The sequence below is a fragment of the Levilactobacillus hammesii DSM 16381 genome (assembly GCF_001434395.1).
Taxonomy (GTDB): domain Bacteria; phylum Bacillota; class Bacilli; order Lactobacillales; family Lactobacillaceae; genus Levilactobacillus; species Levilactobacillus hammesii.
In genome coordinates this window covers 57,672-102,520 of the sequence record NZ_AZFS01000054.1, presented here as the reverse complement: position 1 = coordinate 102,520, position 44,849 = coordinate 57,672, and the positions used below count along the sequence as shown (strand labels likewise).

Annotated in this window: 41 protein-coding genes and 1 pseudogene (1 of these 42 only partly in view); 39 read left to right on the top strand and 3 right to left on the bottom strand. The window is 50.2% G+C overall.

Translation table 11 applies throughout. The features are described 5' to 3' along the window. The 5 genes and pseudogenes from FD28_RS06605 to FD28_RS06585 all read left to right on the top strand — a co-directional run. Window positions 1-2,250, top strand: a pseudogene (locus tag FD28_RS06605) (serine-rich repeat glycoprotein adhesin); the annotation flags it as partial. A 146-nt stretch (window positions 2,251-2,396) separates the two neighbouring features. Next, window positions 2,397-4,037, top strand: coding sequence for a hypothetical protein (locus FD28_RS06600; RefSeq protein WP_057733824.1), 1,641 nt, complete (start codon window positions 2,397-2,399; stop codon window positions 4,035-4,037). 13 nt (window positions 4,038-4,050) lie between these two features. Further along, a complete protein-coding gene (locus tag FD28_RS06595) occupies window positions 4,051-4,254 on the top strand; it encodes a hypothetical protein (protein ID WP_057733822.1) in 204 nt (67 codons plus the stop codon). Window positions 4,255-4,268: 14 nt separating this feature from the next. Then, window positions 4,269-5,789 (top strand): glycosyltransferase, encoded by a 1,521-nt coding sequence (locus tag FD28_RS06590; protein ID WP_057733821.1) that lies wholly within the window; start codon window positions 4,269-4,271, stop codon window positions 5,787-5,789. Window positions 5,790-5,807: 18 nt separating this feature from the next. Beyond that, window positions 5,808-6,629 carry a CatB-related O-acetyltransferase gene (locus tag FD28_RS06585; protein ID WP_202813059.1) on the top strand — a complete coding sequence of 274 codons (822 nt, stop codon included), beginning with the start codon at window positions 5,808-5,810 and terminating at the stop codon, window positions 6,627-6,629. A gap of 234 nt (window positions 6,630-6,863) precedes the next feature. Here the strand turns inward: FD28_RS06585 and FD28_RS06580 are convergent, their stop codons facing one another. Continuing rightward, window positions 6,864-7,490 (bottom strand): copper homeostasis protein CutC, encoded by a 627-nt coding sequence (locus tag FD28_RS06580; RefSeq protein WP_057733819.1) that lies wholly within the window; start codon window positions 7,488-7,490, stop codon window positions 6,864-6,866. A gap of 89 nt (window positions 7,491-7,579) precedes the next feature. On the opposite strand from FD28_RS06580, the gene FD28_RS06575 reads away from it, so the two are divergent. From FD28_RS06575 to FD28_RS06555, 5 genes are all read left to right on the top strand, one after another. Beyond that, window positions 7,580-8,770 carry an AI-2E family transporter gene (locus FD28_RS06575; RefSeq protein WP_057733817.1) on the top strand — a complete coding sequence of 397 codons (1,191 nt, stop codon included), beginning with the start codon at window positions 7,580-7,582 and terminating at the stop codon, window positions 8,768-8,770. Beyond that, the gene (locus FD28_RS06570; RefSeq protein WP_057733815.1) at window positions 8,757-9,608 is read left to right on the top strand and encodes a methyltransferase domain-containing protein; all 852 of its coding nucleotides are present in this window, start codon (window positions 8,757-8,759) and stop codon (window positions 9,606-9,608) included. Before FD28_RS06575 ends, FD28_RS06570 begins: the two co-directional genes overlap by 14 nt. 319 nt (window positions 9,609-9,927) lie before the next feature. Then, window positions 9,928-10,440, top strand: coding sequence for a tRNA (cytidine(34)-2'-O)-methyltransferase (locus FD28_RS06565; RefSeq protein WP_057733813.1), 513 nt, complete (start codon window positions 9,928-9,930; stop codon window positions 10,438-10,440). Window positions 10,441-10,467: 27 nt separating this feature from the next. Then, window positions 10,468-12,819 carry an FtsK/SpoIIIE family DNA translocase gene (locus FD28_RS06560; protein WP_083478136.1) on the top strand — a complete coding sequence of 784 codons (2,352 nt, stop codon included), beginning with the start codon at window positions 10,468-10,470 and terminating at the stop codon, window positions 12,817-12,819. Between the two features lie 137 nt (window positions 12,820-12,956). Then, window positions 12,957-13,319 (top strand): hypothetical protein, encoded by a 363-nt coding sequence (locus FD28_RS06555; protein WP_057733809.1) that lies wholly within the window; start codon window positions 12,957-12,959, stop codon window positions 13,317-13,319. Between the two features lie 233 nt (window positions 13,320-13,552). Here the strand turns inward: FD28_RS06555 and FD28_RS13065 are convergent, their stop codons facing one another. Beyond that, a complete protein-coding gene (locus FD28_RS13065) occupies window positions 13,553-13,669 on the bottom strand; it encodes a DUF4044 domain-containing protein (RefSeq protein ID WP_083478135.1) in 117 nt (38 codons plus the stop codon). A gap of 170 nt (window positions 13,670-13,839) precedes the next feature. Here FD28_RS13065 and FD28_RS06550 point away from each other — a divergent pair, with 170 nt between their 5' ends. The 28 genes from FD28_RS06550 to FD28_RS06415 all read left to right on the top strand — a co-directional run bounded on the left by FD28_RS06550 (window position 13,840) and on the right by FD28_RS06415 (window position 43,974). Further along, window positions 13,840-14,193 (top strand): DUF3397 family protein, encoded by a 354-nt coding sequence (locus FD28_RS06550; protein ID WP_057733807.1) that lies wholly within the window; start codon window positions 13,840-13,842, stop codon window positions 14,191-14,193. 201 nt (window positions 14,194-14,394) lie between these two features. Further along, window positions 14,395-14,826, top strand: coding sequence for a division/cell wall cluster transcriptional repressor MraZ (gene mraZ, locus FD28_RS06545; RefSeq protein WP_057733805.1), 432 nt, complete (start codon window positions 14,395-14,397; stop codon window positions 14,824-14,826). Between the two features lie 21 nt (window positions 14,827-14,847). Then, complete coding sequence (gene rsmH, locus FD28_RS06540; protein WP_057733803.1) at window positions 14,848-15,795, top strand: 16S rRNA (cytosine(1402)-N(4))-methyltransferase RsmH; 948 nt, start codon at window positions 14,848-14,850, stop codon at window positions 15,793-15,795. Window positions 15,796-15,834: 39 nt separating this feature from the next. Beyond that, a complete protein-coding gene (gene ftsL, locus FD28_RS06535; protein ID WP_057733801.1) occupies window positions 15,835-16,236 on the top strand; it encodes a cell division protein FtsL in 402 nt (133 codons plus the stop codon). Continuing rightward, window positions 16,236-18,395, top strand: a complete 2,160-nt coding sequence (locus tag FD28_RS06530) for a penicillin-binding transpeptidase domain-containing protein (protein WP_057733799.1) — start codon at window positions 16,236-16,238, stop codon at window positions 18,393-18,395. The genes ftsL and FD28_RS06530 overlap by 1 nt, the downstream gene beginning before the upstream one ends. Window positions 18,396-18,416: 21 nt before the next feature. Continuing rightward, the gene (gene mraY, locus FD28_RS06525; RefSeq protein WP_057733797.1) at window positions 18,417-19,388 is read left to right on the top strand and encodes a phospho-N-acetylmuramoyl-pentapeptide-transferase; all 972 of its coding nucleotides are present in this window, start codon (window positions 18,417-18,419) and stop codon (window positions 19,386-19,388) included. A 465-nt stretch (window positions 19,389-19,853) separates the two neighbouring features. After that, window positions 19,854-21,233 (top strand): UDP-N-acetylmuramoyl-L-alanine--D-glutamate ligase, encoded by a 1,380-nt coding sequence (gene murD / locus FD28_RS06520; RefSeq protein WP_057733794.1) that lies wholly within the window; start codon window positions 19,854-19,856, stop codon window positions 21,231-21,233. Beyond that, window positions 21,234-22,328, top strand: coding sequence for an undecaprenyldiphospho-muramoylpentapeptide beta-N-acetylglucosaminyltransferase (murG, locus tag FD28_RS06515; RefSeq protein ID WP_057733792.1), 1,095 nt, complete (start codon window positions 21,234-21,236; stop codon window positions 22,326-22,328). A gap of 33 nt (window positions 22,329-22,361) precedes the next feature. Next, complete coding sequence (locus FD28_RS06510) at window positions 22,362-23,219, top strand: cell division protein FtsQ/DivIB (RefSeq protein ID WP_057733790.1); 858 nt, start codon at window positions 22,362-22,364, stop codon at window positions 23,217-23,219. A 141-nt stretch (window positions 23,220-23,360) separates the two neighbouring features. Beyond that, window positions 23,361-24,692: a cell division protein FtsA gene (ftsA, locus tag FD28_RS06505; RefSeq protein ID WP_057733787.1), complete on the top strand. Its 1,332-nt coding sequence runs from the start codon at window positions 23,361-23,363 to the stop codon at window positions 24,690-24,692. Window positions 24,693-24,716: 24 nt separating this feature from the next. Continuing rightward, window positions 24,717-25,982, top strand: a complete 1,266-nt coding sequence (gene ftsZ / locus FD28_RS06500) for a cell division protein FtsZ (RefSeq protein WP_057733785.1) — start codon at window positions 24,717-24,719, stop codon at window positions 25,980-25,982. Window positions 25,983-26,023: 41 nt separating this feature from the next. Next, entirely contained in the window at window positions 26,024-26,458 is a 435-nt protein-coding gene (locus FD28_RS06495) for a cell division protein SepF (protein WP_057733783.1), read from the top strand. A gap of 24 nt (window positions 26,459-26,482) precedes the next feature. Beyond that, the gene (locus FD28_RS06490; RefSeq protein ID WP_235806860.1) at window positions 26,483-26,752 is read left to right on the top strand and encodes a YggT family protein; all 270 of its coding nucleotides are present in this window, start codon (window positions 26,483-26,485) and stop codon (window positions 26,750-26,752) included. Window positions 26,753-26,775: 23 nt separating this feature from the next. Beyond that, on the top strand, window positions 26,776-27,555 hold the full coding sequence (locus tag FD28_RS06485; RefSeq protein WP_057733778.1) for a YlmH family RNA-binding protein: 780 nt from the start codon (window positions 26,776-26,778) through the stop codon (window positions 27,553-27,555). A gap of 16 nt (window positions 27,556-27,571) precedes the next feature. Next, window positions 27,572-28,294: a DivIVA domain-containing protein gene (locus FD28_RS06480; RefSeq protein WP_057733775.1), complete on the top strand. Its 723-nt coding sequence runs from the start codon at window positions 27,572-27,574 to the stop codon at window positions 28,292-28,294. A 563-nt stretch (window positions 28,295-28,857) separates the two neighbouring features. Continuing rightward, window positions 28,858-31,671: an isoleucine--tRNA ligase gene (gene ileS, locus FD28_RS06475; protein ID WP_057733773.1), complete on the top strand. Its 2,814-nt coding sequence runs from the start codon at window positions 28,858-28,860 to the stop codon at window positions 31,669-31,671. A gap of 234 nt (window positions 31,672-31,905) precedes the next feature. After that, on the top strand, window positions 31,906-32,136 hold the full coding sequence (locus tag FD28_RS06470; protein ID WP_057733771.1) for a cold-shock protein: 231 nt from the start codon (window positions 31,906-31,908) through the stop codon (window positions 32,134-32,136). A gap of 1 nt (window position 32,137) precedes the next feature. Continuing rightward, on the top strand, window positions 32,138-32,680 hold the full coding sequence (locus FD28_RS06465) for an NUDIX hydrolase (protein ID WP_057733769.1): 543 nt from the start codon (window positions 32,138-32,140) through the stop codon (window positions 32,678-32,680). A 9-nt stretch (window positions 32,681-32,689) separates the two neighbouring features. Next, window positions 32,690-32,995 carry a hypothetical protein gene (locus tag FD28_RS06460; protein ID WP_057733767.1) on the top strand — a complete coding sequence of 102 codons (306 nt, stop codon included), beginning with the start codon at window positions 32,690-32,692 and terminating at the stop codon, window positions 32,993-32,995. Between the two features lie 95 nt (window positions 32,996-33,090). Continuing rightward, window positions 33,091-33,783: a 5'-methylthioadenosine/adenosylhomocysteine nucleosidase gene (locus FD28_RS06455; protein ID WP_057733766.1), complete on the top strand. Its 693-nt coding sequence runs from the start codon at window positions 33,091-33,093 to the stop codon at window positions 33,781-33,783. Window positions 33,784-33,880: 97 nt separating this feature from the next. Next, window positions 33,881-35,011 carry a cysteine desulfurase family protein gene (locus FD28_RS06450; protein ID WP_057733842.1) on the top strand — a complete coding sequence of 377 codons (1,131 nt, stop codon included), beginning with the start codon at window positions 33,881-33,883 and terminating at the stop codon, window positions 35,009-35,011. A gap of 1 nt (window position 35,012) precedes the next feature. Beyond that, a complete protein-coding gene (locus tag FD28_RS06445; RefSeq protein ID WP_057733764.1) occupies window positions 35,013-35,357 on the top strand; it encodes a DUF1831 domain-containing protein in 345 nt (114 codons plus the stop codon). Window positions 35,358-35,573: 216 nt separating this feature from the next. Beyond that, window positions 35,574-36,701 (top strand): tRNA 2-thiouridine(34) synthase MnmA, encoded by a 1,128-nt coding sequence (gene mnmA, locus FD28_RS06440; RefSeq protein WP_057733762.1) that lies wholly within the window; start codon window positions 35,574-35,576, stop codon window positions 36,699-36,701. Between the two features lie 297 nt (window positions 36,702-36,998). Further along, window positions 36,999-37,658, top strand: coding sequence for a histidine phosphatase family protein (locus tag FD28_RS06435; RefSeq protein ID WP_057733760.1), 660 nt, complete (start codon window positions 36,999-37,001; stop codon window positions 37,656-37,658). A gap of 20 nt (window positions 37,659-37,678) precedes the next feature. Next, a complete protein-coding gene (locus FD28_RS06430; RefSeq protein WP_057733758.1) occupies window positions 37,679-38,374 on the top strand; it encodes a tetratricopeptide repeat protein in 696 nt (231 codons plus the stop codon). An 18-nt stretch (window positions 38,375-38,392) separates the two neighbouring features. Next, a complete protein-coding gene (gene recD2 / locus FD28_RS06425) occupies window positions 38,393-40,927 on the top strand; it encodes an SF1B family DNA helicase RecD2 (protein ID WP_057733756.1) in 2,535 nt (844 codons plus the stop codon). A 226-nt stretch (window positions 40,928-41,153) separates the two neighbouring features. After that, window positions 41,154-42,140, top strand: coding sequence for a ribose-phosphate diphosphokinase (locus tag FD28_RS06420; protein WP_057733753.1), 987 nt, complete (start codon window positions 41,154-41,156; stop codon window positions 42,138-42,140). Between the two features lie 187 nt (window positions 42,141-42,327). Next, window positions 42,328-43,974, top strand: a complete 1,647-nt coding sequence (locus FD28_RS06415) for a peptide ABC transporter substrate-binding protein (RefSeq protein ID WP_057733751.1) — start codon at window positions 42,328-42,330, stop codon at window positions 43,972-43,974. 47 nt (window positions 43,975-44,021) lie between these two features. Here the strand turns inward: FD28_RS06415 and FD28_RS06410 are convergent, their stop codons facing one another. Beyond that, the gene (locus tag FD28_RS06410; protein ID WP_057733749.1) at window positions 44,022-44,612 is read right to left on the bottom strand and encodes an NAD(P)H-dependent oxidoreductase; all 591 of its coding nucleotides are present in this window, start codon (window positions 44,610-44,612) and stop codon (window positions 44,022-44,024) included. A 98-nt stretch (window positions 44,613-44,710) separates the two neighbouring features. Between FD28_RS06410 and FD28_RS06405 the strand changes: the two genes are divergently transcribed. Then, window positions 44,711-44,849, top strand: the 5' portion of a protein-coding gene (locus FD28_RS06405; RefSeq protein ID WP_057733747.1) for a Crp/Fnr family transcriptional regulator. 461 nt of this gene lie beyond the right edge of the window; only the first 139 of its 600 coding nucleotides appear in the window; its start codon is at window positions 44,711-44,713; the stop codon falls past the right edge of the window.

Below are 44,849 nucleotides of genomic sequence, written 5' to 3'. Positions count from 1 at the left end.
TCCGACAGCGACTCAGACTCTGATAGCGACTCAGACTCTGATAGCGATTCCGATTCCGATAGCGATTCTGATTCCGACAGTGACTCCGATTCCGATAGCGATTCCGATTCCGATAGTGACTCGGACTCAGATAGCGATTCCGACTCAGATAGTGACTCAGATTCCGACAGTGACTCGGACTCAGATAGCGACTCAGATTCCGATAGTGACTCTGACTCAGACAGTGACTCTGACTCAGACAGTGACTCTGACTCAGACAGTGACTCTGACTCCGACAGTGACTCTGACTCTGACAGTGACTCTGACTCTGACAGTGACTCAGATTCCGACAGTGACTCAGATTCCGACAGTGACTCGGACTCAGACAGTGATTCCGACTCCGACAGTGACTCAGACTCAGATAGTGACTCAGACTCAGATAGTGACTCTGATTCCGACAGCGATTCCGATTCCGACAGTGATTCCGACAGCGACTCAGACTCGGACAGCGATTCGGATTCTGATAGCGACTCCGATTCCGACAGTGACTCAGACTCGGATAGCGACTCAGACTCAGACAGTGACTCGGATTCCGATAGTGACTCGGATTCCGACAGTGACTCGGATTCCGACAGTGATTCCGACTCGGACAGCGATTCCGACTCAGACAGTGATTCGGATTCCGACAGTGACTCGGATTCCGACAGTGACTCAGACTCAGATAGTGACTCGGATTCCGATAGTGACTCAGACTCTGACAGTGATTCGGATTCCGACAGCGACTCGGATTCCGATAGTGACTCAGACTCCGACAGTGATTCGGATTCCGACAGCGATTCGGATTCCGACAGCGACTCAGATTCTGATAGCGACTCCGACTCGGATAGCGATTCAGATTCAGACAGCGATTCGGACTCCGACAGTGACTCCGATTCAGATAGCGATTCGGATTCCGACAGTGACTCAGACTCCGACAGCGATTCGGATTCTGATAGTGACTCAGACTCTGACAGTGATTCCGACTCCGACAGTGACTCGGACTCCGACAGTGACTCAGACTCAGATAGTGACTCTGATTCCGACAGCGATTCCGATAGTGACTCTGATTCGGATAGCGATTCGGACTCCGACAGTGACTCAGACTCAGATAGTGACTCCGATTCGGATAGCGATTCCGACTCAGATAGCGACTCCGACTCGGATAGCGATTCCGATTCAGACAGTGACTCAGACTCAGATAGTGATTCTGATTCAGACAGCGACTCCGATTCCGATAGTGACTCCGATTCGGATAGCGATTCCGACTCCGACAGTGATTCCGACTCTGACAGCGACTCTGATTCGGATAGCGACTCCGATTCCGACAGTGACTCAGACTCCGACAGTGATTCCGACTCAGACAGCGACTCTGATTCCGACAGTGATTCGGACTCAGATAGTGACTCCGATTCCGATAGCGACTCTGATTCCGACAGTGATTCCGATTCCGATAGCGATTCCGATTCCGATAGTGACTCGGACTCCGACAGTGATTCAGACTCAGATAGTGACTCTGATTCCGATTCTGACAGTGATTCCGACTCAGATAGTGACTCCGATTCCGATAGCGACTCAGACTCTGACAGTGACTCTGATTCCGACAGCGATTCGGACTCCGACAATGGTTCAGACTCTGATAGTGGCTCGGATTCCGACAACGGTTCCGACTCCGACAGTAGTTCAGGCTCAGATGGTGATACTGGTTCTGATTCGGATAGCGATTCTGATTCCGATAACGGCGGATCAACTCCAGGTGATGGTGGGTCTACGCCAGGTACCGGCGGATCAATGCCAGGAACCAGTGGCTCTACGCCAGGCACTGGCGGATCTAATCCGGGAACTGGTGGTAACACTGGTGGATCAGTCGCTGGAACTGGCACATCAGGTATTACAAGCACACCACTTGGTTATACGACAGGGTCTGCGGCAGCAACGCCTGCTGGAAGTGTGCAACAACCATCTAGTACCAATTTAGCTAGTCCAGCATCTAACGACCGTTCTGCTTCTACTGACGATAAGTCAGCGGATAAGAAAGTTGCCGACAAGTCAACAACTAGCAAGAGTGGTGCAGCAGCGGACGCGACGACAGGTGGAGATACTGCTAATCAAGATGCCCAAAATGAAGGCAACAACCTGACACTTTGGGGGTCAATCTTGGCTGCTATTGCGGCAGTAACCGGTGGCTCATGGTGGTACTTTGGTAACAAGCAACGGAAACACGATGACAATTAAGCAACAAATAAGCAAGAGTGGTAAATAGTAACAAAATGTATTAAGAGTGGGTATACTTGGTTTATACCCAGACGGGTCCTCTTCGGGTCAAACTGGGAGGACTCTTATATTAGAAAAAAAGTAAATTTGAGGGGCGGTTCTATACTATGAAGAAATCACTGATTAAGGCGTTTCGAGAAGCAGTTATGGCTCTCGGATCTGAGAAGGATTTAGCAACAGGAAGGGTGACGCTGGCATTGTCCATTTCGGATAAACGTCATCGTGCGACGACCCACTTTATCCGTGCTCGTAGTGTAGAAAGTGCCTGGACAGAAGTTACGACTCAATTGGCACCGATTCCTCAGCAGTCCTGGGTACGTATCGAGGCGGTTACGGGCGTCCAACGTCGGCCCATGGTTGACTTGCAACGGGATCTAAAAGATATGACGCGGATGAATTTCTGGCGACGTGGGATTAGTTTTGATCCGGAATTTAAGACGGCGCTCCTTGAAATGGAAATTAACGGCCATGAATTCTTTCATCCGGGGGAGCAGCATGTCGTTGGTAAAAACACTTCTGACAGCTGGATTGATTTTAAAATGATCGCAGATTACCTCACTGAGCGTGATGGGGAGGCTTGCTCCAACTTGGCCGACAGTCGTTATATCTGGAGCTTCTCGACGGCCGGAATTTTTTCAGATGGACAGCAAATCTGGCCGCTTTCTACCCGTGAAGATGGCACGACGGGTGTGCGTCAGCTTCAACAGCCCAAGAGGGAAATTGGTGATTACTTAAGGGTCGCTGAAAGCTATCTTGTGCGGCAAATTAAGGAAGATGGTAAGTTTGTTTACGGCTACTTTCCGGCTACGCAGCGGGTCTTGACGAATTACAATAGTGTCCGTCATTTCTCCTCTATTTATGCTTTGTTAGAAGCAATCGCGTATACAGGACAGGCGGACGACCTTGAGCGTGTTCGGTTAGCCTTACGGTGGGGTATCGATGAGCTCACTATTTTAAAGGGACAGGCAAGATTTGCGATTGAACGGCCAAAGAAAGGGACCCCAGAGATTAAGCTTGGCGCGCAAGCAATGCTGATCTTGGCGCTTTGTAAGTACCAAGAAGTGACGAAAGACGATCAGTTTGCAGATATTGCCTTGCAGGCGTTTCGGGGTGTCGTTGCCTTTCGCCAGCCGACCGGCAAGTTCAACCACGTGTTGAATCAAGATCTTTCGGTTAAGGATAGTTTCCGTGTTATTTATTACGAAGGGGAAATTGCTTTTGCGTTGATTCGCTTGTTTGAATTAACTAATAATGATGAAATCCATCAACAGGCACAACAGACGTTGGATTTCATGGTTCAGAATGATTTTGGTAAGTATCATGATCATTGGATTGCATACGCCGCCAATGAAGCGACACAAGTTTTCCCTGACAACCGGGACTACATGGCAATGGGGCTGCAAAATGCTTTTAGCAATTTAGCCTTCATTGAAAAGCAGGTCAGTCCCCATCCAACCCGCCTAGAATTATTGAATGCGACCGTTAGATTAATCGATACGGTTCGGCGGACGGCTAATGACGATTTGCTGGAGAAATACGATGTGCAACACTTGCGAGAAGTTTGGCAACAGCGCGCGGAGCATGAACTAGCAGTTGGGGCGTTTGAACCGGAAGTAGCGATGTTTTTCTACAGACCAGATAAATTTTATGGGGGATTCTTTACGCGGAATGATCACTTCCGCACGCGGATCGATGACTGTGAGCATTTCCTTTCTGGCCTGATTAACTATGTCAATTACCACTATTAGGAGGCGACGATGAATGGTCATTTTAGCAAGTATTTTTGCCTACAAGAAAGTCCAAATGTTTATCAGAATGTTGATTTACATTGTTCTCGGAATTGTCGTACTGGTCGTTCGTCATCGCAATAAAAAAAAGACCCGTAAGCGAATGGACGAACGGACCGAGTACATGATGAAACACACTAAAAAAGACAAGGATGGCAAGTATCCGTGGGAAGTCTAGATGGGGGAATGGGCATGAATTACTTTGTGGGCGCCTATCTCAATGCTCAGTTAACGGGTATTGAGAAGGCCCAGGTGAACCGCGTCAAGCTCTTTACAGATGCTGGTTGGCCAGCGCGGTGTTTGTATACGAAGTACAATCCCAAGATTCATGAAAACGCGACTAAATTTGGTCTGCAAGGTCGGTGTTTTACCCTCTATGATTATTTCCAAGAGGCAACGGACGACGAGGTGGTCGCCAAGGATTGGGTGGCGTACTGGCAAACGGTCTGTCAGTTTAAACTGGATTTTGTTGATATTGCGCCGGATATCCGTATCCATGACGATCAAGGCCGTTATGTGGCCTACGCACACTTTGCAACGCCGACATACGAGCAGCTGGTCTACGTGAATTATTTTGACAGTGATCACCAGAAGGTTAAGCGCGATATCTATGATTCACGCGGATTCTTGAGCCAGACTAAGTTTTTAAAGGAACATCAGCGGGTTCAGGCCGAGATCTTTTTCAATCGGCGCGGGCAGGTTAAGATTGAAAAGACCTATCAAGTGGTCAACGAACAAACAGTCTTAAAGCGCATCGTTTTAAAGGATTTTCAACAACGAGATTGGTTCTTCAATGCGGAGGAGGAATTTCAGACTTTCTTCTTCAACACGCTCTATGAAAAGGGTGACCTCTACTTTTGTGATAAAAATGGGTACATTGGTCAGGCAATGGCTAACACGGCGGACGAGGTTAAGGTGTGTGCCGTCTTTCACAGTACCCATGCGCGCCAACAGACGGATGTGCTGGGATCACCGTTAAAGAGTTCTTACCGGGTGCCCCTATCACAGCCAGAGAAGTTCGATCGCTTTGTGGTGTCTACGGCCCTTCAAAAACAAGACTTAATGGCACGATTCGATCAGCTGCCACCAATTGATGTGATTCCGGTGGGCTATATTCAGCCGACAACGGTCAATCTGCAACAGAAACAACCACACCGGATCATTGGTGTGGCGCGCTTCTCGCCAGAAAAACAGGTGTTACATCAGATTCAGGTCGTTGAACGACTGGTTGCCGAATTTCCCGACGTTGAGCTCCATTTATTTGGTTTTGGGAGCCGCCCGGAAGAGCAAAAACTACGGGATTACGTGCGCACTCACGGACTAGAACACCATGTTTTCTTCCGAGGGTTTGTCACGGATCTTTCGGCTGAGTATGCACAGGCCTCGTTACAGATGGTGACCAGCAATGAGGAAGGCTTTTCGCTGGCGACCTTAGAGGCGCTGAGTTTTGCGGTACCTGTGATCAGCTATGACATTCGTTATGGGCCGACTGAGCTCATTGAAGACGGTGTAAATGGTAACTTAGTGGCGCGGGATAGCGTCGACAGTCTCTACCAGAAAGTGCGGTCATACCTGCAGGATCCACATTTGCAGAAGATGTATATGGAAAACAGTTTGCGTTTGGCCAAGCGATACACTGAGGCGGCCACGAAAGATAAGTGGCAAGCGCTGTTATCAGCGATGGCTGGTAGTCGCGAATCAAAGATTGGGTGAGGTTAGGGGGCAGGTCGTATGCCGACCGAAATTGGTGGGGTCACGTTTTTTCAAAGTGGCTTGACGTATCAGGAGAAACACACGCGAAAGTTAGTACCATTTTCGTCGCGAATCGCACAGCTGTTAGAGCAGCGGCAGATCTTTACCCAGTTAAGGAGTCCACGCGTGCGTTTCTCGTCAGGCGATGTCTTAACGGTGAGCCAAAATACGGCGATCGAGCCTTTCGCCACTTTTCCCGTGGGGGATCGTTTCTATCCGATGGGGGCCTTCAGTTACTCGCGAAGCCTGCTCCCGGTCAACACCATTGTTGGTCGCTATTCGTCGATTGCTACGGGGGTTAATCGGATGGGAGCTAACCATCCGCTACATCGTTTTTCCACATCGATTATCACATATGAAGAAAATAGTGCGGCGCTGAATGCTTACTTGGCAACGCAGAGTGGCCCTCTGCATCTGGCGGTTGATTCGCCAGCCGTGGATTTACCGATTATTATCGGCAATGATGTTTGGATTGGTCAGGATGTGACCTTCTCTTCTGCGGGAATTGTGGTTAACGACGGTGCTGTGGTTGCGGCCAACGCGGTGGTCACCAAAGACGTTCCGCCGTATGCCGTGGTGGCGGGAAATCCGGCTCGGATCGTGAAATATCGGTTTGCATTTGCGATGATTCAGCAGCTGTTGGCGTTGAAGTGGTGGCAATATGACCCAGGCCAACTGACCACAGTTCGTGGTGACGACGCGATCGACCAGTTTATGGCGAAGCTACAGGCGTTAAAAGCGGCCGGTCAGCTCCGGCCATTCCAACCACCGGTCGTCACCTTGGCGGATTTCAGCGGCTGAGCTATTGTGAGGGATGCGAACATGGGGATGAGTCAATCGCGAAGATTCTTTCTTGGAAACAGGGCAAGCTGTCTGAGAAAATTGCATGCGGCAACTCGGTGATTGATGGGCGTTCGTGATGAATTGAAAAAGGGCCTGAGACTTTTGTCTCAGGCCCTTTTCACGCCGAATGGACATGGGCGAAACGTGTGCTCACCAGCTAATCGCCTTTGGTCACACTACTTTTTTTAGTGTTTAGAGTGCCAATACTTTCTTACCATATAAAATCTTGGTTCCCAGTTGTGTGGCAATCTCTTGGGCCTCGTGGGCCGCAACACCTGCCGGAATCAATGTCAGACCAACAGAATCAGTGAGGCGCTTAGTCATGGTCCAGTCTGCTAGTCGATCCTCGTTGGCCAAACCGGTGCTGAGAATGTGATCGAAGCCTTGATCGGCCAGCCAGTCAACAGCGGTGCCCCGATCTTGGGGACGAATCTGATCAAACGCCGTACTGAACGTCATGGTCATGCCGCCAGCTGCTGCAATAAGAGGGCGCAGCGCTTCTTGATCGAGTTGATGCTGTAACGTCAATGCCCCAAAGATGGCGCCGTCAACGCCGAGTTGTTGCGCCTCAAGCAGGTCAGCCTCCATCATCTTCAGTTCAACGTCATTGTAGGGACTGTGACCACCGCGAGGGGCAATCACGACATCCAAGCTGACTTGGTGTTCGTGGGCGTAACGGACAGCTTCGCCCATGACCCCCTTACTGATGGTCGTGCCACCAACGGCCAAGTTATCGGCGAGGGCAACACGTTTAACGCCCGCCTCAACAGCAGCGGGGAGTTGGGGATAATTTTCTAATAACGGTTCAACTAACAGCAAAATCGTCAATCCTTTCTCAAGTGAGATATTCGTCAATGCGGCTAACGGTATGGTACAATATACGCACTCTATCAACGGGAGTGAAGTTATTGAAAGCAGATACGCATAAGCCGCGTTCCTGGTTCTGGAACTGGGTGGTTAACAATCGTCTAGTCTCTATACTAACAATTACGCTTCTTATTTTACTCATTTTACTTGTCTTAAGTAAAGTCCCTTGGCTCGCAACACCGTTAGTTTTGGTCTGGCAGATTGTGGGATTGCCGGTTATCTTGGCCGGCGTCGGGTATTATTTACTAAATCCACTGGTTGATCGCCTGGAAAAATATCACGTTGGCCGCACTTGGTCCATTCTGGGACTCTTCATTCTGGTGGGCCTGCTATTGGTCTGGGGGATTGGGAGCCTGATTCCCATGGTGCAGCGACAATTGACCACGCTGATTGCTGAGTGGCCCCATTACTGGCGCGACGTGACCAATACCGTCTCGATGTGGCTTCAGGATGATCGCCTGAGTGGACTAAAGGGGCAACTGGATCAATTTAACCAGCAGTTGTCTGACAGCTCATCCTCGGCCGTTTCTAGTTTTGCCCAGAGTACGGTTAGCTCCGTCGGCGGCATTGTCAGCCGGGTGGTCGCAATTGCTGTGGGGGTCATTACGGCGCCCTTTATTCTGTTCTACCTGTTACGAGATGGGCACCACCTGCCGGACTATTTGGCTAAGATTCTTCCTATTAAGCACCGTGAGTCTGCCAAACACCTCCTAGTCGAGATGAATCGGCAGGTCAGTAATTATGTGCGCGGCCAGTTAATCGTGGCATTTATTGTGGCCGTGTTGTTCTACGTGGGCTTCATGATTATTGGTCTGCGTTTTGCGCTACTACTGGGAATTATCGCGGGTGTTTTGAACCTGGTGCCTTATCTGGGTTCGTTCTTAGCGATGGTCCCAGCGGTGGTCGTTGCTGCTTTTATTTCCCCGTGGATGCTGGTGAAGGTACTGATCGTTTTTATCGTCGAACAGACGCTTGAAGGCCGATTTATTTCGCCATTGGTTCTCGGGAGCTCGTTAAAGATTCATCCGTTAACAATTATTTTTATTTTACTGATTTCCGGGAAAGCCTTTGGCGTCCTTGGTGTCGTCCTGGGGATTCCTGGGTACGCCGTCATTCGCGTCATCGCTACCGAGAGTTTCCGGTGGTACCGTCAATTCGTTGGCGGCTACGACGAGGAGACCCCCACACCCGTGACTGAACAAGGAGAAACGACACCTGATGAAAAAAATTGATGAAGCCGCCGCATTCTTAACGGCGCACGTAAACTTATTTCGCTGTCCCGTGTGTTTGGCACCCTATGACCATGTTGACGGCCACAGTCTGGTCTGTCCGCATGGTCATAACGTGGATCTCTCCAAGAAGGGGACCCTCTACTTCATGCAGCGCGCCGTTGAGAGTGAATACGACAACGCCATGTTAGCGGCCCGCCGTCGTATGCTACAGGCCGGACTGTTCGCAGGAATCACGGCGGAATTTGCCGCGCAGATGCCCGCTACGCCGCAGACGATTTTGGATGTGGGCTGTGGGGAAGGGACACCGCTAGCTGATGTCTTGCAACGCCGTGACAACCGCGATACCGCGATTGGATTTGATTTATCTAAGCCGGGCATTAACTTGGCGACGCAACTGGACGGCTCGGCATTCTTCTGTGTCGCTGACTTGGCACAAATGCCCTTCAGCGACGGGGCCTTTACGACGGTCCTTGATTTGTTCTCGCCGTCCGCTTACAAGGAGTTCAACCGGGTGATCGCCCCCGGTGGACGGTTGCTTAAGGTAATCCCCAATGCCGATTACCTGATTGAGTTGCGTCAATCACTCTTTCCGGCCGGCAGTGCCCACGCAACGTATGATAACGGCAATGTCTTAGGCCTATTTAAGCAACATTATCCGGAGGCAACGGCCCAACGGATTCGCTACGAAGTTCCGGTACCGGCTGAGTTATTTGCCGATCTGATGCTGATGACGCCGATGCATTGGGGGGCGGACGAGGCACAGTTGGCGCAGGTTAAAGCCAACCCATTTGATCACATTACGGTTGACGTGACTTTGTTAAGTACGCAAGTGAATTAGGTAAAACGTTAAAGAATCTTAGGCATGGGGCTTGCGAACCTGACAAAGCGGTGTTATATTTACCAATGAGAAATCGTTTGGCGGTCGATATCAGCTTATGCTGTTAGCGGCTGACAAGTAGCACTTCACTAAAGCAGCTCCTCGCCGTGCCCACACCGAGGAACTGCTTTTTTTCTGCCACAATATTGCCAATTTCGATTGGGCAATGGTCAGGCGGGGGTGTGGATTAACGTCCAAAGCGGGCCTTGTCAAAAGCCTACCAGAATGGCTATAATGATGGAACAGAACGAATGTTTGACAGACAGAATGGAGAGAAAGTATGACTAATCATATCGCGTTATTTGAACCACTGTTTCCGGCTAATACGGGGAACATTGCTCGGACTTGTGCCGGGACGGATACGGTTTTAGACTTAATCAAGCCACTTGGGTTCTCAGTTGATGATGCCCATCTCAAGCGAGCTGGCTTGGACTATTGGGACAAGGTTGATGTTCGTTACCATGAAAATTTACCAGAATTCTTGGCATCTATTCCCGATCCCACGCAACTTTACTTAGTGTCAAAATTTGCGGATCAAGACTATACGGAACCCGATTACAGTCTGAACGATCATGACCATTACTTCCTGTTTGGGAAGGAAACGACGGGGTTACCCGAACCATTTATGCGGAAGAATAGCGAAAAATGTATTCGAATCCCACAAGACGATACGCATATCCGCGCGTTGAACTTGTCCAATTCCGCCGCCATCGTGATCTATGAAGTTCTGCGTCAACAGCAATTTCCTAAGCTTGAACGGGTTCACAAGTATCCACACGACAAATTGAAATAATTTTGAAGAATGAAAGGGGGCCGCTTCTTGGCTACGAAACGAAAGACGTCACGGCGTCGGCCAGCTAAACGTAAACCGACTAAGCGGCGGACGACGAAAAAGCAGCCGTTTCCCTATACCAGTAACGTCATTGGATTGGTTCTCCTGGCCTTGGCAGCATTGGGCCTGTTCAATCTGGGCCTGTTAGGAACGCTGTGGGCCAATTTAATTCGGCTCATGATTGGGGATACTTATCAGTTTGGACTGGTCCTCATCGGAGCCGTAGGGGCAGCACTCGCGGTTACGGGGGTTCTCCCACAACTGGCGCGGCATTACTGGCTTGGTGGCGGGTTAATCTATGGGGGCTGGCTCCTGTGGATTACGGCCAACCACTTTATTGAGGTCGACCAGCATAGTCAATTTTTAACGATCATCTGGCATGCTGGTTTGGCTGATTTGTGGAGTGGTGGCCTGACCTCGCAACTGGGCGGTGGCGCTATTGGTGCCTTCGAATTGAGTATCGTCGCTTGGCTGATTGCGCTGGTCGGCGCACAGGTTGCTGCGTGGTTAGTCATGCTCAGTGGGGTTATCGTCTTCTTCCAGATTCCCATGGCGGACATTCAGCGGTGGCTGCAGACCATTTGGCAGACCCTGCACCATGGTGTCCAGGCCAGTGGGGATGCTTTGAAACGCGGCAACGAGAAGGCCAAGGCGCGTCGTGTCAAACGTGAGACGACCAAACCGGTTAATCCGGTAGCGACAACGCCGGTTGATCCGGATAAGAAGGATCTGCCGGAGCCGATTGCGGATGCCAAGTCAGCAGCGCCGGAACCCAGCTATCACATTACGGTAGCGGCTAATGAGACGCCAGCGGCACCGGCCGATAGTGCAGCGGCGGATTCTGCTGAGGGGGATGATACTGAGGCAGGGCTGGTTAACAGCACGCCGGTCGATCCTAACTATCAGTTGCCGACCGCCGACTTGCTGAAGCAAGTACCGCCTACGGATCAGACGGACGAAGTGAATGCAATCGATGCGAATACCAAGATTTTGAAGCAAACCTTGGACAGCTTTGGCGTGGATGCCGAGGTGAAGAACGTGAGCCTGGGACCATCCGTAACGGAGTATGAATTGCATCCGGCCATCGGGGTCAAGGTGTCACGAATCGTCAATTTGGCGGATGATCTGGCTCTGGCCTTGGCGGCTAAGGGGATTCGGATTCAAGCGCCAATTCCTGGGAAGTCATTGATTGGAATCGAAGTGCCTAATAAAGAGGTGTCAACGGTGGCCTTTCGAGACGTCGTGGAAGCCCAACCGGCACATCCTAACAAGCCGTTACAGGTGCCATTGGGACGTAACGTGACCGGGCAAGTCGTAAGCATGGATCTCACCAAAATGCCTCACCTGTTGATTGCGGGGGCTACCGGGAGTGGGAAGTCCGTGGCCATTAATGGCATCATCACTAGTATTTTGATGAATGCGCGTCCCGATCAGGTAAAACTGATGCTGATTGATCCTAAGAAAGTGGAACTCAGCGTGTACAATGGGATTCCCCATCTTTTGACGCCGGTGGTGTCTGAGCCAAAGAAAGCCGCTCGGGCCTTGCACAAGGTGGTCGCCGAAATGGAACGCCGTTATGAGCTCTTTTCACAGTTCGGTCAGCGGAAGATCTCGGGGTACAATGCCTTTGTTCAAAAGGCCAATGCCGAAGATGATCAAGCGCGACCAACGTTGCCATATATCGTGGTTGTCGTCGATGAACTGGCTGATTTGATGATGACGGTTTCTAGCGAAGTTGAAGATGCCATTATTCGTCTGGCCCAAATGGGACGGGCGGCCGGTGTGCACATGATTTTGGCAACCCAGCGGCCATCCGTAGATGTAATTACGGGATTAATTAAGGCTAACGTGCCATCACGAATTGCCTTTGCCGTTTCCAGTGGGATTGATTCACGGACGATCTTGGATACCAATGGTGCTGAAAAGCTCTTGGGTCGTGGGGACATGCTCTATCAACCCGTTGATGCGAACTCACCAGTGCGGGTGCAGGGGGCGTTTATCCCTGACGAAGACGTGGCCAACGTGGTTGATTTCATCAAGCAGCAGCAGACCGCCGATTACGATGAAGATATGATGGTTAGTGACGAGGAGATGCAACAAGAAGAGGCCGGCGACAGTGATGATGAGCTGTTCGACGATGCCTTGAAATTCGTTGTTGACCAACAAAAGGCCAGTACCTCACTGTTACAACGGCGTTTCCGCATTGGCTATAACCGTGCGGCGCGGATCATGGATGATTTGGAACAGCGCGGGTACATCGGGCCACAAGAGGGTAGTAAACCGCGTCAGGTCTATAAGCAACCGGATAGTGATGCCAATCAGCCGAATACCTCGGACTAATCGTTGAGGGGTTAGCATGGGTATCGCTATCAGTTAACATAATAAGTTACCTTACCAAGTCTCTCCCTTGCCGTCGAAATAGTTGGTCGGCACTGTGAACGGGTTTATCCTGTTCATAAATGGGGGAGGCTTTTACGATGGAATTGGGAACGTGGTCGGACTGGTTCGAAGCCATTAGTGAGCTGTTGGCAGTGGCAGTGGCACTCTTCCTGCCGGTCTTTCAAGAACGTAAACGTAAGCGGCAGACGCGAATGCGCGTCAATCAGAATATTCGGCGGTTGACCCTAGATCTGTTGGCCAATCAGCAGCGTGACATGCAATGGAAAACGGATTTTCATAGTTTACAGACCTTGCTGCGGTTATACTCGTCATTGATGACGGATGAACTGGGTGCACCCATCGTGGCGATTGGGGAACGGCTATTAATGGCCGTTGAAAAATCCCAGCCGGATCAGCAACTCATTGATCAACAACTGGCGGCTTTAGCCAAATGCCAATAAAAAATAGGTGTACGCCAAAAAGGGTCTGAGCGTTTTATCTCAGGCCCTTCAGTAGCGTTAGGTTAATTAAGTTAGTTAACCTAAGCACAAGCAAAAATAAGCGACAATCCGGTTATTTTTGCTTGAGGGTGACATGCTGTCAGTCCAACCACGGAATGTGGATATTATGCAAAAATAAAAGGTAGGTGCTCACAGTCGAAAGTCGCCCTGTAAGACCTACCTTATTGGTGTGTTTAGTTCATGAAGACAGTGAGGGCACCGAAAACAAGTGACCCGATCGTTGCAATAATCATAATCCAAACAAAAACGTTGAGAATCTTTTGGAATGTTGATTTCTTTTTCTTTTCCATACGTGAATAGCCACCTCTTTACGTCCCATTTTACTCAACTAGTTTACCGTGGCCCCGTTAGAATTGCAACCGCTATGGGTAACTTGTCAAGGAGTTGTTACAAAACGCAATTGCAACTCTTCCCTGAAATCTCTATAATATAACGAAGACTAGCAGTGGGGGGAAGTAAAATGAAGTTTTGGACATCGCCAGGCGGTCAATTGGCCATACTGGTGATTGGGTTCTTGGTCATTCGGGGAGTAAAGCACCTGTTGCGTAAGCGCTGGCCGACCTGGCTCAGCACCTGGGACCTCATGGCGCCACTCTTTCTGTTGTGTGCCCTCATCCTGATTCCGGTGGGTGCCGGGCAGATCATGCCGTGGTTAATCATCGGTTGGATGGCAATTGGGATCATCGTGACGCTCATGCAAGCTATTCGCAATCACGAGATTCTTTACAGCACGTTTTTTAAGACTTTTTGGCGGTTGACTGACCTGTATTGGCTGCTGGGATTTAGCGTGTGCTTTTTACTTGTAATTAGTTAGAGAAATGCATAAATATTAATAATTTTGATTATTGAACCGGTTTTTTGGTGAAATATGAAGGGCTTTCAGCCGCGGTGAACAAATGTTCGCCGCGGTTTTTTTAAGCTTTGTGGGGAAATTTATAAAAATACGGAAACGTTGTGGTAGAAAGTGGGGGCATGTGGTAAACTTGACAATAGTTACAAATAGGGGGTAATGGCCATGTTCATGGGCGAATTCGAACATTCTATCGATACCAAGGGCCGGCTCATTATTCCCGCAAAATTTCGGGAGCAATTAGGCGAACAATTTGTGGTTACTCGTGGGATGGATGGTTGTTTATTCGGCTACCCCATGTCCGAGTGGTCAGCTCTGCAAGAGAAATTGAAAGCCTTGCCAGTGAATCGTAAGGATGCCCGCGCCTTTGTCCGTTTTTTCTACTCCGCCGCAACAGAGTGTGAGTTGGACAAGCAGGGCCGCATCAATTTACCCAAGTCCTTACAGGAACACGCCGCGTTGACCAAACAGTGTGTCATCGTTGGTGTGGCAAACCGCTTTGAAATTTGGAGTCAAGAACGGTGGGATAAGTTCTCCACCGCCGCCGAAGAAGATTTCGACGATATTGCCGAAAATTTAATCGACTTCGGGATGTAGCTATAGGAAGGGAGAGTGTTCATGGAAGACTTTCATCATGTAACGGTTCTGTTAAATGAAGCAGTGGCGGGGTTAGCCATTAAGCCAACGGGCACCTACGTTGACTGCACTCTCGGTGGTGGCGGACATAGCCAGCACATACTAGAGCAGTTAACGACGGGTCACTTGTACGCATTTGATCAAGATCAGACCGCAATTACTTACAATCAAGAACATTTAAAGAAGTACGTTGAGGAGGGGAAGTTAACCTTTATCAAGAGTAACTTCCGCCAAATTAAAGAAGAACTCAACGCCCGGAACATCACCGAGGTCGACGGCATTCTTTATGACCTCGGTGTTTCTTCGCCACAATTTGATGAGGCTGATCGTGGCTTTAGTTACCAGCACGATGCCCCGTTGGATATGCGGATGGACCAAAGTGCCAAGCTGACGGCTTGGATCGTGGTCAACGAATGGGACTTCAACGACTTGATGCGGATTTTCCACCGATACGGGGAAGAGAAGTTTGCCAAGCCGATTGCTCGGGCGATTGAACGCCATCGCGCAACTGCTCCCATCGACACCACGGGTCAGTTAGTCGATATCATCAAAGAGGGAATTCCCGCTGCCGCTCGTCGGCACGGGGGTCATCCTGCCAAGAAGGTCTTTCAGGCCATTCGTATCGCGGTCAACGATGAACTGGGTGCCTTAGAGGACTCCCTAGAACAGGCCATTGGACTCTTAGCCTTGCATGGTCGGGTCAGTGTCATTACGTTCCAGTCGTTGGAAGACCGTTTAGTTAAAACCATGTTTCGTGAAAACTCTTCGTTACCGGAACTCCCCCACGGTATTCCAGTAATTCCTGACAACTTACAGCCAGACTACAAGTTGGTTAATCGCAAGCCGATTACGCCGTCAGAAGAAGAGTTAGCCGTGAACCACCGTGCACATAGTGCCAAGCTACGCGTTTTAGAAAAAGTTAAAGATTAAAACCAATCACTAAATATTGACATAGGAAGATGATCAATTATGGCGCAAAATAATCTAGCTGAAGCTGTTCCCCTAACATCGGAACCCCAACAACGCCCAAACATAGAACGCCCACAACGCCAGGCTCAACCCGAGGTACAACCTCAGGGCAACCCTAATAGCCAAAAGTTACCGGTTTCTAAATTCGAAAAATGTTTGCTGACTGCATGCGGCCTCGTCTTGGCCGTATTGATGGTCTGTGTCGTTTCTGCCAAGATCGCTATGAGCAATGCCCAGCACGAACTGCAAAGTGTCAACAGTGCTGTGACCACCTATACCAATCGCAACACCAATGATCAACAACAAATAAATGAGTTGCAGAGTCGGAGTCGGCTTGATAAACTTGCTAAAAAACAAGGTCTATCACTCCAAAACGACCGCATAAGGAATGTTAACAAATAATGAAAGATCCAAATAAGCGACAAATGATGAATAAGCAGCCCCGCAGGAACCGGAAGTACGTTGGCCAGTTTCTGTTTTTCCTTTTCATTGCGGTTTTTATCCTCATCGTTGGTCGCTTTTCGTATATCTCCATTGGTAAAAAGGTACAAAATGTTAACCTGAGTGCGTCCGCACAGAAACTCTACACGGCTAACGAGACCTTGAAGGCCAAGCGGGGAACGATCTATGATGCCAACGGTCAAGCCATTGCCGAGGATACCAGTGTCTACTCGCTGTACGTGGTGTTAGATAAGCGGCAGAAGAGTGTGGATGGGCAAAAGCTATACGCAACCAATAAGGAAAAAATTGCGACCGTCCTAGCCAAGTACCTACCGATTAGTCGCAACAAAGCCTTGAAGATTCTCAATCCGAGTTCGGGCAATCCGTTCCAGGTTGAATTTGGAACGGCCGGTCAAAATATTTCACTGACTACGAAGCAGAAGATTCAGAATGAGCATTTGAGTGGGGTTAACTTTATTCAACAGGAATCCCGTCTGTATCCTAATGGGACTTTTGCCTCACATCTGATCGGGTTAGCACAGTCGAAGACCACCAGTGACGGCCAAACGACGTTAACGGGATCCATGGGCATCGAACAGGCCTTTAACAAACAGTTAACGGGGACGAATGGGTCACAAAAGATCAAGAAGGATATGTACGGTTACCAGCTGCCTGGCACGAAACAGAAGTCGAAGAAAGCCAAAGACGGGGATAACGTGTACACCACCTTGGATACCCGGTTGCAAACACTGTTGGAAACGGAAATGAGCAGTGTGCAGGGTCAAGTCAAGGCCAACTCGATGAATGCCGTTCTGATGAACGCCAAGACAGGGGCCATTCTTGCGGCCACCCAACGGCCAACGTTTAACGCCACCACCAAAAAGGGTATTAATCAGATTTGGCGGGATACCTTAGTTCAGGATGCCTATGAACCGGGGTCAACCATGAAGATCTTTACACTGGCCTCCTCCATTGACAGTGGTCATTACAATGGGAATGCGACCTACCAATCCGGGAAATATGCGATTGGTAATCAAACGGTCCCCGATTGGAACACCTCAGGTTGGGGGACCATCACCTATAACAAGGGGTTTGCCCTGTCTAGTAACGTGGCGATGGCGCACTTGGAACAACAGATGGGGGCCAAGACGTGGAAGAAGTACATTGACCGCTTCCGCTTCCTCAAGAGTACCAACTCCGGACTACCAGGCGAATTGAGTGGCAGTCTGGCCTTTCAACGGCCGATTGAACAAGCCGATACGGCCTTTGGTCAAGGGATTCAGGTCACGGTCTTCCAGATGTTGCAGGCCATGACCGCGGTCAGCAATGATGGTAAGATGATGAAGCCTTACGTCATCAGTAAGGTTACCGATCCGAATACCAACAAGACGGTTAAGCAGTACTCGCCGACGGTTATGGGGAACCCCATTTCAGCGCAAACGGCGAAATCTGTCCGGAAACATATGGAAGATGTTGTCTATAAGAGTTATGGTATTGGGAGTGACTATAAAATGAGTGGCGAACGGGTTGCGGTTAAGACCGGTACTGCTCAAGTCAGCAACGGGAAGGGCTACTTGTCAGGCGATGACAATTATCTCTATTCCGTGGCGGCTATGGTTCCCGCCAGTCATCCGAAGTACGTGATGTATATCACCATGAAGCAACCGCACTTGGGTAGTAAAACGGCGACACAGCTGTTGGCTTCGATTATGAAGCCAGTCATGGCCCGGGCTCTCCAAGAGGATACGGAAGCCAAGACGACTAAGGCAGCCAAGATGCCAATGGTAACCGGGAGATCCATTACCGCAGCCACTAGTGCGTTAACTAAGGCTGGCGCGACGGTTACCACGTTGGGTAATGGTAGTCGGGTGACGAAGCAATCCGTCTCGACCGGCACCACGTTGTATCAGAATCAACGGGTCTTCCTGAATACGGGGGGCACCGTGGCGTTACCAAGCTTAACCGGTTGGTCAAAGGGCGATGTGGTAAAATTAGCTCAGATCGAAGGCTTAAAGCTTAACGTGACCGGTGACGGGTACGTGACGAAACAAAGTATTAAGGCGGGCACCACAGTTGCCTCGGGAGCAACGTTGACGGTTACCCTGAAACAAAATAAATAAGAATGAGGATTGAGAAAGAGAATGATGAATGTAGTTTTGCCCCTCGTGGGTGGTTTTATAATTACCGTGGCGTTTATGCCATCACTGATTCGCTACTTTAGGGCGCGTCACGAAGGCCAGATGATTCGTGAAGAAGGGCCAACTTGGCACGAGAAAAAGTCTGGGACACCGACCATGGGTGGCCTCCTCTACATTGTGGCCATTGTGATCATGACCTTGGCAACGAGCTGGGCCTTGGCACCACATCATATGTTGTCGACGACTTGGATTCTACTCTTTATCCTGGTGCTATATGGTGCGCTGGGAATGTGGGATGACAGCATCAAGTTATTCCATCGTCAAAATGAAGGGCTCAAGGCTTGGCAAAAACTGCTGGGGCAAATCGTCGGTGCGCTAATCCTCTTTTGGGTGTACACCCACGAACAGTTGCCGATGGCGCTGCACGTGCCTGGATTTGGCGACTGGCACATGAGCGGTTGGTATGCCATCTTCATCATTATCTGGTTGGTAGGTTTCTCCAATGCCGTGAACTTGACCGATGGCCTGGATGGCCTGGTTAGTGGGCTGGCAAGCATTGCGTTCACAGCGTACGGCATTGTGGCTTACCAACAACATCAAATTAACATTGCTATCTTTTGTTTTGCCGTAGTCGGCAGTCTTCTCGGTTTTCTCATCTTTAATCACAAGCCAGCTAAGATTTTCATGGGTGACACGGGTTCATTGGCCCTCGGTGGTGCGTTAGCCGCAGTCTCCATTCTGTTGCATCATGAATTATCGCTGCTGTGGATTGGTTTGATTTTTGTGATTGAGACGGCGAGTGTTATGTTGCAAGTTGCCTCGTTCAAGTTGACAGGCAAGCGGATTTTCCTGATGAGTCCTATTCACCATCACTTCGAAATGAAGGGTTGGAGTGAATGGAAGATTGATCTGACCTTCTGGGGAATCGGCTTGGTTACCGCGTTGACTGGGGTGTGGACCATTCTTGCAAAGTAGCGATTGACGGCTAATGGGCTAGCTTGCTCGTTAGGGCGAGGCTAGCCTTTTTTAGTCCCTGATCTTATGGTCGACGGTAGGACGTCAGAAACGTTCAGTTTTTTTCGAGGAATGGCACAACGATAACGCCATTTGAAGCTTAAATTGATGCGAATTGGCAATGGACTTGTGCTTTTAAGTGGAAAATTGCTGAAAAGTCTGGCAAATATCGAAGATTTTTTGTAGATTATGGCAGATTTAGTGAGATAAGGCGCTTAACCTGATAAACTAGAGATAGTGCCCAATTTCACGGAATTTGAGGTCATCTTCGTCACGGGGGTCATCCCCGTAAATGTCGGAATTTCTGGCAGCGAAGGAACATCAAAGAATTAACTGAGGGTTAACCCCCTGATTGGGTGCGTTTAGCCTTTAGATAGATAAATCAAAATAAGCAACACTAAAAATGAATGGAGAGCGAACGGCGTTATGAAACAGATCACGACATATGCAGGGAAAAAGATTCTCGTCTTGGGGTTAGCCAAGAGTGGGACCAATGCAGCAAAATTATTAAAGCGGTTAGGGGCAAGTGTCACGGTTAGTGATGTACAACCCTTGGAAAAGAACCAGGATGCCCAGGAGCTGCAGGCAGCTGGATTTAAAGTGATCTTAGGGGAACAAACGCCGGCGCTGTTGGATGCCGGGTATGATTTGATGGTTAAGAATCCAGGGATTCCCTATGACGTTCCCGTCGTTAAACGGGCCTTGGAACTGAAGCTGCCCATCATTTCTGAGATGGAATTGACAGGTGAGGTAGCTGAGGCCGAATTGGTCGCTGTCACCGGGAGCAATGGGAAGACCACCACAACCACGATGATTCAAAAGATGTTGGATCATGATCGCCAAGCGGGTCACGCCGTCTACGCTGGGAACATCGGTGTGCCGGCTAGCAAGGTGGCACAAGAGGTCACGGCGGATGATACCCTCGTCTTGGAAGTCTCGAGCTTCATGTTAGTGGGGACCACGGCCTTTCATCCCCACATTGCGGTTCTGACCAACATCTTCTCCAACCACTTGGATTACCATAAGACGCGGGCCAATTACGTGGCAGCGAAGATGAAGATTACCGCTAATCAAACGGCGGACGACTACTTCGTGGTGAACTTTGATAATCCAGAATGGCGTGAGCTGAGCAAACAGTCCGCGGCAAAAGTGGTTCCGTTCTCTCGCCTGGACAATTCACAAGACGGCGCCTATGAAGCCGATGGCGATCTGTATTTCCGCGGCGAAAAGATTATGGCGGCCAGTGACATTAAGGTGCCAGGTGACCACAACGTGGAAAACGCCTTGGCTGCGATTGCGGTGGCTAAGATTAAGGGTGTCAGTACCGCAGCCATTGTGAGTGTGCTGAAGAGCTTTGGTGGCGTTCGGCACCGGACACAATACGTGTTAGAAGCCGAGGGTCGTCAATACTACAACGATTCTAAGGCGACCGACATGGAAGCCACTGAGATGGCACTGAAGGGCTTTAAAGCCCCCGTTGTTTTGCTGGCCGGTGGTTTGGATCGCGGGTACACATTTGAGAAGCTAATCCCATCGTTCAAGGCCCATGTCAAGGCGATCGTGCTCTTTGGTCAAACGGCCAAGTTGCTGGAAGATACCGCTAAGCAAGCAGGAATTCCAACAATCAAGTTGGTTGAGAACGCCGAAGCCGGTGTGCCGGTGGCTTATCAACTGAGTGACCCTGGTGACATCATTCTATTATCGCCAGCCAATGCCAGTTGGGATCAATACCCGAACTTTGAGGTCCGCGGTGACCGCTTCATCAAGGCCGTGGAGAACCTTACGGGTAAGCAGGAGGAAAAGTAAATGCGACTAATCGTATCGGGTGGCGGTACCGGTGGGCATATTTACCCGGCACTTGCACTCATTAAAGCATTAAAGAAACGCGATCCGGAGGCTGAGGTGCTCTACGTGGGGTCCGAACGTGGACTCGAGAGTAGTATTGTGCCAGCCAAGGGCATTCCGTTTAAATCAACCAAGATTCAAGGCTTCAAGCGTTCCCTGTCTCTGGACAACTTTAAGACACTATATTTGTTTATGAAGAGTGTTCACGAGACCAAGAAGATGATTAAAGAATTCAAGCCTGACGTGGTCGTCGGCACGGGGGGATATGTCTCCGGTGCCGTGGTCTACGCGGCTAGTCGGCTCCACGTGCCCACGATGATTCACGAACAGAACAGCGTGGTGGGGGTAACCAATCGTTTCCTTAGCCATTATGTGGATCGGATCGCCTACGTCTTTGATGCGGCGTTAGATCAACTCCCAGCTAGCAAAATGGTGAAAACGGGGAATCCACGGGCGCAGGAAGCCGCTGAAGTGGTCAGCAACTTTAGTTGGCAAGAATACAACCTTAAGAACGATGTGCCGACATTGCTGATCTTTGGGGGTTCCCAGGGGGCGCTAAAGATCAACGCAGCGACCGTTGCAGCGATTCCGGCATTTAACCAACGCGATTATCAAGTGGTCTTCGTTACCGGTCAAAAGCGCTACGACGGGGTGATGGAACAGCTTAAATCGACGACAATTGGTGATAATGTGGTGATTAAGCCCTATATCCCGAACATGCCAGAGGTTTTGCCGAAGGTTGCCGCAATTGTGGGGCGTGCCGGAGCTACCAGCATCGCTGAAATCACGGCCGATGGCATTCCGTCCATTCTGATTCCGAGCCCGTATGTGACGGCCGACCATCAGACCAAGAATGCGCGGTCCCTGGCCAACGTGGGTGCAGCTGAAATCATTAAGGAAGCTGACCTCACCGGAGATACCCTGGTTGCGAAGGCCGATCAGTTGATGACCGATGATGGGTTGCGCCAAGACATGGCATCCGCATCCAAGCAGTTGGGTGTGCCAGATGCTGCGGACCGGGTCCTGGACGTGGTTCTTTCACTCAAGCGTGACTAGCGCGCTAATCCAGTAAGTGGGAGGTGTGCGGCTGTGAAGTTTCGTTTGAACCGCAACGATAAGAAACAACAAGAAACGCTGACGCCCTGGGAGAGTTACCAGAGAAAAGCAGCGGCACAACGGAAACAAGCCAAGGCGCCCAGATGGGTTCATCAAGCCAAACGGATTGGGGATAAGCTACCGCGACTGAAACATCAACGCAACCGTAAGTTGGTCCGCCGGTTAACCATACTGTTGACCAGCTTCATCGTTGTGATTGGCGTTATGGTTTATCTCATCTCTCCGCTCAGTCACTTTCAATCCGTGACGGTGCGGGGGGCCGATGCGCTAAGCGCCAGTCGGGTGCAAAAGGCCGTTCGCATTCGACCGGGAGACTCAATCTTTAAGCTGTTGGGACATACACAACGGCTGGAACAACGGGCACCAAAGCGTAATTCACGGTTAAAAAAGGTCAGCATCAGCTTTCAACGTCCCAACCGGGCGACGATTCGGGTCACCGAATATGCAACGGCAGGGTACGTTATGAAGCAAAATCGTTACTATGAAGTCTTAGAAAATGGTATTGTTAGCGAACAGTCGGTGACACAGCCCAAGAGTGGCACACCGGTCTACGGGAATTTCAAAAATTCTCGGACCCTCCACCGAATGATTCTGCAATATGCCAAGCTTGATTCGGAAATTAAACGAAATATCAGTGAAATTCATGATGCACCGAATAAGGATGATCCTAACCGGGTTCATCTCTTCATGAATGACGGAAATGAAGTCTATGCCAGCATCCCGACTTTTGCCCAGAAAATGGCCTATTATCCGGGAATTGCGGCGAAGATGAAGCAAAAAGGTGTCGTCAATTTGGAGGTTGGGGCATACTCATACCCCTTTACAAAATAATTCATTTTGATTGCAACCGCGAAAAAGCGTCAATTAGGCTTTTTCAACCCCTAGTAAATGTGGTAAACTGAAAAATAATTAGGGGAAAAAGTGAATTCATGCAGTGTTGATATTAGATTAACTTAGGAGGTTCCTTTTTCTATGGATAATTCAGGGATGTACGTTGGTCTCGATATAGGAACCACCTCAATAAAAGTCATTGTTGCTGAGAATGTTAAAGGGCAGATGAACGTTATTGGTGTGGGAAACGAACGTTCGAATGGTGTCAGCCGCGGAGTAATCGTGGACATTGACAAGGCAGCTGAAGCAATTCAGCGCGCCGTTCGACAAGCCGAAGAGAAGGCCAGCATCGAAATTCATGATGTGATTGTGGGAATTCCCGCAAATATGTTAAAAATTGAACCATGTAGCGGGATGATCGCCATTGACGATCAATCGCGTGAAATCACGGGGCGTGACGTTCAAACAGTCGCCAATGCTGCGTTGATTCAGAGCCTACCACCGGAGCGAGAAGTCGTTGATATTTTAGCGGATGAGTTCGTGGTGGATGGCTTTGACGGGATTAAAGATCCACGGGGAATGGTGGGCGTTCGCCTTGAAATTCACGGGACGTTGTTCACGGGTCCCAAGACGATCATGCACAATACCCGCAAAGCTGTGGAACAGGCCGGCCTTAACCTGCGGGGGACAGTTATTAACCCGATGGCTCAAGGCATGATGGTCATGAATGATGGCGAACAAGACTTTGGGACAATTCTCATTGACTTGGGCGGTGGGCAATCGACCGCTGCGGTCATTCACGATCACCAGTTAAAATACATTGATGTTGATCAGGAGGGTGGCCAATTCATCACCAAGGATATCTCGGTGGTTTTGAACACCTCCCTAGATAGTGCGGAGAAGCTCAAACGCGACTATGGCTATGCAGATTCAACGCAAGCCAGCGACGAAGATGAGTTCCCCGTTGACGTGGTTGGTCAAAGCCAACCCACGCCGATTTCGGAAAAATACTTAGCTGAAATCATTGAAGCCAGACTCGATCAGGTGTTCCAACGCCTACGGTCGAACCTAGATAAAGTTCAGGCCTTAGAATTACCGGGGGGTATTGTGTTGACCGGTGGCGTTGCTGCGCTACCTGGGATCACGGATTTGGCCACGGACGAATTTGGGACGAACGTGCGGGTCTATGTGCCCGACCAGATGGGGCTTCGGCACCCATCCTTCACGTTGGCACTGGCTTTAGTGAAATACTTTGGGGGTCTGGGTGAGATCGACTTGCTCATTAAGAGTGCCTTAACGGGCTCCACCCAATTAGCCGATGAAACTGATGAGATTCGTTCCAGAGAGGCCGCTCAAGAGGCTGCCAACAACGCTCCGGTACAATCTAAGCAGAGTGCTAAGACCAAACAACCAAAAGAAAAGAAAAAGCGAACGGACGGGTTCCGGAAGTTCTTTAGCGACTTCTTCGACTAACGCGAGATGGAGGAAAACACAAATATGGAATACTCACTAGATTCAGCGCAAAATCACGGCGCGAATATCAAAGTAATCGGTGTCGGTGGCGGGGGTAACAACGCCGTCAACCGTATGATTGCGGAAGACGTTAAGGGTGTCGAATTTATCGTTGCCAACACGGATGTGCAAGCCTTGGAAGCCTCTAAGGCAGAGACGAAAATTCAACTTGGCCCGAAATTGACCAAGGGATTGGGTGCCGGTGCTAACCCTGAGATTGGTGCCAAAGCGGCCGAAGAAAGCGAAGAACAGATTACGGAAGCCTTAGATGGGGCTGACATGGTCTTCGTCACTGCCGGCATGGGCGGGGGTACCGGGAACGGTGCTGCCCCTATCGTGGCTAAAATCGCCAAGGACAGTGGTGCACTGACCGTTGGGGTTGTGACTCGACCATTTAGTTTTGAAGGCCCACGGCGGGGTCGTTTCGCCGCTGAAGGGGTTGCTGCCATGAAGGAGAGCGTTGATACGCTGATCGTGATTGCCAACAACCGGCTGTTAGAAATCGTGGACAAGAAGACCCCAATGATGGAAGCCTTCCAAGAAGCCGACAACGTGTTACGTCAAGGGGTTCAAGGAATCTCTGACTTAATCACGAGTCCCGGCTACGTTAACTTGGACTTTGCCGACGTTAAGACGGTCATGAAGGATCAAGGCGCGGCATTGATGGGTATCGGTTCTGCTAACGGTGAAAACCGGACGGAAGATGCCACCAAGAAGGCCATCTCTTCACCATTGCTGGAAGTTTCCATCGATGGTGCCGAACAAGTTCTGTTGAACATTACCGGTGGGCCAGACCTGTCCTTGTTTGAAGCCCAAGCGGCCTCACAAATCGTTTCCGATGCTGCTACCAGCGACGTTAACATCATCTTCGGGACGTCGATTGATGAAGAACTCGGTGATGAAGTTCGGGTAACGGTCATTGCCACTGGGATCGACAAGAAGAAGGAAGAACGCGAAGCTGCCCAACACAGTCGGGTCGCACGGCGTGAAGCCAACCAACCAGCAAACAACACGGATACACAAAATAATCAAGCAACTAAGGACACGGACCAAGATCCATTTGGTAACTGGGATATCCGCGAACCTGCCCACCGGCCAGAACCTAAGTCGAGTTCATCCCGTGATGAATTTGCCGGGGTCGATAAGCCGGATTTCAACATCTTCAACCCAAGTTCTAACAATGATAACGCGGCTGATGATGGCAATAAGGGTGAGGATACGCCACCATTCTTCAAGCGGCGGCGTAAGTAAGTACATCCCGGTAGTAGTCGTTATGAGAGGAGTGGCCAACCATGGCGGAGAAGTTTAGTCTTAGCAAATTTTTCGGTGTGAACGATGATTATGACGAAGACTACCAGGAACCCGAATCAGCTCCGGTAGCAAAATCAACGCCAGCTACCCCGAATCGGCCGGTTGATAGTCGAAAGGTGGTTGCCATGCGCAATGCAAAACCAAACGCCAGTCACATTGCAATTTGTGAGCCGCGAATCTATTCCGATGCGAAGTCAATTGCCAAGCAGCTCACGGGCGGCGATGCCGTCATCGTGAACTTTGCGCGGGTTGATGAGTCTCAGGCACAACGTATCGTGGATTTCTTAAACGGTTCTGCATTTGCGGTGGGTGGCGAGATTAAGCGGATTGGTGAGCAGATTTTTCTGTGCACCCCGCATAACTTTGAAGTTAGCGGAGACGTCGCAGCTAATTTAGGAACACAGTTTACGAAGTAAAGGAGCGACGCCTTGTTAACCATAGTGAATTTTATTTTTCAAGCCCTCAGCTGGGTCGTCAGTGCTTATATCATGTTAATTGTGGTCTACGCGTTGATGAGTTGGTTGCCAGGGGCTTACCAGTCTAAGTTAGGTCAGTTTATTGGCCGACTGGTGGAACCATTTCTGAGTTACTTCAACTTCATTTCGGTTGGACCATTAGGCTTTGGACCCGTCGTGGCCATCATTGTCTTATCATTGGTTCAATACGGCTTGCAGTATTTGCAGTATATTGTCCTGAGTTTGCTCGTTTGACAACTTGAGGGGAGGTTTGAGACGTGGATGAGAACGTCATGCAACATTTCCGGCCAGACGAGGCACCGTTCATTGATGCCGTCGGGGGCTGGCTACAACAGGTGGCGGATGAATATCGCCCCGTCCTCACGCATTTCTTGAACCCACGGCAAGTCTACATTGCCACCACATTGGCCCATCGTGCTGATGTGAAAGTGCAGTTCAGCGGGGGTCATGAAATGGCTGAGATGCAGCGGGCACTGTTCTTTCCGGATTACTATGAGCCCGAAGCGAAAGACTTTGAGTTGACGCTGTTGCGGGTTGATTATCCGGTAAAATTTGCCACGTTACATCACAGTCAGATCCTGGGAACCTTGTTGGGATCAGGCATTGAAAGAGAAATCTTAGGTGACATTCTGACGGACGGTTCCGTCTGGCAGGTGGTTACGGAGACGTCGATGGCCGATTATTTAACGGGGCAGGTTGATCACATTGGTCGGGTGAAAGCTCGGTTGGTGCCCAGTGACTTTGCTGCGTTGATTCAGCCGGTTGATGAGTGGGAAGCGGAATCCGCAACCTTATCGTCATTGCGGTTGGATAACATCGTGGGGACCGGTTTCCATTTATCTCGGCACCGCGCGAAGGAATTAATTGAAGGCAACCACGTTCGGGTTAACTGGACGGAGACCATCAAGCCGGATTACGAGCTTGACGTGGCCGACATTGTGTCGGTGCGCGGGTTTGGCCGGGTACGGTTAGATGAGGTTGCCGGCCGTACGAAAAAGGAAAAAATTCGGGTCACCCTAGCGGTGTTGAAGAAATAGATGCGGAGGGAACACAATGGTATTGAGTCCATTAGACATTCATAATAAAGAGTTTGGCACGAAGATGCGTGGCTACAACGTTGACGAGGTTAATGATTTCTTAGATCAAGTGATCAAGGATTACCAAATTACGTTAAACCATAACAAGGAATTGGAAGAACAATTAGACGCAGCGAACGAGAAACTCAAGTACTTTAACGACTTGAAGGACTCCTTGAACCAATCCATTTTGGTGGCGCAAGAAGCTGCGGATAAGGTTAAGGCTAATTCCCAAAAGGAATCCGAAATCATCATCAGAGAAGCGCAAAAGCAAAGCTCCGATATTGTTTCTGAAGCCACCAATAAGGGCAATCAGATCATGAACGAAGCTTCGAAGCGGGCCAAGAAGTTGGCCGTGGAGACTGATGACTTGAAGAAGAGCACGCGGGTCTTCCGTCAACGACTACAAGTCATGTTAGAAAGCCAGCTTGAAGTGGTTAAGTCTAACGACTGGGATAGTCTGTTAAAGGAAGGGTCCATGTCGAGCTACGAGGAAATCAAGAAGGTCGTTGGCGATCGGCTTGACAATGATGCAGCCCAAGGCGTAAACTCAGATGCATCGCAACCGAACGGTGAAGCGACGGTGGCAGATGCCCCGGTTCAAGAAGCTCCCGTTACGGATACGAATGATGATAATGGCGAGACCGTTGTGATTTTCCCAGACAATGATCAACCACATTTTGACCAAGATAAGCAATAGCATAAAAAATGACAGAGAAATCAGTCAACTAAAACAGAGGGTACGAGCGAGTTAGCGATGGTGGAAGGCTAATACCTACTCTTTTTAGCTGGTATCATTCTCCAAGTCCCGTGGCTGAACTAACAGTAAGCAACGGCGGTGCACCCCGATACGGTGCTCTGAGGGAAGGCGGCAACTGCGGCCTTCTGAATTTGGGTGGTACCACGAACGACTTCGTCCCTTGCGACGGGGTCGTTTTTTGTGCAAAAAATATACTGGGCTCGGGCTTATGCTAAGCCAGCGGAGAACCACTGCTAACCAAGCATGACGCCACGGCTGATGCAGTTTTGCCTCGATAATTTTGGTGATGGGGTTGGACGTGGCGTGAGGACAGCCGCTCAGTTGCATGCTACAATGTACTATAGCCGAGAAGGCGGCCGAGACGAGTTTATTGGTTTGGGGATAACCATTGAAAATAAGAACAGCAAGCGGGGATGTTGACCGGTGAGCTGAGGCCAGTCATACTGGCTTGAGCTCACCGGTTCACCAACCGTGAAGGCATTATATAAGGAGGAAATGACGGTATGCGAGTGAAAGACACGTTGAACCTGGGTAAAACCAAATTCAAAATGCGTGGCAATTTGCCAGTTAAAGAAGTTGAACGGCAAAAAGTCTGGGCTGAAAACAAGATTTACGAAGCCCGCCAAAAATTAAACGAGGGGAAGCCATCGTTTATTCTGCACGATGGCCCACCATACGCGAACGGTCCTATCCATATGGGACATGCGTTAAACAAGGTTTCTAAGGATATTATCGTCCGTTACAAGTCGATGAGTGGCTACCGGGCACCTTACGTTCCTGGTTGGGATACCCATGGGTTACCCATCGAACAACAGTTGACCAAGGCCGGTTACGACCGGAAGAAGATGTCGACGGCTGACTTCCGTGATCTTTGTCGCGAATACGCGTTGAAGCAAGTTGACTTACAACGTGAAGGGTTCAAGCGTTTAGGCGTTTCCGCTGAATGGGACAATCCTTACTTAACGTTAAAGCCAGAATTCGAAGCCGCTGAAGTGCGGGTCTTTGGTGAAATGGCCAAGCGTGGCTTGATCTACAAAGGGAAGAAGCCAGTTTACTGGTCATGGTCTTCCGAATCAGCTATGGCGGAAGCCGAAGTTGAATACCACGATGTCACATCACCTTCCGCCTTTTATGGTGAAAAGGTGGTTGATGGTAAGGGTGTCTTAGACGACGACACGTACCTGGTCGTTTGGACCACGACGCCTTGGACCATCCCTGGTTCCGAAGGGATTACCATCGATGCTGGTATCGAATACGCCGTTGTACAACCTGCCGGTGAAGACCGGAAGTTTGTCTTGGCCAATGAACTCGTCGCTGAAAATGCGGAACGGTTCGGCTGGAAAGACGTCAAGGTCTTGAAGACGGTGATGGGGAAGGACATGGACAACATCATTGCCCAACACCCATTCATTGCCGATCGCAAATTAGTCGTGATGTTAGGTGACTTTGTCACGACCGACTCCGGGACTGGTTTGGTTCATACCGCACCAGGTTTAGGGGAAGATGACTTTAACGTCGGTAAGCTTTACAACCTGCCAATCTTAGTTCCCGTTAACGATCAAGGGTACATGACCGAAGAAGCAGGGCCAGACTTTGACGGTGTCTTCTATGACGATGCTAACCAGATCGCCTTGGACAAGTTAAAGGCCAACAACGCCTTACTCAATTACATGCCTTACGAACACAGTTATCCATTTGACTGGCGGACCAAGAAGCCCGTTATCTTCCGGGCAACACCACAATGGTTTGCCTCCGTTGATAAGATTCGTGACGAAATCTTGGGCACGTTAAAGGACGTTAAGTTCCAACCCGATTGGGGCCAACGTCGTTTAGCTAACATGATCAAGGACCGTGGCGACTGGGTTATCTCCCGTCAACGGGTCTGGGGTGTGCCGCTACCTATCTTCTATGGTGAAGATGGGGAAGCTATCATCACGCCGGAAACGGTGGACCACGTGGCCGACTTGTTTGGCAAGTATGGTTCTAACATCTGGTTCAAACGTGATGCCAAGGACTTATTGCCTGAAGGCTTTACCAGCGAACATTCACCTAATGGTGAGTTCACCAAGGAAACCGACATCATGGATGTTTGGTTTGACTCTGGTTCTTCTCACCAAGGGGTCTTGGCAGAACGTGACTACCTCGACTTCCCAGCAGATCTTTACCTGGAAGGTTCCGACCAATACCGTGGCTGGTTCAACTCTAGTTTAATTACCAGTGTTGCCGCTACCGGGAAGGCACCTTACAAGCAGGTTGTTTCTCAAGGATTTACGTTGGATAAAGATGGTCACAAGATGTCCAAGTCCTTAGGGAACACGATCGCCCCTGATGAAATCATTAAGAAGATGGGGGCTGACATTGTCCGCCTCTGGGTCACTTCAGTGGATTCTTCAGCCGACGTTCGGGTGACGACGGAAGGTTTCGTCAAGATCTCCGACAGCTACAAGAAGCTCCGGAACACCATGCGTTACTTACTGGCAAATACCAGTGACTTCGATCCTAAGACCGATGCCGTTGCCTTTGACCAGTTAACCTCGGTTGACCGCCACATGCTTTACAAGCTGAACGCCTTCACCAAGAGTGTTGAGAACCACTACGATAACTTTGACTTCCTGAACATTTACAAGGAATTGATCAACTTTGTTGTGACGGATCTCTCCGCCTTCTACTTGGACTTTGCCAAGGACATCCTGTATATCGATGCCGCTGACAGTCCAGCCCGGCGCTCCATGCAGACGGTCTTCTATCAGATCGCTGTTAGCCTGACGAAACTGATCACGCCAATCCTGCCACACACGGCCGAAGAACTCTGGGGCTTCTTGAAGGAACCAGAAGACTTCGTTCAATTGGCTGAAATGCCTAAGGTACTGGACCTGGACGACGCTAATGAAGTTGAGGATAGCAGTGAAAACTCTGCTTGGGACCACTTCATGAAGCTCCGGAGCCACGTCCTGAAGGCTTTGGAAGAGGCTCGGAATGCCAAGTTAATCGGGAAAGCCGCTGAAGCCCACCTGGACTTGTACATTGATGACCAAACCAAGACGTTACTGGACAAGTTAGACGTTAACGTGCAACAAATCCTATTGGTTTCTGGGTTAGACTTTGCCGCTTTGGATCAAGCACCAGCCGATGCGCTGCACTTTGATCACGTAGCTGTTAAGGTCACCCCAGCTGCCGGTGAGGTTTGTGATCGTTGCCGGTTGACCAAGGAAGATGTTGGTAGTGACCCAGATTACCCACACTTCTGTGCCCGGTGTGCCGCTATCGTACGGGAGAATTTCCCAGAAACGGCAACGGAAGGCTTTGACGAAAAATAAGTCGTCATGGTTTTGCCAATTTAAATAAAAGCTAAAGAGTGTCGTCAGGTGTGTTAACCATGAGGGTTAGCGCGTCTGGCGACACTCTTTTTTTGGTCTTGGGGATGCAAGCGAGGGCTCACCGTGGTAAGCTGCTGAGTAACGACGAACGTTGCCCGGTGGGACGTCAAGACCCTGTGTTTGCGGTCTACCGGCCAAGCGAGTATAATTTGTGCTATGTATGGGAGGGATACCATGTTAACCGGAAAAGTAAAGAGTTATAGTGAACAACGCGGTTTTGGTTTTATTACCACGCCAGAAGGTGAAGATGTCTTCGTGTACTACACGGGCATTATCGGCGAAGGGGAAGGTTTTCGTAAATTAGAACCCGGCCAAACCGTGCAATTCGTGATTGTTCAAGGCATTCGTGGGCCACAAGCAGCTAAAGTGACTCCCGTTGTGACGGGCACCACGGAGGAGGCTTAACATGGATTTAGAAGAACACGTTGAATCCACCGAGGAACTCTACGATGGGGTTATCGTTAAATTAGAACGGCAGCGGGTGCGTCTCCCTAATGGGGATGCCGCTACCAGAGAGATTGTGCGTCACGCGGGTGCCGTGGGTATCTTGGCATTGACGGACGATCATAAGATGATTTTGGAACGGCAGTGGCGCGCTCCCATTGCCGCTGCGACGTTGGAGATTCCAGCGGGCAAGTTGGACAGCCGAGATGCGGACAACGTGGAACATGCGGTCATCCGTGAGCTCAACGAAGAGATTCGTTACCAACCAGGCCAGTTAAAACGGATTACTGGTTTTTACTCCAGTGTGGGTTTCTCTGACGAGTACATGACGCTTTTTATGGCCACGGACTTGAAGCCAGTGACGACGGCATTGCCACGTGATCAAGGCGAGAACCTGGAACTGTTGACGGTTACCAAACAAGAAGCACAGGCCATGATTGAGAGTGGCGAGATCAACGACGCCAAAACGATTACGGCCATCTATTACTGGTTATTACAGAAGTAGGTGACAGCGATGCATGATGATTGGCAAGAAGACAAGGATCAACCCAAGACTAGGGCAGATTACCGTCGCGAGCAGGAACAGGCCGAAAAGGACTTCCAGGAGCGTGACCGTAAGCGGGTTCAGGTCGAGAAGGAATATGCCCGTAAGCATGGCAATCTCAAGGGAAACGAGCCAACCAACGAACCACCCATTGATCAGCGGGTCAGTCCGGCCGAAGTCAAGCAGAAGCGGCTGGGTCACCGCCTAAATTGGGCGATTTTTTGGTTAGGGGCACTGATAATAATTGTTTATCTGATTTTATTCTTTATACATTAAGCTGAGTGGGATTGCGGGCTGAGTGGTGGTGCCGTGATTAGGTAGCTGCCCTCGTCAGCTCGAATCCCTAAAAATTTAAGGAGTGACGACACCACATGACATTTGGAATTTTGTGCGCCATGGAAGAAGAAATTAAGGAACTACACGAGGCGTTGCAAGACGCCAAGACCACGGACATTCACGGCCTTGAATTTTACGAAGGAACCATCAGCGGCCAGGCGGTCGTGTTGGTCCGTTCAGGAATCGGTAAAGTTGAAGCGGGTTTGACGACGGCCTTGCTGATCACCCAGTTCAACGTGGACATCGTGATTAATTCGGGATCAGCCGGTGCCTTGGCTTCCGATCTGAACATCGGTGACGTGGTCGTTTCTACCGAAACGGCGTACCATGATGCCGACGCTCGGGCTTTTGGCTACGAATATGGGCAATTGCCACAACAACCAGCACGGTTTACGGCTTCCAAGGAATGGGGCGAAAAAATCGTGGCTGCGGCCGCTAACACCGGTTTAAAGACCAAGTTGGGGTTAATTGTCTCGGGTGACCAGTTCTTAAACAGTCCAGAAGCAATTAAGACGATCATGACCCACTTCCCAGATGCATTGTCTGGTGAAATGGAAGGGGCCGCCGTGGGCCAAGTTGCCCACCAATTTGACGTGCCATACGTGGTCGTCCGGGCCATGTCCGACAACGCCGACAATGATTCCGGCGTGAACTTTGATGATTTTATTATTGATGCGGGACACCGTTCTGCACAGATGCTATTAGCCCTGTTAGCCGCACAAGACTAACTCGGCCGTTCAGGAGGTTTTTAGGGTGCAAGAGATTCATATTGAGAACAGCAACGCCGTCAAGGAGATTTACCTGGACAACGCTGCAACAACGCCAATGGCCCCAGAGGTCTTGGCAGAGATGACCGACAAGATGGCAAATGTTTATGGCAATGCCTCCACGTTGTATGGTTTGGGCCGGCAAGCCCACACGGTGATGGAAAACAGTCGCCAAGTGATTGCCAACAGCATCAACGCTGCCAATGATGAAGAAATCATTTTTACCAGTGGCGGTAGTGAAGGGGACAACACGGCCATTACACAGACCGCGTTGGCACGCCAAGCCTTGGGTAAACACATCATCACCACGCAAATTGAACACGAGGCTGTGCTGAAGCCGCTGCACGCGCTAGAAGAACAGGGCTTTGACGTGACCTATCTGCCCGTCGATGAACAGGGACGGATCAGTCTGGATGATTTCAAGGCGGCCTTGCGCGATGACACCATCCTGGTGACCATCATGACGGGGAACAACGAGGTCGGCAGTCAGATGCCCATTCACGAGATTGGTGAGATCTTAAAGGATCATCAAGCTTGGTTCCACACGGATGCCGTTCAGGCCTATGGTTTACTGGATATTGACGTTCAGCGAGATCACATCGACATGCTGTCAACGTCAGCCCACAAGATCAATGGTCCTAAGATGATTGGTTTCCTCTACAAGCGCGAGGGGGTTAACTTCCCTAGCTTGATTAAGGGTGGCGATCAGGAAGAAAAGCGACGGGCTGGTACGGAAAATGTGCCTGCCATTGCGGGTTTTGCCAAGGCGGCTGAACTGCTGACGCCGGAAGTTAAGGCTGAAAAGCGGGCCCGGTTCCACGGCTTTAAGGAACAGGTGATTAAAGGCCTAACCGACAACGGCGTGGACTTTGCGATCAACGGGTCCATGGAAGGGCCTAACCTGGATCACGTCTTGAACATCTGGATCAAGGGCATCTCAACCTACGTCATGCAGACCAATTTGGACCTGGCGGGAATTGCGGTTTCCGGTGGTTCGGCCTGCACGGCGGGATCAATCGAACCCTCACACGTCTTAACGGCGATGTTTGGTGAGAAGAGTCCCCGGATTGCGGAATCGATTCGTCTGTCCTTTGGGCAACAGACCACCAGTGACGAGATTGACGCTTTTGTGAAGAACGTGAGTGCCATTGTTAAACGGTTATCCAAAAATCACAGTGAGGTGAAGTAACGTGTTATTTGAAAAGCAAATGCAAGTTGATGGTGACACCGATACTTATGAATTAAATCCGAATGTGAAGGCGTATGCCTTGAAGGATGTGGGTTTCCAACTGTCTAACGCGGGTAACTACACGTTGGAACGATCAGTGGATCCAACCTCACCCTACAATCGCAACCAGATGCTGCGGGTCGTTGTGGCCAAGGATCTGAGTGGATTCAAGATGTCCACGACCAACGCTTCCGGTAACCGACGGGTCAACATCTTTAAGGGTACTCACGCTGAGGGAAATGTGGAACAGTATCACTTTATTCTGCAGAACCTGATTGACCGTGAGATTATTCAGAAGAAAGCTTAAATAGAAAAGCATCAGGGCTGGCCAATCATTTGACGAGTCCTGATGCTTTTTAATCGGGCATTTTGCAAGCCGTTATGGGCAAAGTGCCCCGGTTTTTCTGGAAGGAAACACCAGGCTTGCAAAACGATTCCAAAATGGGTAAACTAGGCAATACTGGATTTATGCGACCTTCAAATCGTAGATTCTCCAGAATCTGAATGAAATGATGGTGATACCATGCAGGACAACAGCCATACACGCGTTGTCGTTGGTATGAGTGGCGGGGTCGATTCTTCCGTCGTGGCTTTGCGGCTTAAGCAGCAGGGTTACGATGTAATCGGCGTCTTCATGAAGAATTGGGACGATACAGACGAGAACGGTGTTTGTACCGCTACAGAAGACTATAAGGACGTGGCTAAGGTTGCCTCAGAAATCGGCATTCCTTACTACTCCGTCAACTTTGAAAAGGAGTACTGGGACCGTGTGTTCACGTACTTCTTGGATGAGTACAAGAAGGGCCGGACGCCTAACCCTGACGTGATTTGCAACAAGGAAATCAAGTTCAAGGCGTTCTTAGACTATGCTTTGGAGTTGGGTGCAGACTACATCGCAACCGGTCACTACGCACAGTTGACCCGTGATGAGAACGGCGATGCCCACTTGATGCGTGCCGTGGATCAGAACAAGGATCAGACTTACTTCTTGAGCCAGCTTTCCAAGGAGCAGTTGGACCGGGTTATGTTCCCAATCGGTGACTTAATCAAGCCACAGGTTCGTGAGATCGCTAAGGAAGCTGGTCTGGCAACCGCTGATAAGAAGGATTCCATGGGAATCTGCTTTATCGGTGAAAAGGGCCACTTCAAGGACTTCCTGAACACTTACTTGCCTGCTAAGGCGGGTAAGATGATGACGGTTGACGGCGAGATTAAGGGCGATCATGCTGGTTTAATGTACTACACGATTGGTCAGCGTCGCGGCTTAGGTATCGGCGGTGACGGTGAGGATAACGAGCCTTGGTTCGTGATTGGCAAGGACTTGTCCAAGAACATTTTGTACGTGGGCAAGGGTTACCACAATCCTCATCTCTATGCGACGCACCTGTCAGCATCCGACATTCACTGGGTGAACACGATTGACCGCGGCAGTGACTTCCACTGCACGGCGAAGTTCCGGTACCGGCAAAAGGATACTGGCGTGACCGTTCATCTGAGTGAGGATGGTCAGCAGGTCACCGTTGAATTCGACGATCCCGCACGGGCAATTACGCCTGGTCAGGCCGTGGTCTTCTACAGTGGTGACGAGTGCCTAGGGAGTGCCATTATTGACGCTGCCTACAACAAGGATCGCGAGTTACAATTGATCTAATGGTCAACCAGCCGAGGGCGATTGAACTATTAACGATTAAATAATCTGACAGATAACCCCCTAGCGAAATTATCGTTAGGGGGTTTTTAGATTTTTCGTACCAGTTTCTTTGAAAATCGCCTAAAAACTGGCATAATAGGGTGATGTGACTGTTTCTACCTGGGTCGCCAAGCGTAAGCCAACCGAGTTATCGTTAGATACGGTGCGTGCGCGTTTGGGGTGACTCGGTAAGGTGGGTGACAGTCGTTTATCGCATAAAGTGTGAGAAAAGATTATGGGGAAGGCAGGCATAGCGCTTTGAAATTATACTTTGTACGTCACGGCAAGACACAGTGGAACTTGGAGGGTCGGTTTCAGGGGGCTGGTGGCGATTCTGAGCTACTGACCGAGAGTTACCAGCAAATGGTCCAGGTGGGCCGCTTTCTGCGACACACGCGCTTTCAGCACGCCTATTCGAGTCCCATTCGGCGGGCCCGAATTACGGCGCAACACGTCGTTAAGGAGTTGCATCAACATGTGCCGCTGACCCTGATGAGCCGGCTCGAGGAATTTCATCTCGGCCAGCTTGAAGGGATGGCTTTTGATGACGTCAAACAGCAGTTTCCAGCCGAATTAGATGCCTTTCGTAATCATCCCGACCAGTACGATACCAGCCGGATTGGTGGGGAAACATTCCAGGAGGTCATCGATCGGATGACACCTGGGATTCAGACCATTGTAGCGGCTAACCCACAGCCCACGGCTAATGTTTTAATCGTGAGTCATGGGGCCGCCCTGAATGCCGAAATTAATGCTTTACTAGGGACACCGCTACCCGATCTTCGCAAACGTGGGGGCATTCGTAATACGAGTGTCACGGTGTTAGAGACCACTGATGGTGGCCAGCACTTTGAATTGCGTGACTGGAATGACACGAGCTTCTTAACGGCGGCTGCATCGCCGACCGATACGATCTAGAGAATTAGGTGATAATGAAAATGACGGAACAACACACGAATCAAGGGCGTGACCAAGATAAGCAACGCTCCGAACAAATGGTTCATCAATTAGTCCAACGGATTGATTCCCATCCGGGGGATGTCGAGGCATACTACGAACTGGCAACGGTCCTGGTTGATCTCAATTCCTTCGCTCAGGCCGAGGAATTGCTCATGAAGGCGCTGGGGCTATTTGCTGCGCAACCGGCAGCCGTTGAAAAATTGCACTATGGCTTGGGCAACGTCTACTATGCGGCTCAGGATTACACGAAGGCAATTGCCCAGTTTGATCAGTTAGGCGCGCAGTTGAAGGGCGCCGGCTACCTCATGATGGCACAGAGCTACATGGCGAGTGGCGACCATAAACGGGCCTTGGTCTTTGGTCTGACGGCATTAGGCAGTCAGACCAAAGACGTTGCGACGTTGCAGGTTGTGGCTGAGAACCTGTTGGCACTGGGAAACATGGCGCAGGCCGCCCAGTATTACGATCAAGTTTTACAATTGGATGCGCACAATGGTCGCGCTAATTTTGATCGTGGTTTAGTGGCGATGGTGCAGGGTGAAGACTACGCGGCTTATTTCAAGACGGCTAAGGCATTAGACCCGGATTATTTTGAGAAGGGTCAGAAAAAATTAGCCGATATTGAACGGTTTATTCAAACCCAAAAGGGCCAAAAAGACCAAACACAATCATAACGAAAAGGAGACGAGCAGATGGCATCCGAATCACTAGACTTATTCGCAACGGATCACGGCGATCAGGCTGATTACGTGGTCGGCACCGTCAGTGCGGTCTTCTTTGCGAGTCAGGATAGCTTTTACAAGGTCATGTTGGTGAAGGTTTCCGAGACCAGCCTGGACTGGCACGAGGATGAAATCGTCGTGACGGGAAACTTTGCGGACGTGAAGGATGATGTTAGCTACCGGTTTACCGGTAAGAAGGTGGAACATCCGAAGTACGGCGTGCAATTTCAGGCGGATAATTATCAGAATGAGACACCGACTTCTCGTAGCGGGGTCATTGCTTATTTGAGTGGTGAGGACTTCCCTGGTTTAGGAAAAAAGACCGCGGAAAAAATCGTGGATCAACTGGGAACGAATGCGATTGAAAAGATTCTCAACGATAGTGCCGTGTTGACGCCGTTGGGTTTGTCCCCCAAGGTGGTGGCAACGCTGGTCAGTCAGCTTCAGACGAATAACGGGATGGAACAGATTATCATTGGTCTGAACGGGTATGGCTTTGGGAGTACGTTGGCTGCAGCAATCTATAATCGGTATGAGGCCAAGACCTTGGATGTCATTCACGACAATCCTTACCAGTTGGCCGAAGACATCACCGGTGTTAGCTTTAAACGAGCCGATCAGATTGCGACCCAGTTGGGCTACGCAGCGGATCGCCCCGAGCGTTTACGGGCGGGCTTGCTGCAGACGCTGACGGATTTGTCGGTGGCCAATGGAGATACCTATACGACGGCCAAACCGTTGCTAGCCAACACGTTGAGTCTCTTAGAAAACTCGCGGAACGTCCGACTGAACCCGCCGGACATTGCCGATCAGTTGCTAGAACTTGCGAAGCAACAGAAGGTCGTGGGGGATGAGCAACGGATCTACCTGAAGACGCTGTACGATGCCGAATGGCAGATTGCGGAGCACCTGCAGCGCTTGTTGCAGGGTGGCGACGACACGGAACGTTTCAATGACGAAGCGATTGCCAAACAGTTACGGATCGTGGAGAAGCAGGCGGACATTGTTTACGATGAGTCACAGACCACGGCGCTAACCGCAGCGGTTAAGGCCAAGGTGATGCTGCTGACTGGTGGACCCGGGACCGGGAAAACGACGATTATTCGGGGGCTGGTTAACCTCTATGCTCGCTTGCATGAGGTGTCCCTCGACATTAATGAGTATAAGGAAAAACCATTTCCGATTCTCTTGGCAGCACCCACGGGTCGGGCCGCCAAACGAATGAGTGAGTCGACCGGCTTGCCGGCCAGCACCATTCACCGTTTGCTGGGCCTGACGGGACGCGAGGAAGACCTCGATGCTGCCGCCACCAAGGACCTAGAGGGTGGCTTATTGATTATCGATGAGACGTCGATGGTGGATGTTTACTTAATGAAGACCCTCTTGCGGGCGGTTCCCGTCGGCATGCAGGTCATTCTTGTGGGGGATAAGGATCAGCTTCCTTCCGTGGGGCCGGGACAGGTCTTTCACGACCTGCTGGCTAGCGACCAACTACAAAAGATCCAGTTGGATACGATTTATCGGCAGGGGGATGGGTCATCCATCATTCCGCTGGCCCATGCCATTAAGAAGGGGCAGCTGCCAGCAGACTTTACCCAGAACCAACCGGACCGGTCGTTTATTCCCTGTCACGCTAATCAAGTGGAGAGTGTGATCGACCAGATTGTAGGAAAGGCACATGCCAAGGGCTTCACGGCCAGCGACATTCAGGTGCTGGCCCCCATGTATCGGGGCTCAGCCGGGATTGACCGGTTGAATGTGGTCTTGCAAGATATCCTCAATCCGCGCAAATCGGAAAGAACCAAGGAAGTTGAATTTCGCAATCAGAAATTCCGAATCGGTGACAAGGTGCTCCATCTGGTGAACAGTCCGGAAAACAATGTTTTTAATGGCGACATTGGGACCATTACGGGGATCGATTTGAGCGCTAAAGACAAGAAGCTCAAGGCGGACCAACTGACGATTGCCTTTGAACAGACGGAAGTGACCTACTCACGAAACGACTGGAATCGGTTGACCTTGGCTTATTGCATGTCGATTCATAAGTCACAGGGGTCTGAATTCAAAATGGTGATTCTGCCAATGGTGGGTCAATACAATCGGATGTTGCAGCGTAATCTGCTCTACACGGCGGTGACGCGGGCAGCGGATATGTTGATTTTACTGGGAGAGCCTAATGCCTTTGCGGCTTGTGTCAATAATCTGTCAGTTAATCGGCATACGACGCTGACGGCGCGTATTCAGGGCGTGCTGGCACCGGACACGGTCACGCCGGCCCCAGCGGCAGCAACCACATCTGCGGCACCAAGCGAAGAATCGCCGACCAAAGATGAGAAAACGGTGGCGAACGCTAGTGACGACGCGCAAACGCCTTCATCGTCGGAATCGGCACCGGCTGAACCGGCCAGCTATCGCTTAACACCGGAGCTGGTTCTCAGTCGCCAGGTCGATCCCATGATTGGGATGCAGGGGATCACACCAGCACAATTCATGGCAACAAACTAAAAGTGCGGCGCGAATCGTTGCGTTTCCAGGCAAAGATTGCGATAATGTAAACAGTAAATCATGCATCGTGCACGTTGGTTTCGTCGCGGCTGTCTGGTCGCCCCTGAGCACAGAAAGTAGTGTCGGTCGGTGGCCGTTAGTGTGAACGCTGATGGACGCAAACGTTAAGCACGGGTGCACACTTAAAAATATAAACGAATTTGGGGAAACCCACTGGGAGGCTGTTATGGCAGAACATGTCGAAGCTGGCAGAATGAAAGTTTTTGCACTGAATTCAAACCGGCCACTCGCTGAAAAAATCGCTAAAGCTGCGGGCGTTGAGCTGGGTAAGGCAACGATCAAGCACTTTAGTGACGGTGAAATTCAGATTAGTATCGATGAAAGTATTCGTGGTGACCAATTGTTCATCATTCAATCGGTGTCCGATCCAGTTAACACGAACTTGATGGAACTTTTGATTATGGTGGATGCCGCACGGCGGGCCAGTGCTGATAAGATCAACGTGGTCATTCCTTACTATGGGTATTCACGGGCCGACCGTAAGGCACGTTCACGGGAACCCATTACCGCGAAGCTGATTGCGTCACTCCTCCAAATGGATGGCGTCAACCGGGTCATTGCCTTAGACTTGCACGCTGCCCAACTACAAGGGTTCTTTGACATTCCGGTGGATCATTTGCAAAGCGACCGGCTCTTGGCTAGCTACTTTGAAGATAACGCTGAAATGCCCAACGATAACTTTGTTGTGGTGGCACCCGACCACGCCGGTGTGAGCCGAGCACGGCGTTTAGCCGAACTGTTGGGCGCACCGATTGCCATTATTGATAATCGGGACGACAAGGAGAACGCGGCTCATCCCGATGCAGTTATTGGGGATGTCAAGGGGAAGCGAGCCATTCTAGTTGACGATATCATTGATACCGCCCTTCGGATTACCGTTTCGGCGCGGGCATTGAAGGCGGCAGGGGCCGCCGATGTGTACGCCTGTGCCACCCATGCCGTTCTTTCTGGTCAAGCCACGGAACGCATTGAAGACTCGCCGCTTGAAAAGGTGGTCTTCACCGATTCCATTCAGCTACCAGACGAGAAGAAGAGTGACAAGTTTGTCGTCTTGTCAGTTGGCGACTTATTCGGGAAGGCGATGGATCTTATCTATCACCAAGAACCCGTGGATTCACTCTTTCACAAAGCCTTGAAGCAACATAAGCAGTAAATGACGAGAGCCGTCACGCTGGTGATGGTTCTTATTTTGTCTCTTGCTGAATCGGCAAAACGCGAGAATGGGTTAGACGTGACAAACGTTGGCGTCTAGCCATGTCTGACATTGAACAAAGGGTGGTCGCCAGGAAGCCATTTGGATGGCGTGGCGGCCAGAAAAAATAAGATAAGGAGCGAGTCGTTTGAGAGGAAAGCATTTTGGTATTTTACTGGGTGTGACAGCGTTGGTCGTGGGCGGTTTAGCTGCTTGCGGGAAAACAACAACATCCAGTCAATCAGGTAAATTGGCGGCAGATCAAGAGGTTAAGCTGGCCACAAAGTCCGAAGTGACGACTTTGGATGTGTCCAAGGCAGCGGATTCGACGAGTCTGACGCAGTTGTATCACACCCAAGAGGGATTGTATCGTTTGGGTAAAAATGAGAAATTAATCAACGCGATGGCCACTAAGACCACGGTTAGCAAGGATGGGAAGACCTACGTCTTTAACCTGCGCCATGATAACCGCTGGAACGATGGTAAGACGGTCACGGCCAAGGACTACGTTTACTCCTGGCAGCGGACCGTTAATCCTAAGACGGCCGCAGAGTATGCCTATCTGATGGCGGGAATTAAGAATTATAGTCAGGTTCAAAGCGGCAAATTGGCACCGAGTCAACTGGGGGTCAAGGCGGTCGGAAAGTATAAACTAGAAGTGACATTGAGCAAGCCAGTCGCTTACTTCAAGCTACTGCTGGCCTTTCCAACCTTCTTCCCACAGGAACAAAGTGTGGTCGATAAGTATGGGAAGAGCTACGGCCATTCCAGCGAAAAGACCGCCTACGATGGGCCTTTTGTGATGACCAAGTGGCAAGGAACCGATCAGAACTGGCAGTTGGTGAAGAACACCAAGTTCTGGGATAAAAAGAAGATTACCTTAAAGAAGATGAACTTCCAGGTGGTTGCTGATCCTTCAACTGGCTTGAATCTGTATCAACAAAAGAAGCTGGACGCAACGACCTTGGACGGGACGCAAGTGGCTAACCTGAAGAACAACAAGGATATGAAGACGTTTGTTGGTGGGTCAACCTACTACATGCAGATGAACCAGAAGCGGGTCAAGGCCCTGCGTAATCTGAAGGTTCGTCAGGCCTTGTCTATGGCGATTAACAAGGAACAGTTGGCCAAGAACGTCCTGCGGGATGGATCTAAGGCACCGTTAGGCTTCGTTTCACAAAACCTTATGCAGAATCCTAAGACCAAAGCCGACTTTGCCAAGGACGCCTACGTGAAGAGTGGGGTGACCTACGATTTGAAGCAGGCGAAGACGCTGATGAAGGCAGGTTTGAAGGCCAGTGGCACCAAATCGTTGAACGTGACGTTAATGGCCGATGATACCAGTGTGACCAAGACGGTTGCTCAGGATATTCAGGCCGATCTGCAAAAGTTACCCAACGTGAAGGTGACCCTCAGCACGCTGCCTTACAAGACGCGGCTGAGTCGTTCCAACAGCGGCAACTTTGATTTGGTACTGACTAACTGGGGGGCGGATTTCGCCGATCCGATTAACTTCTTATCGCTGATGAGTACAGGGAATACCAACAATAATGGTGGCTTCTCCGATGCTCAGTACGATAATTATGTGAAGCGCTCTGAAAATCAGGATGCTAACCAGCCTGCAGCGCGGTACAACGACCTAGTTAACGCTGAAAAGCGGTTGATGGCTCAGCAGGGGGTTATTCCACTGTATCAACCCGCAACGGTTGAAATGTGGAACGCCAAGGTTTCCGGTTATGTCTGGAACCCAGCTGGGATGAGTCGCGGTTACCAGTGGATGGCAGTTGAAAAATAAATGAATTTTCAAGTGAGCTCGACCAGATACAGTTGGTCGGGCTCTTTTTATAACCTGAAATTTTGCAAAATCCCCTGACGCTGTGACAAGGATTTTTGATCAACACGGGCGAAGTTGTGCCATTTGAAATGCCACAGCCGCGTCTTGAGAAAGGTGCCACGGAAGAGGAGCTTGGCCAGAGGCGCACCGAATAGCCAACGGTAGATGAGGTTAGGCGTACTCATGGTCGTGATCAGGTCGATCTTCGGCTGTTTCACCAACTTCGTTTTCATGGACGGGGCCTCGTATAGTTGTCCCTTGGCATAGACTTTGTCTAAGAATCCCTTGGTCATCGCGGGCATGACTTCCCACCAGACGGGAAACATGAAGATGATGCGATCGGCCGTGAGCAGGCGTTGCTGGTAGTCGGCAACCTGGGGATCGGTGGGTAACCCGCGGCGCCAATTGGCTAGATCAGCGGCCGACATGACGGGGTTGAACCCGTCCGCGTGTAGGTCAATCAGATCAATTTCACTCTTTTCGGCGCGTAACTGTTTCATGACACTTTGAAGTAAGGCGGCGAGAAAAGAACGGTGATGTGGGACGTTGTGTCCGGCGGTTGCGGTGTAGGGGTGATCAAAAATAATAACAGTTTTCATCAATAAGGACCTCGCTTTTAGTTAGTAACCAGAGTATAAATGGAAGTGAGGCGCATGGCCTTAACAAATGTTAAGTCGGACAGCAGGAGGAAGTTAAGATGCAAGTTCCCAAGTATTTGGCCCAAAAGTTTCCGGAAATTGGGGAGCACTGGGCGACCTTACAGGATTTATTTATGCCTAAACACGTGGCGGCAGGAGAAACCTTATTATTGGAGGGGGATGTGGCGACGGAACTGC

Bases quoted from the DNA above. Each gene is read 5' to 3' on its own strand.
- FD28_RS06600 (WP_057733824.1), top strand. From the start codon at position 2,397: ATGAAGAAATCACTGATTAAGGCGTTTCGAGAAGCAGTTATGGCTCTC.
- FD28_RS06595 (WP_057733822.1), top strand. From the start codon at position 4,051: ATGGTCATTTTAGCAAGTATTTTTGCCTACAAGAAAGTCCAAATGTTT.
- FD28_RS06590 (WP_057733821.1), top strand. From the start codon at position 4,269: ATGAATTACTTTGTGGGCGCCTATCTCAATGCTCAGTTAACGGGTATT.
- FD28_RS06585 (WP_202813059.1), top strand. From the start codon at position 5,808: ATGCCGACCGAAATTGGTGGGGTCACGTTTTTTCAAAGTGGCTTGACG.
- FD28_RS06570 (WP_057733815.1), top strand. From the start codon at position 8,757: ATGAAAAAAATTGATGAAGCCGCCGCATTCTTAACGGCGCACGTAAAC.
- FD28_RS06565 (WP_057733813.1), top strand. From the start codon at position 9,928: ATGACTAATCATATCGCGTTATTTGAACCACTGTTTCCGGCTAATACG.
- FD28_RS06555 (WP_057733809.1), top strand. From the start codon at position 12,957: ATGGAATTGGGAACGTGGTCGGACTGGTTCGAAGCCATTAGTGAGCTG.
- FD28_RS13065 (WP_083478135.1), bottom strand. From the start codon at position 13,669: ATGGAAAAGAAAAAGAAATCAACATTCCAAAAGATTCTCAACGTTTTT.
- FD28_RS06550 (WP_057733807.1), top strand. From the start codon at position 13,840: ATGAAGTTTTGGACATCGCCAGGCGGTCAATTGGCCATACTGGTGATT.
- mraZ (WP_057733805.1), top strand. From the start codon at position 14,395: ATGTTCATGGGCGAATTCGAACATTCTATCGATACCAAGGGCCGGCTC.
- rsmH (WP_057733803.1), top strand. From the start codon at position 14,848: ATGGAAGACTTTCATCATGTAACGGTTCTGTTAAATGAAGCAGTGGCG.
- ftsL (WP_057733801.1), top strand. From the start codon at position 15,835: ATGGCGCAAAATAATCTAGCTGAAGCTGTTCCCCTAACATCGGAACCC.
- FD28_RS06530 (WP_057733799.1), top strand. From the start codon at position 16,236: ATGAAAGATCCAAATAAGCGACAAATGATGAATAAGCAGCCCCGCAGG.
- mraY (WP_057733797.1), top strand. From the start codon at position 18,417: ATGATGAATGTAGTTTTGCCCCTCGTGGGTGGTTTTATAATTACCGTG.
- murD (WP_057733794.1), top strand. From the start codon at position 19,854: ATGAAACAGATCACGACATATGCAGGGAAAAAGATTCTCGTCTTGGGG.
- murG (WP_057733792.1), top strand. From the start codon at position 21,234: ATGCGACTAATCGTATCGGGTGGCGGTACCGGTGGGCATATTTACCCG.
- ftsA (WP_057733787.1), top strand. From the start codon at position 23,361: ATGGATAATTCAGGGATGTACGTTGGTCTCGATATAGGAACCACCTCA.
- ftsZ (WP_057733785.1), top strand. From the start codon at position 24,717: ATGGAATACTCACTAGATTCAGCGCAAAATCACGGCGCGAATATCAAA.
- FD28_RS06495 (WP_057733783.1), top strand. From the start codon at position 26,024: ATGGCGGAGAAGTTTAGTCTTAGCAAATTTTTCGGTGTGAACGATGAT.
- FD28_RS06480 (WP_057733775.1), top strand. From the start codon at position 27,572: ATGGTATTGAGTCCATTAGACATTCATAATAAAGAGTTTGGCACGAAG.
- ileS (WP_057733773.1), top strand. From the start codon at position 28,858: ATGCGAGTGAAAGACACGTTGAACCTGGGTAAAACCAAATTCAAAATG.
- FD28_RS06470 (WP_057733771.1), top strand. From the start codon at position 31,906: ATGTTAACCGGAAAAGTAAAGAGTTATAGTGAACAACGCGGTTTTGGT.
- FD28_RS06465 (WP_057733769.1), top strand. From the start codon at position 32,138: ATGGATTTAGAAGAACACGTTGAATCCACCGAGGAACTCTACGATGGG.
- FD28_RS06460 (WP_057733767.1), top strand. From the start codon at position 32,690: ATGCATGATGATTGGCAAGAAGACAAGGATCAACCCAAGACTAGGGCA.
- FD28_RS06455 (WP_057733766.1), top strand. From the start codon at position 33,091: ATGACATTTGGAATTTTGTGCGCCATGGAAGAAGAAATTAAGGAACTA.
- FD28_RS06450 (WP_057733842.1), top strand. From the start codon at position 33,881: ATGGCCCCAGAGGTCTTGGCAGAGATGACCGACAAGATGGCAAATGTT.
- mnmA (WP_057733762.1), top strand. From the start codon at position 35,574: ATGCAGGACAACAGCCATACACGCGTTGTCGTTGGTATGAGTGGCGGG.
- FD28_RS06430 (WP_057733758.1), top strand. From the start codon at position 37,679: ATGACGGAACAACACACGAATCAAGGGCGTGACCAAGATAAGCAACGC.
- recD2 (WP_057733756.1), top strand. From the start codon at position 38,393: ATGGCATCCGAATCACTAGACTTATTCGCAACGGATCACGGCGATCAG.
- FD28_RS06420 (WP_057733753.1), top strand. From the start codon at position 41,154: ATGGCAGAACATGTCGAAGCTGGCAGAATGAAAGTTTTTGCACTGAAT.
- FD28_RS06410 (WP_057733749.1), bottom strand. From the start codon at position 44,612: ATGAAAACTGTTATTATTTTTGATCACCCCTACACCGCAACCGCCGGA.